Source organism: Undibacterium sp. RuTC16W (genome assembly GCF_049339445.1).
In the GTDB taxonomy this organism is placed as follows: domain Bacteria; phylum Pseudomonadota; class Gammaproteobacteria; order Burkholderiales; family Burkholderiaceae_D; genus Undibacterium.
The window spans coordinates 288,140-345,220 of sequence record NZ_JBMPPE010000003.1 but is presented as its reverse complement, the minus strand read 5'-3'; the positions used below and the strand labels follow the sequence as shown (position 1 = coordinate 345,220).

Here is a 57,081-nt window from a genome sequence, read left to right as displayed (position 1 = left end):
ATCAAGACCTTGGGCGGCATCTCTACCGATGCAGAGCGTCCTCAGCAATTCAATGGCCTGTACAAAATTGTCAGCTTTCAGGAGATTATTGATCTGGTCAAAGCCAAGAGCAAAGATACTGGTCGCACGATTGCCGTCTATCCGGAAACCAAGAACCCCAGCTATCACCGCGCTCTGGGCTTGCCACTGGAAGACAAACTCATTGACCTGATCAACAAGGCTGGCTGGAACGATAAAACTGCGCCGATCTATGTCCAATCCTTTGAGCCGGGCAGCCTGAAAGAGATGCGTAAAAAAGGCTTGAACACCAAGCTGATTCAACTGATCGATGCTGATGATGTCGATCTCAAGACGGGCGCGCTGACCTATGCGGCACCGTATGATCGTCCGTATGACTGGGCATTGTCTGGCGATAAAAGATTGTTCAGCGACATGGTGACCCCAGCCGGTCTGGCCGAGATTAAGACCTATGCAGACGGCATCGGTCCGTGGAAGCGTTACATCGTCAGCGTCAAGGGCACGGTAGGCGCCGATGGCAAAATTGTTGACGTCAATGGCGACGGCAAAATCAATGACGCCGACACCACAACCCTTGCACCAAGCACCCTGATCAGCGACGCGCATAAGGCCGGATTGCTGCTGCATCCTTACACCTTCCGTAACGAAAAGCGTCGCCTCGCCGCGAATTACAACGGCGACCCTAAGGCCGAATACATGCAGTTTTTCCGTCTCGGCGTGGATGGCATGTTTTCAGATTTCGCCGACACGGCACTGGCTGCCCGTGCAGATTATCTGAAAGAGACCGGACGTTAATCCTGTCTGTCTGATGCGCAGCAGGATCCGTTGTGCAATTGCATGGCGATCCTGTTGTGCCTCTGATTCTCAGTTGGCGACGCTCTGATTAAGGCGTAGTATCACATTACCTATGCCGCGATAGACAGGGATCAACGGTGCCAGTCAGATTTTGCAGCATAGCAAAATACGGATAACGACTCAGGAGATAAAGATGCATTACGTAGATGGATTTGTCGCCGCAGTACCTACCGCCAATCGCGACGCCTACAAAAAATATTCCGAAGGATTTGCTGCAATTTTTAAAGAAGCAGGCGTCCTCCATTTCGTAGAAACCTGGGGTGTCGATGTACCCGACGGCAAGCTGACCTCGTTCCCCTTAGCAGTGCAATGCAAGCCCGATGAAACGGTTGTGTTCTCATGGATGACCTGGCCATCCAAAGAAGTCCGTGACGCCGCCTGGGACCAACTCATGAAAGACCCGCGCTTCGATCCTGCGGTCACTCCCATGCCCTTCGATGGCAAGCGCATGATCTTTGGCGGATTTGAAGTTCTGGTAAATCTATAAGTCGCAGTAAGCTTCAAGACGCTGCATATGCATATACATATGCGTCGCTTCAGGCACAGTGATTGACTCCATGTGTTTCAGCGGCAGCATGACTAGCCGGTAATCCAACCGGCAATCAAAAAAATCAGTCAACACCTTATAAGAATTGAAGATCATCCATGAAAAAAATCACACCCTGCCTTTGGTTCAACTTCAATGCTGAGGAAGCCGTCAACCATTACCTCAGTATTTTTAGTAACGCAAAAATTCACGAAGTATCTCGCTATGGCGACGCCATGCCTGCGCTTGCCGGCAAAGTGCTGACCATGCGTTTTGAGCTGGAGGGGCAAGAATTTATTGCCCTCAATGCCGGGCCGCAATTTCCGTTCACTGAAGCGATCTCACTCAGCGTGGATTGTCAGGATCAGGAAGAAGTCGACACGATGTGGAGCAAGCTCAGCGAAGGCGGCAGCCCGGGTGCCTGCGGCTGGCTCAAGGACAGGTTCGGCCTCTCATGGCAGATCGTTCCGCGCCCGCTGATCGCCATGCTGAATGACCCCGACGCCGCCAAATCATCCCGTGTGATGCAGGCGATGATGGCAATGAGCAAGATCGATATTGCCGCGTTAGAGCAAGCGTATCGCGGCGAATAAACACAGAGGCTCAGACACAGCGAAGCAGTGTAGTGAGGTAGTAGCGCAGTAAATAAAGTCGTAAAGTACAAACGCAATACGCAATCCCCATGCGCCTCTCAGACCAATTATGGCTTGCAGGCCGCATGGGGATTGCGGGTAGTCTTGTGCAGTGTAGAAAAAATTCTACAAATAAGAGAAGGCTCTCTCTTTTTCAAGGTTGAGAAACTCTAAATATCTTAAATTTTTTAGCTGTCAACGCGCTGCCAGAATGGACGAACAATCCGGCCATTGCGTTTTGCCACTGCCAGCAACACCAGCGTTACGCCCACCACCACAGCCAGCGCAACCGCCGATCCCTCGATACCAAATGCACCGCCAGTCAGCCAGTCAGGTCCGTTCATTTTGCCGATATATAAGCCATTGCGTGCCGGATGTCCCGATACCGATACCGAGAAAATACCATCCTGAAAAAAATTCCACGCCGCATGCATCGCAACGCATAACCACAATCTGCCCGTCACCATGAACGCCGCCGCCAGCAACAATCCGGCTGCCGTGATGCTCGCAAAGCCAAGGACAGTAATATTGTCATTCACCAGATGCATCGTACCGAAGACCATCGCCGATATCAGCAATGCCAGCCAGCTCCCCAGCGACTGCTGCACTATGCGGAAGAACACCCCGCGCAACAGCATCTCCTCGACCATGCCGATGGTCAGGTGCATCAGCAACGGGATTGTGATCACATTTAAGGGTGACTTGGCCGTGATCTGAAACCCACCCAGCAAGGCGATCACGCCCACTGTCGCACAGACCATCGCCCCACCAAGCACAAAGCCTGCGCTGAATTCACTCAAGATTCCCTTCAACGACAATTCAGTCGCCAGGCGTTTCTCAACTTTGCGCACATACCAGAGATAACATCCATACCCGACAAAGGCACCGCATAACTGACCGATCTTGGTGTACAACTTCTCATCAAAAATTTTTGACGAAGCCGCCTGAATTAACAAGAACGGCACTAGAAAGCACAACACAGCCAGCACAATACGCGTCAGCGGAAAATCGAGAATACGCCGCCCCAGTGAGATCACTGGTGTGCTTGCCGAAGGTACTGTCAAGGTGTCTGCAATCGTGCTTGCAACTGGCGCAGATATCGTGGTGTCGTTGGTAGTCATGATGTGATTTGTCTGGTATCAGCAAGACTTGGATCAAGTCTGAATGAGGTCCGAGAGAATAAGAGTTGTCGATGGAGAGGACAGTATCGTCACACCGCATCGCAAACAAGTGCATTGCGACGAACTGCAGAATTCAGAGGATGGTTTGCAGAGACCATCAGGCAGTCTGCTTGCCTGCCTCGATGATAGAACGTGTGCAGATAATGATCTATTTTTACTTATGTTCCCTATTCATTCGGATAGGGGATCAACATGGAGTAGGGTGCGCCATGCGCACCAATGATGCAGAAGGATAGTCGTTACGGCAAACGCAAACGCGAAGCGGTGCGCACGACGCGTTCCGCGGGCTGGTTGCCTGCCCCGATGATAGAGCGCGTGCCGATAATGATCAATTTTACCTTTGATCTCAATGCCGATACGGTATTAATTTATTTTAATTGTCAGTTAAACTGAAAAACTTCTAAAAAATAGCTTGCAATTAAATAGCTCGCTATATATTATGCAAAGCATGAAATCACAAACCATTACCACCAACACCAGCCCGACACCGCAGATCGGTGATCAGTTATGTTTTGCCTTGTACTCGACGTCCCTGGCAATGAGCAAACTGTATCGTAAATTACTGAAAAAAATGGGCATCACCTACTCGCAGTATCTGGTCTTGATGGTGTTGTGGGAGCAGGATCAGCAGACCGTTAATGATATTGGGCAGAAGCTGGTGCTCGACTCAGCAACGCTAACGCCGTTGCTAAAAAGGATGGAAGCACAAGAGTTGATTACTCGTGTCCGCGCCGCTAGTGATGAGCGCCAAGTGATCATATCGCTTACTAAGGCAGGCAATGATCTGCGTAAAGCGGCAGCAGATTTGCCGGTATCTGTTTTGTGCGCGACCGAATGTTCAACCGATGAAGTAAAAAATTTAAAGGATCAGATACTCGCATTGCGTGCATCGATCATGAAGACAGTTTAGTAACTTTGTTATGTGATGTGATCCGCATGATTGACTTCTTGCTGGATTGATCGAAAGTCTGATTCACAAAACCGGTGATGTAAATTAAATGCAAATTTAAATATTATTTAAGTAGTGCGCTATTTAATAGTTAGTTATTTTTATATCTTATTTTAAGACGAATTAATAATACTGACAATGACGCTCAAGCTACAGGCACCTGAAAAATCGTCGTCATAGCGCGGACAATAAAGGTATGGCAATGCAAACAGAATTAACAAAAATCCGCTAAATAAGTAGTGCACTATTTAATTGTTGAAAATTTAAATGGACGAAAAATTGAATTGGCTCATCAACCCTTAGCAATTCACACCGGTGACTGGCCGCCGGATGTGTATCGAGTATGCCAGATGTCGTATTTAACAATATCGCGCAGTTCACTATCACTGCATTTACCTTAAAGGAAATTACCATGACTTACTTAAAAACTATTCTCACCTCAAGCGCAATCAGCCTCGCTATCGGCAATGCCTATGCGGCTGGCAGCTCAGGTGTCGAGACGACGACCCAGGGATTTTTGCAAGCGCTGGAGGCGGGAGGTGGTAAGCCTCTTGAGCAGTTACCTGTCGCTGATGCACGTGCCGTATTGGTCGGTGCACAAGCTGGTGTTAAATTGACTTTGCCAGCGGCTGACGTCTCTCAAAAAACGATTAAAGTAGATGGTGTCGATCTCAAACTCACTATCGTCCGTCCGGCTGGCATCAAAAAAACCTTGCCCGCATTTATGTTCTTCCATGGTGGTGGCTGGGTCTTAGGTGACTACCCAACCCATGAGCGTTTAGTGCGTGATCTGGTTGCTAATTCCGGTGCAGTCGCGGTCTTCGTCAATTACACACCGTCGCCAGAAGTTGGTTACGGCGTTGCTATCAATCAAGCCTATGCTGCGACCAGATGGGTTGCCGAGCACGGTAAAGATATCAACGTCGATGGAGCCCGTCTCGCTGTTGCAGGCAACAGCGTCGGTGGCAATATGGCCGCTGTCGTTAGCCTTATGGCGAAGGACAAAGGCGCGCCGAAGCTACGTGCACAAATACTGCTATGGCCAGTGACGGATGCTGATTTCGATAATAGCTCTTACCAGCAATTTGCCGATGGGCACTTCCTTACCCGTAATATGATGAAATGGTTTTGGGATAACTACACCACCGATACTGCTAAACGCAAAGAGATTTACGCATCGCCATTGCGCGCCAGCACTGATCAATTAAAAGGCCTGCCACCGACACTGATCCAGACGGCAGAGTTCGACGTACTGCGTGATGAAGGTGAAGCCTATGGCCGCAAACTCGATGCCGCCGGTGTCGCCGTCACTACCGTGCGCTACAAAGGCATGATCCATGATTTTGGCCTGCTCAACGTTCTCAGCAAAGTACCGGCAGTCCGTTCTGCGATGCTACAAGCAGGTGAAGAGTTGAAACAAAATCTGAAATAACGCCCATTACTTCATTGCATTAACAGGAAATAAGATACGGGTGCATGTCTACATTTCGTGCTAAAAGCGCCAAGGGTGCGCACGGCATCCCGTATCTATTTCAAATAACTTTTACTCAGCGAATAGTTGCTTTTGTAAGTGTTCAATTTCATTTATTGAATGAATCCTTATGATGCAAGGGGGCGCCATGCGCACCAGTGCTGCAGAAGGATAGTCGTTACGGCCAACGCAAACGCGAAGCGGTGCGCATGGCGCGTCCCGCGGGCTGGTTGCCTGCCTCGATGATAGAGCGTGGCAAATAATGATTTATTTTTACCTATGCCCCTATTCATTCGGAGAGGGGAGCAACACGGAGTAAGGTGCGCCATGCGCACCAATGATGCAGAAGGATAGCCGTTGCGGTCAACGCAAACGCGAGGCGGTGCGCATGACACACGGGCTAGCTGCATGTTCACAGTATCAGCCGAAGTTAAACGAAGCGATCTTAAGTAAAGCAGTGTCAATGAGCTTACTTCTTCTCCACCGGATTGATCGATACCGCAGGCTTGTTCACAGGTGTCGCTGGATGTGACGACCAGACGACGCTGAGTATCTTCCATTGGCTGTCTGCGTTTTTCATCATCTGCCAGGTTTCTACGCCGTAGTTCTCTACCTGATTGTCTTTCACAAATTCATAATCAAAGACCACCCAGGCAATGTGTCCGTCTTGGGTGATCTGGATATTGCTAAAGCGTTCGTCCAGATTGCCTTTGTCCTTCGCAACGAATTGCGCAAAACTTGTGTAACTACTTGATCCGGTACCATCAAAACTGGGATCAAATTTCTCCCGCACAGAACGCACCATCTCCGGTGACGCTGGTGATTCAAACATCACCTTGGAATGCAGCATCAGACCAGCCAGTTGTTTCAGATTCTTAGTCCGGATCGCCGTCTGAAAATCCTGTGTCACTTGCGTAATCGCCTGTATATCCTCGGGCGTGCTTGTACGGACACGTGTTGGAGTGTCGGCTAAGACGAATGAGGTGAGCAGGGAGCAAAATAATACAGAAAGAAAAAACAAACGACGCATGAGAAACCTTTTATCTGTAGAGCGATTAGTGACTTGATGTTTGTAGGGTGTTCCATGTACTCATTTGGAGAAGTCACGTTAAGAAGTATTTGTGGTGATGATGTTAGGTAGTGCGCATGGTATCGCTTACCTGCCGTTGTATATATTTATTTATTTTTTCCGAGATTGTGTTTGCATTTGAAGAATAAATTGCACATCTTTTTTTAATAAATCCAATTTTTGAAACATGTCAATATTTAGCCAAGCACTAATATCATCTAGTTCTGGCTGAGTAGGATGTGTGTAAATTTGTAGCATCTTCCAGTTCGCTACATAAGACGTAATAATTTTTGCCAATTCTTCATGTAATTTTGTTTCTGCTAATTGGCTGAGCGAGATAATGTGCAGCTCTTGCCATCCGCCTATTTGATTCGCATAGTTGAATAATCGGATAAAAAATTCTAGCTCACCACACCAGACTTGAGTCAAATGCTTCAAATTCTCTATTGAAAAATAGTCACCTGACTTAATTGATATATCGAAACATTGTTTCACAACTCCAAGATTGGAATCAGCGAGGCGTTGTTGTAAGTAGATATTCTGATTCAGTTTATCGATATCGCATATCGTAACTAATGCAGCTCTACGTATACTTGGATGTTCATCATTCAAACTTATAAGGCAGCGGTCGAGCATGCTGTCGTTTTTTAGAAAATTAATTCCTTCGAGTGCAAATATTCTTTTACGAATTGATGCTGATTGCGTGAGCATTTCACGGTATTGTGACGTTAATAGTTCAGGTTGATTCTTTGCCCATAAACGTGCCATCGAACGGATTGCAAAAGAGCTGTCCCATAAACCTAGGTTTATCAAACTGATATCGTCATGTAATTTACGCTTCCAAGCAATTAGTAATATGGCACGTCGTAGTTGCATCGAAATAATTTTATTAGATGTTTGAATGAGATTAAGTATCTGTGAGTCAGTCAAATCTACTGCTTGTGGAACTACGATCTGTCCAATGAGCAAATCTTTTGTATTGATCGCGTGTTGGATTTTTTCCAAAGCACTCCAACTCGAAATACTTTCAAATATCTGCCAACAAATTAGTCGAACCTTCGGGTTGGAATGAGTGATACCTTTTAAAACCAAACGGTGGTTTTCAGGTGAAAGTAATCGTTTTTTTACTTTGAAGATAATTCTCTGCGCATCGCTTCGACTTTGTTTTTCTAACGCAAAAATTACTGGTAATGCATCAATTATTTGCTCAACTGCGATTTCGTCAGTCCACTGAAAAATCGCATTAGTTGCTAAAGTCCGATTAACCATCACGTAGTCATTTAAACGTGCGTTGACTGCGATGAACGAAGCGTGATGATTTTTGGAAATTAATATTCTCAAACAAAATTCACGTAAGTAACCATTTTTATCCGATGCAAAATTTTCTGCTGTCTTGCATGACAGATTCTTCATTTCAGATTTATTAAATGCACTTTGTTTCAACCAGATCGTAAAAGCATCAAAAAAAATTGGATCAATTTCTTGTAAATTGACATTCCATCCGGAGTAAAGATTTGGTAATTTATTTATATCGGAATTCGGAATTTCATTTGGAAACGTTGCAACATAAAATGCATTAAATTTATTTTTTATCTTTGACAGTAAATTCATATTTTTTAAAAAATAGGATCGCTAAAAACTAAAATGGTATGCCGAAAGTAGACATACCATTCGCATCGGAAATATTTATAAACTGTTTTTAAGACCTACTTCCTCTTCGCAACAATCCCCTCAATCTGATCCATGATGCTATTCATGCGCGCCACAATCGCTTTGTACGGTGTTGGCGTGGCGAGGTCGACGCCTGCTGCTTTGACTAGCTCATATGGATATTGTGATCCGCCTGCTTTGAGGATGTTGAGGTAGTTGTCGCGTGCGCCGGGTTTGCCTTTGAGGATGTCGTCGGCGAACATGGTGCCGGCGGCGATTGAGGTCGCGTATTGGAAGACATAAAAGCGGTTGTAAAAATGCGGGATAGCGGCCCATTCAATCGCGTACTGGTCGTCGATCTTGAGGATGTTTTGTGCATCGCCGTGGTAGGTCTTGAGGATGTCGCCGTAGATTTTGGTCAGGGCTTCGCCGGTCAGGGATTCGCCTTTGTCGACCTTGGCGTGTACGGTGCGTTCGAAGTCGGCGAACATGGCTTGACGGAAGAAGGTGCCACGGATGCCTTCGAGTTCTGAGCCTAGGTAGGCGAGGCGTTCTTCATCGGTTTTGGCGATCTTGAGCATGTGATCTTGCAGCAGCACCTGATTGGTGGTGGAAGCGATTTCTGCGGTGAAGATCGGGTAGTCGGAGGTGATGAAGGGCTGCGATTTATTCGCGAGATATGAGTGCATGCCGTGACCCCATTCGTGCGCGAGGGTGGAGACGGATTCGTAATCATCGTTGTGATTGAGCAGGATGTACGGGTGGACGTCGTAGGAGGTGCCTTGCATGTAGGCGCCGGAACGTTTTTTCGGACGCGGGTAGACGTCCATCCAGCGTTCGGTCACGGCTTTGCCCAGCGCTTTGACATAGTCATCGCCGAGCGGTTTGACTGCGGCGAGCATCAGGTCGACACCTTGAGTAATCGGGAAATTCAGCGCGGCCTTGTCTTGCGCGGTGATCATCGGCGGGTAGATGTCGTAGTAGTGCAGGTCGGGGATGCCCATGAGTTTGCTGCGCAATTTGAAGTAGCGATGCAAGGTCGGCAGGTTGGCGCGGGTTTGTTCGATCAGAGTGTCGTAGACGGCGCGTGGCAGTTTGTTGCCATCGAGCGCCTGGGTCAGCGAGTCGGGGTAGTTGCGGACTTTGGCATAGACTGAATCTTTTTTCAGCATCTCGTAGAAGGTGACGCCGTAGGTCTGTTCATACGATTTCCATGTAGACCAATATTGATCGAACACTTGCTTGCGCATGTTGCGGTCGCCGCTGGTGCGGTACTTGGTGTAGGCGGACTGGTCGAGCGTAACGTCTTTACCTTCGACGCTGATCTTTGGCCACTGCGTATCGGAATTAGACAGGGTGGAGTGCACGGCTTGCGCGGCATTGGCGGTCAGGCCAAAGGCGGCGATGATGTCTTCCCCTTTGTTGTCGAGGGTGTGGCTGGCGGTGCGCAAGATGTCGTCCATCGGGTGCGCATAGATTTTGAGCGAGGCATCTTGCTTCAGAAATCCCTGGATCTTCGGTGCGCCGATGCGCAGAATCTCCGGACGCAGAAACGAGCTGGCTTCTTCGACCTTGCTCATCAGGATTTCGGCACGCTGGTTGATGTCGAGGCCGGCGCTGTCTCCGGTGTTCTGATCATGCAGGAAGGACGCATAGTTGGCGAGTCGCGCCAGACGCTTTTGCAAATCCTGATTCAGGTCCATACAGGCTTTAAAGCGTTTGACCGAGCTGCCGATCTGACCTTTGCAGGTATTGAATTCTTTTAATTGCGCATCGAGCTTAGCGGCATCTTTGTCCCAATCGGCGCTGGTGGCGTAGAGGTCTTTCAGATTCCAGCGGTCGGCGTCGGTCTCTGCGTGGGCAAAGGCGGGCAGGGTGAAGGCAATCGCGAGGGAGAGGATGCTGCGCTGGAGAGATTTTTTCATGGCTGGTCGTCTGTTTGTCTGGTTGTTGTAAGTCGGGATGTCTCTGTCTGAATAAGCAATGCGCCTGGCTGCTTTGTTCGCGAGTTGGTGATGCGTAATGGCAATACGCACTGGCAATACGGGAGATAAGCAGCATCGCACAAGCTTTGCCGCATTATTTTGTCTGAAAATCTGCCCTAAAAGATGTTTTTTTTGAAAATATTTTTTCTAAGGAATTGGAGGGGCGCTAATCTTGGCGTGGGCGGGTTTGGATAAATTTTATTGGGGATGATTTTGGGACGACCCATGTCGGGTGGGTTGTCGGTTTCTTTCTTCCGCAAAGGGGAGAAGGGATGTTGTCCGCGTTGTCAGGGATTTTAATTTTGTTCCAGTATGTGAGCCTGCTATTTGCCGATGCTGTTTTCTGTAACTTACTCCCAGTGTGTATTCGCGATCAGGACATGAGTCGATTGGTTATAATCTGTGCATGCGACTTTCTCTCCGACTCCGAACCTTCACTATCTGGCTGGCGTGCTGCGCATTGCTGTTGAATGTGCTGGTGCCGTCGATGGCGATGCCGGTGCGCAGTCAGAGCGGCGCATTAATCGAAATTTGTAGTGCGGTCGGGAATAAGTGGGTTGACCGTATTACCGGTCAAATCGTGAAAGTCACGTCTGCTGAGACAGGCCAGAGCGCTGGCGCTGCAGCAGGGCTCGCACCGGACTCCGGTTCGCAGCATGCGTCGTCTCATTGTGCTTTGTGTCTGTTGCATAGCGATGATCAGTTTTTCTTGCCATCTGTCGCTACTGCCTCGGTAGTGCCACGTTTGACGCAGGCTTTTCCTGCGCTGTTTTATCAATCCCCTCAGCCACTGTTCTCCTGGGCCAGCGCCAATCCGCGCGCGCCGCCTGTCTTCGCCTGAATCTCTGACGCTGCATGCATAGCTGAGTTCGCTTTGCATGATGTTTTGCTATATTTATTCAGGAAATTTATGTCTGTTTATTTAAAAATTCCCGCCGCATGGGAGTGCGTTGCGGCGTATTGCTGCTTGTCTGCTACACCCTTTAGATTGTGCGAGGTGGCGCCATGACCTCGCGTCGTACCTTACTCCAATTCGGTACAGTCACTGCCGTGATGGCGGCTATCGGTGGCGGTATTGTCGCTGGTTGCTCGCGTTCTGCGCCGGTGTTTACCGGACTCGATATTACGGGAGCGGACTTCGGCAAGGTGCTTCATTTGCGTAGTCCTGATGGCGTCGTTCATACGCTGGATAGTTTTAAAGGCCGCTACGTAATGATGTTCTTTGGCTTCACTCAATGCCCCGATGTCTGCCCGACAGCGTTGGCGCGGGCGGTTGATGTGCGCAAATTGCTTGGTGCTGATGGCGACAAAATTCAGGTGGTGTTTGTGACGATTGATCCTGAGCGCGACACGCCTGAATTGTTGCGGCAATACACGGCGGCGTTTGATCCCGGGTTTTTGGGATTGAGCGGTTCTTTGACTGAAACGGAGGAGGCGGCGAAGGAATTCAGGATTTTTTATAAAAAAATTCCTGGCGGCAGTTCTTACACCATGGATCACACCGCGATCACCTATGTATTTGACACCGAAGGGCGCATCCGTCTTGCGCTCAAACATGAACAAACAGCCAGTCAGTGTGCGCAAGATATGCGCAGCCTGATGGCATCTCACACTATTTAATGAAGGATCACATCATGAAATCGAGCATGAACACAATCATCAACATAATCATCAACATAATCATCAATACAGTCACTAATATAGTCACCAACACATTTACTTTTTCCCAATGCCGTCTCCTTACATTGGTTGGCGCAAGCGTACTCAGCGTTGCTGCGATATCGGCGCAGGCGCAAGTCACCGTCAAAGATGCCTGGGTACGTTCTACCGTCAGCCAGCAAAAGGTGACGGGCGCTTTTATGCAACTGACTTCGGCGCAAGATGTGCGCTTGATCGAGGTGCGCTCATCTGCTGCTACGACGGTGGAATTGCATAAGATGGAGATGGTCGACAATGTGATGAAAATGCGAGCGGTCCCTGAGCTGGATTTGCCGGCGGCGAAAGCCGTTGAGCTGAAGCCGGGCGGATATCACGTGATGCTGATCGATCTGAAATCGCAGGTCAAAGAGGGCGATCTGATTCCTCTGACTTTGGTCGTCGAGGGCAAGGATAAAAAGCGCGTGATGATCGAGATCAAAGCCACTGCAAAACCGCTGAATCAGGCGGCGAGCAGCGCGATGCATCATTAATTTTTTGATTGACAGGAGTACGTCATGCAAACGATTACCACCATTCCTCAACACACAGAGACATCGGCACGCAAAACAACAGTGTCGTTGACATTGAGTGCCTTGCGTTGCTTTAACGTGGCGGCGATTTGTGCTCTGGGTATCTGGCATGCTTATGCGTTTTATCTGAGTCAGTCCTTGCGCCATAGTCCGCCATCACCAGTGATTGAATTTCAGTTAATCAAGCAGGTGAATCACGCCGCGACGGGAAACAAACCAGACGCATCCATGAAACCGGCTACAACATCACTAAGAGGAGAATTCATATGAAGCAAATGACACAGATAACAAACATTGAACAAACTAAAAACACTATGTACATCAAGTATGTATCGCTGATGCTGGCGGCTTTGGCAGGCATGGTGTCGCCACTGGCGATCGCTCATGTCACGATGGAGCAAACGATCGCATCCGCAGGTGCTTATCAAAAGCTGACATTTAAGATTGGTCATGGTTGTGAGGGCAGTGGCACGCACACCGTGAAAGTCACATTGCCTGATAGTGTAATGAGCGCCAAACCTATGCCCAAAGCGGGCTGGAAGCTGAGTGCCCAAGTTGAGGATCTGGCGACACCATATCAGTCACACGGTAAAACCATCAGTAAAGATGTGCGTGAGGTGAGCTGGTCTGAGGGACTATTGCCGGACGCGCATTATGATGAATTTTCAGTGCAGGTGAAATTGCCGGATACGCCTGGTAAATTGTATTTTAAGGTCACGCAGTTGTGTGAGCAGGGACGCTTGGATTGGGTAGAAATCCCGAAGGAAGGTCAAGGCAAAAAAGACTTAAAAGCACCGGCGCCGATGCTGGATGTAGAGGGGAAGCAAGAGGCAGGACATCAGCATTGAGAGCTACCTAAATAGGACGTAGACACAAGCAAGACATCTCAGCACAGAGACACGGAAAAAAGGCGGGAATAAGCGGTGTCATGAGATATCGATTAACGGGTTTTTTAGAAGTTTTCAAAATGAATCCGCAGGCTGGATGCGCCTGTTGGCATGAAAAACCTCTGGAGGCCTCATCCAGACTGCGTGTTAATTTTTGACTGCTAAGCAGTTTGTCGTTTTACGTAAGTCCTGATGAAGAAGCAAATGAGCAAATAAATGAGCAAATAAAAAATGCCGCTGAGTCAGCGGCATTTTTTTCATGTTTTGCAGATACCAATGATCAGCGATTGGTACGGGACATAAATACCAGACGTTCAAACAGATGCACGTCCTGCTCGTTCTTCAGCAAGGCGCCATGTAACGGTGGCACGGCGAGTTTGTTGTCTTTGCTACGCAGCGCTTCGAGCGGAATATCTTCGGCAAGCAAGAGCTTAAGCCAGTCGATGAGTTCGGATGTCGATGGTTTCTTCTTCAGACCATTAACTTCGCGGACTTCGTAAAAGGTTTGCAGAGCCGCGGCGAGCAGGTCGCTTTTGAGTTTAGGGAAATGCACGTCGACGATTTTTTGCATCGTCTCTTTTTCCGGGAACTTGATGTAATGGAAGAAGCAGCGACGCAGGAAAGCGTCTGGCAATTCTTTTTCATTGTTTGAGGTAATGATCACCAGTGGACGATGCACGGCACGCACCATTTCGCGGGTTTCATAGACGTAGAATTCCATGCGATCAAGTTCGCGCAGCAAATCGTTAGGGAATTCAATATCGGCTTTGTCGATCTCATCAATCAGCAGGACGACTGGCTCATTTGCCGTGAAGGCTTGCCACAACACGCCTTTGACGATGTAGTTGTGAATGTCCTTGACGCGCTCATCTCCGAGCTGCGAGTCGCGCAGGCGTGATACAGCGTCGTATTCATACAGGCCTTGCTGGGCTTTGGTCGTGGATTTGATGTGCCATTGCAGCAGGGGCATATTCAGCGCGGCGGCGACTTCTTCAGCCAGCATGGTTTTGCCGGTGCCGGGTTCGCCTTTGATCAGTAGCGGGCGTTGCAGTTTGAGGGCGGCGTTGACTGCCAGTTTCAAATCATCGGTCGCGACATAGTTTTGTGCGCCATCGAAGCGGGTTGCTTGTGTCATGGTGTGATTGGAGGTCAGGGGTGAATGTATATTGAGCAGAGGAAGTAGCGTATTGCACTGGCAACGAGTATAAGCGAGAACGGGAGGTCTTGTGAACGGCTGTGCTATTTTGATGGTGTTGCTCTGTGTTTGACGCGGAGTTGTTGTGCTAAAGCATAAAAAAAGACCGACTTTCGGTCATGGAGGACAGCTATTTTAGGTAAATTTGATTGTAATCAGCTAAAATACTGTGTTGGATCAAACCGCCCTTTCGATAATTCTATCCTCGCTATTATGAAAAAATTGTTCGCACTTCTCGCCCTGGTGAGCGTTACCCAGGTTGCCGCTGCGGCAGATGTGGTTGGCAATGCCAAGGCCGCTGAAAACAAAGTTGCCATGTGTATTGGTTGCCACGCCATCGCTGGTTACAAAGCAACTTATCCTGAGGTATTTCAAGTGCCGATGATTGGTGGTCAATCTGCCAGGTACATCGAAAGCGCGTTGAAAGCCTACCAAAAGGGCGATCGCAAACACCCGACGATGCGCGGCATTGCTGGTAGCTTGTCTGATCAGGATATCGCTGATCTGGCTGCTTACTACGCTCAGCAGAAATAAGCCCACAAAAATAAGAACAGGAGCAATCATGAAAAAGAACACATTACTGGCCTTATTGTTGACGACTTTGTCGGCAGTGTCCTTGTCCGCTGTCGCTGGTGGCAATATCGAAGCAGGTAAAGCAGCCGCTGAAAAAGCCGCTTGTTTCTCTTGCCACGGTAAAGACTACAATTCCCCGATCGACCCTAGCTATCCAAAACTGGCTGGTCAACACAAGGACTACATCGCTCACGCGCTGAAAGCCTACCAGCACGGTGCTGATGCGCCAAATGGTCGTGGTAACGCGATCATGGGCGCTCAGGCAAAAGCCTTATCCAACGCCGATATCGAAAACATTGCAGCGTACCTGAATAGTCTGCCAGGCAGTATTGTCATGCGCAAGTAATTGACGCTATCTCGTCTGTTCGTTTAGTGTCAGTGAAGAGATTGGAGATTGCGTCGTCAGTATTAAAAAAGCCACGAGAAATCGTGGCTTTTTTACTGCTTGCGCCGCTCAATATCGCGGATTTTTTCAGGTCTTTGATGCGCGCTGGTCCGGTGAGTTTGAGCGGTGTATTTGAGCGCTGTTTTTTGTGAACCGTATCAGCGTGCCCGCAGATTGAGGGCATCAATATAGGCTGCGCCATCTGGCGGCAGGCCGGTACGTTGGGAGGTCCAGATCATTTCGCCGAGACATTCCATGATCTGGTGATGTGCTTCATGTTCTGAGTTGGTTTTTTGCGTCAAACGCTGAAACGCGAAACGCACGCCGGCAGGTTGATCCACCGAGATTTGTTCGCTAATCGTCAGATGCATGGACAGATGCAGGAAAGGATTGGTTTGCCCCTGATCGACGCTATAGTCTGCGGCTAGTGCTGCATCAAGGTCGCTGAGAATCGAGTGGTATTCGGGATGTTGATTCAGCCAGTCGGCAGCGATGCTCTCTAAGGGCGTCAGGATTTCTCTTGCAGTCGATTTGCGGTAGGTTTCGCAGAAGAAGCGGCGTACGTCGTGTTGGCTGGGTGTGAACATGGTAAAACTCAAAATCCGGGATGCGCGTATTGTACTCGGCTCTGCGAGTGGCCGCCTATTCGTCTCCCGATCGTCCACCTTGAGTTGCCCTCACCGGCAGGCGAATTTGTGAATATATTGACAGTTTCAGGTATGATCCGCAGCTTAACCCCACCTGGAGATTTCATCATGCTGACTCAAGAACATCTGGATACTTTGTTCATCACTGCACGTACGCATAATGCCTGGCAGGATAAGCCTGTCAGCGATGCGCAATTGCAGCAGATTTATGATTTGATGAAGTGGGGTTCTACTTCGGCGAACTGCTCTCCGGCACGTGTGATTTTTGTGAGAGGCGCTGCAGAAAAAGCTAAATTGCTCGACTGCATGGCACCAGGTAATGTGGAAAAAACCAAGACAGCTCCAGTGACGGCGATCATTGGGATGGACATGGAATTTTACGAGCAGTTACCAAAAATTTTCCCGCATGCGGATGCACGCTCCTGGTTTGTCGGTAACCAGCCTTTGATCGATGCGACGGCTTTCCGTAATTCGTCTTTGCAAGGCGCATATCTGATGCTGGCTGCGCGTGCGATTGGGCTGGATTGCGGCCCTATGTCTGGCTTTGATCCGGAAAAACTCAATGCGACATTCTTTGCCGGTACATCGGTGAAGGTGAATTTCGTTTGTAATATCGGTTATGGCGATGCAGACAAAGTGTTTCCGCGCTCGCCACGCTTGAGTTTTGATGAGGCATGCAAGATTGTCTGACGGATCGCTGTGCCCGCAGTAGCCGGGCACATTCTGTTGTTGTAAATGAGATGGGGTGTTGTGTGCTGTTATGTTGAATTAAATGTAGTGTGGTTTAATTTAATTTAATTTTAAGCGCCCTTTGGTAAGGGCGTTTTTTGTTTGTATTCGCAGAGGTCGGCGATCATGCAGTTCCAGCATTTGGGTGTGCGTGCAAGGCAGGTGTAGCGACCATGCAGAATCAGCCAGTGATGAGCATCAAGTTTAAATTCGTCGGGTACAAATTTGAGCAGTTTTTCTTCAACGATATCGACGTTTTTACCGGGTGCAATACCTGTGCGGTTAGAGACGCGAAAGATGTGTGTGTCCACCGCAATCGTCGGCTCGCCAAAGGCGGTGTTCATGACGACATTCGCTGTTTTTCTGCCGACACCGGGCAGGGCTTCTAATGCCTCGCGCTCCTTCGGTACTTCACTGTCGTGCTGATCGATCAGAATCTTGCAGGTAGCGATCACATTTTTCGCTTTGGTGCGAAATAACCCTATCGTTTGAATATACGGAATCAGCCCGTCTACATCGAGTGCCAGGATTTTTTCCGGCGTATTGGCAACAGGATAGAGTTTGCGCGTTGCTTTGTTGACGGAGACGTCGGTGGCTTGTGCGGACAATAGTACGGCGATCAATAATTCAAACGGACTTGTGTATTCCAGCTCGGTAGTCGGATGCGGATTTTGCGCTTGCAAGCGACTAAAAATTTCTTGGCGTTTTAGTTTGTTCATGGCTTGTTCTGATCCGTGTCGGCATCAAGTTTTTTCAGACGGGCGCGCTCGATTGCGGCGGCGATGATCGCTTTTTTGCGATCTCGCTCTGCGATTTCTGCGGTGGATAACGCTGGCTCTTCGATCAAGGCGGCTAATTTTGCCACCGCTTTGGCGGCGAGCCTGTCGTCATTTTCCCGGGTCTCTCTTTTTAATCGTAATTCACGTGCATGAAATTGCTGACGAGCCTGATCCGCCTGATCTGGTGTCCACGCATTCCAGCCCGTTTTACCCGGCGTGACATCGATCATGCTAATGCAGTCGACCGGGCAGGGGGCGACACAGAGGTCGCAGCCGGTGCAGAGTGATGGTATTACGGTATGCATTTGCTTTGCCGCGCCAAGTATTGCGTCAACGGGACATGCCTGAATACACAGCGTGCATCCTATGCAATACGCTTCATCAATTACCGCGACGGGTCGCACGCGTTCTAGGCCATGACTGATATCGAGGGGAATACTGGGTTTACCCAAGAGTTCCGCGAGGCGATTGACACCTTCTTGTCCACCGGGCGGGCATTGGTTGTAATTCGCCTTAGCCTCAGCAATTGCCTCAGCATAGGGACGGCAGGCAGGATAGCCGCATTTGGTACACTGGGTTTGCGGTAGCAAATTTTCTAATTGGTCTGCGAGGGTGGGTGACACGTGCTTTTTCTGTGGAATAGCGAAGATGCCTATTATCCTTGAAACAGCAACTTGTCGGGCAGTATTGCTGTTGCTGTGAGGGGAGTAGAGCTGCGCTTGTTCTGTTGAGTTATGAGCCCAGTCAGGAGTTGACGGACTGTCGGAATTATTTACAGTCAGTCAGACTACTCTCTTTAAAGCAATATTTTTGCGTCTTGGCTGGCGCTGTTTAATTATTGCTACTAAGAAAAAGATACGTATTTTTTGATCAAACACAGGCTTAACAATACGAACAAATATCGTCTTGATAATCGACACTAGACTGTGTTCATTACGGCCTAAGGCGCGCCAGTGTTGAGTTTTAAGAGAATGTCAGTATTTTGGTGTGGTCATGGATTGAGTGTTTGAATCCGGACTATCGGATTAGGGTGGGGGAACTGTCATTGTCTTGAATAAGACGGCAATGATGATCTCAGGGCAACGTGGAACGGAATTTGCAACACTAACGATATGTAATGGTATCCACTCAATTTTTCGCCAATTTATTAAAGGAAATCACATGAAGCTCAAGTCTTTGTTTGCTGCTTTAGTCATCAGTCTCGGTGTTGCTTCAAGCGCATCTGCCGTACCAACGGCATACGGTGCCAGCGGCACACCAAACCCAACACTCTATAGCTTTGTTGCCACTACCACTGGCGATGTCTTGGCTTATTTTGCTGATTCGACCGCAGGGTACACGAATACCTTGAGCTTACTGGTCAATGGTGTTGATACCGGTATTAGTGGCTTGAATAACCACACGTCTGTGTATGGACAAATGCTGAACTTCGGCACAGTCAATGCAGGTGATAGTCTGGTGTTCCGTTTAAATGTGTTGAATAACGGCGATACCTGGTACTCACAAAAATCACTGAACTCTGATGGCGTTAATCATATTTATTCGAGTTCTTACGCTGGAGATATCGCTATTCCTGCTGGCGTGTATGTGGCTTTTGAAGATTTGAGAAACGGTGGCGATTACAACTACCATGACGAAAACTTCGTGTTCACCAACGTTAGCAATGCGCAGGCAATTCCTTTGCCTGCAACACCATTGTTATTCGGTCTGGGTCTGGGCCTGCTGGCACTGGTCGGCAAACGTCGCAAACAAGATTGATTTGTTCAGGGAGTACTGGCAGATAACCCTGTCTGATCCCCTAAATAAAAAAACCGCTTAGTCTTAAGCGGTTTTTTTGTGAGTCATCGCGATAAATCAGAACATCACCAGCGTAATTTTCTGGCGTGATTGCTAAGGTAGAAAATTAACGATGTTCCTGAATGAACTCACCGATTTTTGGTGCAATAATTTCGCGCCAGCGGCGACCGGAGAAAATCCCGTAGTGACCGCAGCCCGGTGCGACGAAATCCTGTTTCATCTTGGCTGGTATGCCACTGCACAGATCATGTGCTGCCTGCGTTTGTCCCGGACCTGAGATGTCATCGAGTTCGCCTTCGACAGTGAACAGGGCAACGGTTTTAATGTCCTGTGGGCGCACTAATTTGCCTTCGACTTCCCATGTACCTTTAGGCAGATTAAATTCCTGAAACACGGTTTTAATCGTTTCCAGATAGTAGTCTGCCGGCATATCAAGAACTGCATTGTATTCATCGTAGAATTTGCGATGCTGCTCCGCCGATTCATCATCGCCTTGTACCAGATGCTGGTAAAAATCCCAGTGACTTTGCGCATGACGATCAGGGTTCATGGCGACGAAGCCAGTGTGTTGCAAGAAGCCTGGATACACTTTGCGGCCATAGCCGGGGTAGTTGGCTGGTACGCTGTAGATGACAGTATTTTCAAACCATGAAAATTTCTTTTCGGTGGCAAGATTATTGACTTGTGTCGGTGATTTACGTGGATCAATCGGACCACCCATCATGGTCATTGTTTTTGGCAATTTCGGGTCTTTGGCGGTTGCCATCAGAGCGATCGCGGCAAGTACCGGCACCGTTGGCTGACATACGGAAATGACGTGTACATCCGGCCCGAGCAAGCGAATGAAATCTTGAACATAGTAGATGTAATCATGCAAATGGAAGGTACCTTCGCTGAGCGGCACCATCCGCGCATCGGTCCAGTCGGTGATGTACACATCATGTTGCGGCAACAGTCCGCGCACTGTGTCGCGCAGCAATGTTGAATGATGGCCGGACAGCGGCGCAACCAGCAAGACAGTTGGCTGCTTGAGTTTAGTTAACTCTTTTTCAGGCAAATTCTTTTTGAAGTGCAGTAGTTTGCAAAATGGTTTGATTACTGCGGTACTTTGCACAACTTCTACCGTTTGTTTGTCGACGGTAGTGGTGGCGATGCCAAATTCTGGTTTTTCGTAATCTTTACCGAGGCGGAACAGCAACTCATAACCCGCAGCGATACGCTGTGCATAAGGGGAGTGCGCCAGAGGAGAAACAGGATTGGTAAATAGCTTCGATGATGCTTCTGCCCATTGTGTCATCGGGTTCAGAAAAGCGCGGTTCAGTTCATGAAGTTGATAGAGCATAATCGTGTCTTTCGGATAGGTGTATCAATTCAAGATTAGAAAAAGTAGTCTAGCTTGTTGCAATGCATCATAAACCAGATTTAAAACTTTGTCGCAGCTGTAGCCAAATCGCTGTTGCCGCGATGTAAATTACTGTTAAATCTTTAATCTTAAAACAAGGAAATTTTTTCCCTGCCAGCTCGTCTTGCGATACCACACCACAGCATCTCAGATTTTCTCAATGTGAGTGATGAGAAATATTCAGACATGCTAAGACATGTTCAATTATGTTCAATCATGTTCAGGTAGATATCCAGACGAATATCCAGATCTCAATTTAATCCTCTGTGCAGAGCTTGGTTTGGACACTTTCTGGACATAAAAAAACCGCAGCACAGGCTGCGGTTTTTGATGACAATAATCAGACTTAGTCGAAGACCGGTGTTTCCACACCCAAGATTTTGTGTAGTTTTGGTGAGGTCGTTGTGTATTGCATATGAATTTTCTTTTCAGGGAAAATATACGGTGCCGCACCGAACGCCGCCAGCGCTGCCTCATGGAAGCCTGACAAAATCAGTTTCTTTTTACCTGGATAAGTATTGATATCGCCGACCGCAAAAATACCGGGCACGTTAGTTTCAAACTTCTCAGTATTGACGACTTTTAATTGCTTACGCTCGATGTCGAGACCCCACTCAGCGATAGGACCGAGTTTTGGCGACAGACCGAAGAACACCAGCAAATTGTCCAAAGGCATACGACGTGTCACGCCATCAGCGCCCGTGACCTTAATTTCGGACAGCAAATCGTCTTTGGTTTCGATACCTGTGACCTGACCAATCGTCAATTGCATCTCATAGTTCTCGCACAGCTCTTTCATCTTTGCAACGGAAGCGGGTGCCGCACGGAAATCATCACGACGATGTAGCAGCACGACGGACTCTGCTTTGCCGACCAGATTTAACGCCCAGTCGAGTGCAGAGTCGCCGCCGCCGCAGATCACCAGATTTTTGCCGTGGAACTGGCTAGGATCTTTGACGCGGTAGAAGACTTGTTTATTGTCAAAAGCCTCAATGCCTTCTACTTTTAATGTGCGTGGCTGGAACGAGCCGACGCCAGCAGCGATGAAAATCGTTTTGGTGATGAAGCGGGTGCCTGTTGATGTTTCCAGATCAAAGCGGCCATCTTCACGACGTGCAACCAGCGTCACTTCTTGACCCAGATGGAAGGTCGGTTCAAACGGCTCGATCTGTTTCAGCAGATTGTCAGTCAACTCTTGTCCCGTGCAGACAGGTACAGCAGGGATGTCGTAGATAGGCTTGTCGGGATACAGCTCAACGCACTGACCACCAACCACGGCGAGTGAATCGATCACGTGAGCTTTGATTTCCAGCAGACCTAATTCAAATACTTGAAACAGTCCGACCGGACCAGCGCCAATGATCACGGCATCTGCCTCGATCACTGCATTGACTGGATTTGTTTTAATGTTTTCCATACGACTTGGTATTTCCTGATTTTCTTGCGAGCGAGAATAAGTGAGTGGGTAAGCGCATTGCAGCGTGTTTACCGCGATAACCGATTAACGTTCCAGATACTGCAATTTATCTTTAACATCTTTCCAGTCATCGGCATCTGCCAATGGGCTGGTTGTTTTAGTAATGGACGGCCAGCTACGGATCAGATCAGCATTGATCTTGATGAACTGTTGTTGATCCGCTGGTACATCTTCCTCGGCATAGATCGCGTTGACCGGACATTCAGCGACGCACACAGCGCAGTCGATGCATTCGTCTGGATCAATTACCAGGAAATTGGGACCTGCGCGGAAGCAGTCCACCGGGCATACATCCACGCAATCGGTATAGCGGCAACGGATGCAGGATTCGGTCACAACGTGGGTCATAACAGTCCTTCTTTAAGTATTCGGGGGTATTAAGGCACAACCATCAAGTGCTATGGCTGCAAAGCCTTGTATTTTAAGGCAATTTCAACTAACTCACAAATTAGGCTTAGATAAATTACGAATAAGCAAATACGTTGCGCGCGTTGCTTGCCCTGCCGGAGTCAACTGATAAGATGCTAGCAAATCGTCGAACCGGCGGTTTGATATGCATCTAGTTGTGCCGATACGCATTTAAAAGCCGGACTGTCGGATGAAATTTTTGATTGCTGCAAAATTGTTGTGATTAGCAAAATTTTATCCCTTGTTTCCGGCTACCATGCGTATCCCGCAAATTTCGTTTTTGCTCGCTACTTTCTGCGGTTCATCATGACAATAAAAAATATCTTAATGAGACCAACACACGCTATCTGCCCGGCAGGATTTGTTTATTTATTTGCTTTGTTTTTTCTGTTACTGCCCGCGCTGAGCTTTGCGGGCGATTTGCAGGGTTCTTCTTTGTCGGCATTTTGGGCCATCCCTTTTGCTGGCGTGTTGATGTCCATCGCCTTTGCTCCTATGCTGATACCGGCGATCTGGCACGCGCATTTCGGCAAAATTGTTGCTGGCTGGTCGCTGGCCTTTCTATTGCCTTGTGCTTATGTGTTTGGCGCGGATGTGACGTCGGGCAGTATTGCGCATACGCTGTTTGCTGAATATCTGCCGTTCATGATTTTATTGAGCAGTTTGTTTGTGATTGCTGGCGGTATTTGTCTGAACGGTAATCTGCATGGCACACCGGAACTGAATACAGGTTTGCTGATCATCGGCACCGTGCTGGCCAGCGTGATGGGCACGACTGGCGCTGCGATGCTGCTGGTGCGCCCGCTGATCAGAGCCAATGACAATCGCCAGCATGTGAAGCATGTCATGGTGTTTTTTATTTTTCTGGTAGCGAATGCCGGTGGTGCTTTGACGCCGTTAGGGGATCCGCCTTTATTCCTCGGATTTTTACAAGGGGTAGATTTTTTGTGGACACTGAAACATCTGGCGCAGCCTACTTTGTTTTTATGCCTGAGTTTGCTGGTACTCTTTTATCTGATTGATCGTCACTACTATCACAATCGGGAGGAAGAACGCCCGTTACAACTCGATCCAACGCCGGATTCGCCTTTGTCGATTGATGGTAAATTCAATTTTTTATTATTGTCTGGCGTGGTTGCCCTTGTCTTGATCAGCGGCTTGTGGAAATCCGGAGTCAGTATATTGGTTCTCGGTGTTTCTATAGCGCTGGAAAACATGGTGCGGGATGCGGGCTTATTGGTGTTGCTCGTCACGTCCTTGAAACTGACGCCCGCAAGTGCCCGTCTCGGCAACGAATTTTCCTGGGCGCCGATGGCAGAGGTTGCAAAAATATTTGCCGCTATTTTTATCACTATCGTGCCAGTAATCGCTTTGCTTAAAGCAGGCGAAGCAGGTGCTTTTTCAGCGGTGATCCATGCGGTGTCCGATGCGCAGGGGCAGCCAGTTAACGCGATGTATTTTTGGGCCAGCGGCTTGTTGTCATCGTTCTTGGATAATGCGCCAACTTATCTGGTGTTTTTTAATACGGCGGGCGGGGATGCGGTTGCGTTGATGGGGCCGCTCGCCGGTACGCTGGCAGCGATCTCTTGCGGTTCGGTGTTTATGGGCGCAAATAGTTATATTGGCAATGCACCTAACATGATGGTGAAGGCGATTGCCGAGCAACGGGGGATCGTGATGCCCGGTTTTTTTGGGTATATGGCCTGGTCTTGTGGCATCTTGCTGCCTTTGTTTGCTTTGATGACTTTCCTCTTTTTTTAGGATGAAAATGAAACCCGCTATTTTGGTAACACGCGCTGTTTTTCCAGAGATTTTACAATTGCTATCGCAGCATTTTGAAGTGGAGTCGAATCAGGAGGATGTGATTTTTTCACCGCAGGAACTGGCGACGAAATTGCACGGCAAACAGGGCGTGTTCACCACTGCGAGTGCCCGTTTTAATGCCGCTTTGTTGCAGCAATTACCTGATCTGAAAATGATCGCCCAAATGGCGGTTGGGTACGACAATATTGACATCGCCGCTTGCTCGACTCATCGGGTGATGGCGAGCAATACGCCGGATGTCTTGAATGAGACGACCGCCGACTTCGGCTGGGCATTATTGATGGCGACTGCGCGCCGTATCACCGAGGCTGAACATTGGCTGCGCGCAGGTCAGTGGAAGAAATGGTCGTATAACGGCTTTCTCGGTGCTGATCTGCATGGCTCGACCTTGGGTGTAATCGGGATGGGACGTATCGGCCAGGCGATTGCACGGCGCTCGATGGGCTTTGATATGCGAGTCGTTTATCACAATCGCTCGCGCTTGAATCCGGAGCAGGAGGCGCGTGCGAATAAGGCGAGTTATGTCAGTAAAGAAGAGTTGCTGCGCATGGCAGATCACGTCGTGCTGGTCCTGCCTTATTCAGCGACCTCGCACCATACGATAGGTGCAGAGGAGCTTGCGATGATGAAGCCGACAGCGACTCTGGTCAATCTGGCACGCGGCGGAATTGTGGATGATGCGGCTTTGATTGCCGCTTTGCGGGCGAAGACGATTGCCGCAGCAGGTCTGGATGTCTTCGAAAATGAACCGAAATTTCATCCGGATTTTTTAAGTCTGGAGAATGTCGTGCTGACACCGCATATTGCCAGCGCATCCGAGGCGACCAGGCGAGCAATGGCAGGATGTGCTGCGACGAATCTGATCGCTGCCCTGGGCGGCGAGCGTCCGCCTAATTTGCTGAATCCGGAGCTCTGGCCGAAGCCATGATTTCAATCTGATACAGGGTGGGAGTATAGTTATTTTTATGCCATATTGCGCAATAATAACGGCGTGTATAAAAAATACTCCCTATATCCCTGTTTTTTTACTTAGTCTTTCAAACCATTAATCAGGTCGACATAATCTTGCATCGCCGCTTCTTTTGTTGTTCCTGTCAGAGCAGCCCATGCATCGAATTTGGCGCGACCAACGAAGTCAGTAATACCCGGACGATCACCTGTTGCGTCACCGGCACTGCCTTGTTTAAACAGGGCGTAGATTTTTAGCAGCGTCATGTTGTCAGGACGCTCTGGCAGGTTTTTTGAATCGGTTAAGGCTTGAGTGAATTGGTCTTGCAGGCTCATACGCTACTCCTGTTGGGTGAATCGGAAACAGCAAAATAGCATACTCGGCTTACCCGCCAAAGCAGAACCCTAGAGGGAATCTTCGGACGCCAGCTGCGGTTATTTAGGGAAGCTTAAGGTGACAATTTGCTTGCGTGATGTTTTCATCTGGCCGCAGAGTGCTTAAGCGTGAATGTGAGCTGGATGCATGATAATGCGTTCGCATATTTACTCTCAGCGAGAGCCGCCCGAGGGACGTTCTCGCTCAATTTACGGTCAGCCTAATTCAGCTCAAATTAGTGGATGGTCGGCTCCGCACCGCAGCAGGCTTTGTATTTTTTGCCGCTGCCGCAAGGGCAGGGATCGTTACGGCCGACTTTCGGGCCATCGCGTTTGATAGTGGCAACGCCGGATTTACGTAATGGCGCCCAGAAGCGGCGGATTTCTGGAATCGCTGCTTCAAGTTCGATCGCAAGTTGATGACATTTTTGTGGCGTGTCGACCAGCGTCACTTCCTCTTCTTCGATTTCTTCTGCACCTAACAGATAAATCGGGCGCAACAGCGGTGCAATCGCTGATTCGTAGATCGGTTCCCACTGTTCGTCGCGCAGTTGCATGCCTTCCCAGAAGCCCCATGCCCAGGTTTCGCCATCGATGAGTTCTTTGCCATCTTGCTCCATCACGCAGAACAGCGGCTCAAATTCTTGCGGCGCGACTTCAAATGTGATCTGGATTTCATTCATAAAACGGGCGATCAGCGTGGTGATGCGCTCCATTTCTTTGGGCGTCTTGAATTTCGGTTCAGCCTGATCCGGCAAGCCCCAGACCAGCGGCAGCCATTCTGTCATCGGAATCATCTCTGGCCCGATCGCAATGGCTGTCAGGTAGCCGTGCAGCGCGTCCATGGTCATGCCGTCATCGCCGACGCGGTCAGACATTAAAAATTTGTCCAGTTCGTTAAATTCTTTATCGCTGAGAGGTTCGTCGAGATGCATGGCTAGAGTCGTGAATGTGGAAATACCGGAAGTGTAGCGCTTTGTCCCATGTTCGTGGGGAGTTTGAACGTACAATGCGCTCTATGACTACACCTGAATTTAACCTCGCTACGACAGAGAGTATGCCCGCTAGCACTTTAGAGAGTGCCGCTCCGGATTCGTCGCCCCACGCGTTTGCAGGCTTGACGCCTGAATGTGTGCTGGACGCGATGCATGAAGCGGGTTTTCACTGCGATGGCCGTTTATTGGCGCTGAATAGTTATGAAAACCGTGTTTATCAGCTTGGTATGGACGATGGTCCACCGATAATTGCTAAATTCTACCGGCCGCATCGCTGGACGGATGAGGCGATTCTCGAGGAGCATGCCTTCGTAAGTGAGTTGCATGCGCTGGAGATCCCGGTGGTTCCGGCCCTGGTATCTGCGGAAGGTCGCAGCCTGCTGGCACATCAAGGCTTTCACTTTGCAGTTTTCCCAAGACAGGGCGGCCGTGCACCGGAGCTTGATCAGGCGGATACACGTAAATGGCTGGGGCGCTTTATCGGCCGCATCCATGCGACAGGTGCACAACAGCGCTACCTGCATCGGGCTAATCTCGATCTTAATAGCTTCGGACATGAGCCACGTACTTATTTGCTGGCGCAGCAGTGCATTCCGGCGGATCTGGTGGCAGCTTATACAAGTGTCAGTAATCTGGTGCTGGATGGTGTGGCACGTTGCTATGAGCGTGCAGGCGAGGTGGCGATGATTCGCCTGCATGGCGATTGCCATCTGGGGAATGTATTGTGGACAGACGCTGGTCCGCATTTTGTTGATTTTGACGATAGTCGTATGGGGCCGGCGATCCAGGATTTATGGTTGCTACTGTCTGGCACGCGAGCCGAGATGACTGCGCAGTTCAGCGATATTTTGTTTGGTTACGAAGATTTTGCCGAGTTCCAGCCGCGTCAGTTACATCTGATCGAGGCTCTGCGCAGCTTGCGCATGTTGCATTATTCCGCCTGGCTGGCTCAGCGCTGGGACGATACTGCATTCAAACAAGCCTTCCCGTGGTTTAACACTCCGCGTTACTGGCAAGATCGTATATTGGAACTGCGAGAGCAGGTCGCCTTGATGGACGAGCCGCCGCTAGTAGTTTGAGCCGGATGTCGAAGGATTGTGCAGATTTTCTGCCATTGAATCGTAATCACGAGAGTGTGATCCGTTAAAATGCTGCCATTCTCTTACTTTTGAAATGCGCATCATGACTCAGGACGAACTTAAACTAGCCGTTGCCAAGGCCGCCATTTATTACGTTGTCGAGGGTAGCATCGTCGGTGTCGGTACCGGCTCTACCGCCAATTTTTTCATCGATGAACTGGCAAGTATCAAACACAAGATTAAAGGTGCTGTCGCCTCCTCAGAAGCTACCGCAGCACGCCTGCGCGCTCATGGAATCAGCGTATTCGACCTGAATGAGGTTAGTTCAATGCCTGTATATATCGATGGCGCAGACGAAATCACGCCGCAAGGTGCCATGATCAAAGGTGGTGGCGCAGCTCTCACCCGCGAAAAAATCGTCGCGTCGGTCGCCGATAAGTTTATCTGTATCGCGGATGGATCGAAACTGGTTGACCTGCTGGGCAAGTTTCCCTTGCCGGTTGAAGTCATCCCGATGGCGCAAGCCGTCGTTATGCGCAAACTGAATGCCATTGGCGGCGAAGCGCGTTTGCGTTTAAAAGAAGGGCAGCCTTTGTTGACGGATAACGGTAATGTGATCATCGATGTGCATGGACTGCAAATTGCCGATCCAGTCGCGATAGAAGCTGAGATGAACAATATTGTCGGTGTGGTGACGGTGGGGCTGTTCGCGAAGCAGGGGGCAAATGTGTGTTTGCTGGGGACTTCTGAGGGCGTCAAGTCGCTTACTTTTTAGTTGTCCAGAAATTGCATTAAAAATAATTTGCCAATAAAAAAAGCCCCGCCGAAGCGGGGCTTTTTATCAAAAACTTAATCAGTGAGATTAAGGATTTTGGATGTTGGAAGCTTGCTTGCCTTTAGGGCCTTGCGTGACTTCGAACTGTACTTTTTGACCTTCTTTGAGGGTCTTGAAGCCGTTCATTTGGATTGCGGAAAAGTGGGCGAACAAATCCTCACCGCCGTCATCCGGAGTGATAAAGCCGAAGCCTTTGGAATCATTGAACCACTTGACGGTACCTGTTGCCATAATGCATCTTTCAAATATAAACTAATCACACGAGCCGTAAAAGCAAGAAACCTAGCGTAACGCCGCCTCCTCCTAAACTTGCTCACTTCTATTGACTAATTACTACGTTGTCTTGTCAATAAATATCATTCTTGGCGGAAAAAAAAGTAAAGTCAAGAGATTTTGTTGCTATATGTAACACTGTTGTTTTTTTATTTAATGACAATAATCTGAGGCAATCTTTGGTTTGCTTAAGTCCGCTGTAAAAAGCTGAAAAATTGACAGGATTTTAATAAATGTGCTCTATCTGAGAGTGCGGTGCAGCAAAATGGTTGAACTTCGCCCGAAAAATACACTTTTTCCTTGGGTTAATAAATTACGATATAACTCGGGCTTGAGTAATTGATTTTAGGCACCATCTGCGAAAAATACTAAAAACGCGTAACATCTGAGAAGAGTCAGACTTAATCATGTCTCATTGATCAATTAAGCCTCTTTTTATTCGTTTATTATTTGACTCTCGACCAGATCAACGTACTAGAATAGACGTATGGGAAACAAGCAAGGAAACGGTACTTTATTGGAGAAGCAGGAGCAAAAGCTCAAGCCGCCCTCCATGTACCAGGTAACACTACTCAATGATGACTACACGCCAATGGAATTTGTCGTTGCCATCATTCAGGAGTACTTTAATAAAGACCGCGAAACTGCGATGCAGATCATGCTCAAGGTACATCGAGATGGTAAAGGGATATGCGGAGTGTATTCGAAGGATATCGCTTTAACCAAAGTGGAACTCGTGTTAACGCACGCTCGTAAGGCAGGGCACCCCCTGCAATGTGTGATGGAGGAAGTATGATTGCGCAAGAATTGGAAGTCAGCCTGCACATGGCATTTGTAGAAGCCAGACAGGCTCGTTATGAGTTCATCACGGTGGAGCACCTGCTGCTTGCCTTGCTGGATAATCCTTCCGCTGCCGAAGTAATGCGAGCTTGCGCCGTGAACATTGAAGATCTGCGCAAATCTCTCAGCAACTTTATCAGCGATAACACGCCGACCGTGCCTGGCACGAGCGAGGTAGACACACAGCCTACCCTGGGTTTCCAGCGCGTAATTCAACGTGCGATTATGCACGTTCAGTCTGCATCCAATGGCAAAAAAGAAGTGACTGGCGCAAATGTCCTTGTCGCTATTTTCGGCGAAAAGGATTCGCATGCAGTCTACTACCTGCATCAGCAGGGCGTGACACGTCTTGACGTCGTCAACTTCATTTCCCACGGAGTGCGCAAGGATCAGCAGGCTGAGCCGCAAAAAGCGCCAGAGGGCAGTGAAGAGGCACAGGCAGAAGGTCAGCCAAAAGAAAATCCCCTCGATCAGTTCACCCAGAATTTAAACAAAGCAGCAGCTGAAGGTCGCATCGACCCACTGATCGGTCGCGACAGTGAAGTTGAGCGCGTGATTCAGATCCTGTGCCGTCGCCGTAAAAATAATCCTTTGCTGGTCGGTGAGGCTGGCGTGGGTAAAACCGCGATTGCTGAAGGCCTGGCATGGCGCATTACGCAGAGCGATGTTCCCGACGTGTTGCAAAATGCTGTTGTGTACTCGCTTGATATGGGGGCGTTGCTAGCCGGTACCAAATACCGTGGCGATTTTGAGTTGCGCCTTAAAGGTGTGCTTAAACAATTGAAAGATACCCCAAACGGCATTCTCTTCATCGACGAGATTCACACCATTATCGGTGCAGGCTCTGCTTCTGGCGGTACCCTGGATGCGTCCAATTTACTAAAACCAGCTTTGTCGAACGGTCAGTTGAAATGTATTGGTGCGACGACATACACAGAATACCGCGGTGTCTTTGAAAAAGATCACGCACTGTCACGTCGCTTCCAGAAAATCGATGTCAATGAACCGACGGTGGAGCAAACCGTGCAGATTCTGCGCGGCCTCAAATCCAAGTTTGAAGAACATCACAATGTCAAATATTCAGCGTCCGCACTGACAACAGCGGCGGAATTATCTGCACGCTTTATCAATGATCGCCATTTGCCTGATAAAGCAATTGATGTGATAGATGAAGCGGGTGCAGCACAGCGCATTTTGCCAAAATCGAAGCAAAAGAAAACGATCGGCAAGGCTGATATTGAAGACATTATTGCCAAGATCGCCCGTATCCCGCCACAAACGGTGAATCAGGATGACCGTAGTAAATTGCAGACGATTGACCGTGATCTGAAAAACGTTGTATTTGGCCAGGAGCCTGCGATCGATGCTCTGTCGTCAGCGATTAAGATGGCGCGTGCGGGTCTAGGTAAAACAGATAAACCGATTGGTTCCTTCTTGTTCTCCGGCCCGACTGGTGTTGGTAAAACCGAGGTTGCCAAGCAACTGGCATTTACACTCGGCATTGAATTGATCCGTTTCGACATGTCGGAATACATGGAGCGTCACGCGGTCAGTCGTCTGATCGGTGCACCTCCGGGTTATGTCGGTTTTGATCAGGGTGGCTTGTTGACTGAGGCAATTAATAAAAAGCCGCATTCTGTTCTGTTGCTTGATGAGATTGAGAAAGCGCATCCGGATGTATTTAACATCCTGTTGCAGGTTATGGACCACGGTACGCTAACAGATAACAATGGTCGTAAGGCAGACTTCCGCAATGTGATCATTATCATGACTACCAACGCGGGTGCAGAGAGCTTGCAGAAACGTTCTATCGGTTTCAACGACAGCAAAGAAGCTGGCGACGAAATGGCCGATATTAAACGTATGTTCACGCCGGAGTTCCGTAATCGCCTGGATGCGATTATCAGCTTCCGTGCACTCGATGAAGAGATTATTCTGCGTGTTGTCGATAAATTTTTGATGCAGTTGGAAGAGCAATTGCATGAGAAAAAAGTCGAAGCAACTTTCACCGAGAATTTACGTAAATTCCTTGGTAAAAAAGGTTTTGACCCATTGATGGGCGCAAGACCAATGGCACGTCTGATACAGGACATGATACGCAAGGCATTGGCAGACGAATTATTGTTTGGTAAGCTCGTCAGTGGTGGTCGTGTTATTGTTGATCTGGATGATAAAGATCAGATCAAACTTGAATTTTCAGAGGGTGATGCAACTCCACCTGCGGCATCTCAGGAAGTGGTGGAAGTAGAATAAGTGTTGACGTGTATGTTCCGGCAGTGAGATATACCTGGTTTTGGTGTAGCAACAATTAAGATTATTTGTGCTAAGGAGAAAAATATGGGCGGTCTCACACTACCAACGTATGTGCTGGAATATACAACGAAGACAATAGATTCCGTGTTGTCCCAGGCAGCACTGGAGGGCAGCGAGGTTGAAGTCGATGTCTATGAACGACGTGATGCATCCAGAAAACACGTTGCGCTAGGACAGAGACTCAAAGATGAAGATGATACCTTCCGGGTAACTGTTAACACCGAGTTAGGTTTGCATAACGACGAATGGAATTACACTATATTGCGTGAATCCGCTGGTCGCAGTCGTAAGATGAAAAAATAATAGCTCTGGTTATACGCAGCTCACAAGTAGCTAACAAAAATAAAGCCTTTGAATACGAATTCAAAGGCTTTATTTTTAATATCAAACAGCAGTTTATGTGGCGGGAATTCCCCCATTCTTTATTGAGCTGAATTTGAATAAACAACTGTCTTCCCCATGAATTTTCATGTCAGTGGACTCGACTACATGTCCCAGAAATTGAGTTAAGGTTTTGCGCCAGAATTTTTCTGCTACCGAATTTTGACGGAGGGAGTAAATTTCCCAATTACCTTTAAACTGATTCAATAGTAATTGAATCGCAGCTTGCGATATGCCTTTGCCACGATAGCGTCGTAAGATGAAGAAATAGCCGAGATTGTAGTGGCTGCTGTCATGGGTGAGTTCATCATCAATCACCGCAAATCCAGCCAGCTTGTCATTCATTTTGATCAGAAATGGCTTTACACTAGATTGGCTCCAGTATGCTTCTTTGGGTTGCAGTCGAAAGAGGCCTGTCTCACTTAAATCAATGTCGTACCACTCACTAAAATCATAGTTGTAGAACTGCATCATGTTCTCTATACGATACAGATCTGCCTTGGTGGCAGCGCATACTGCAACCTCATTATTAGCGAAGATCATTACTTTTTTTCTGAGGGCTGGCTAAGCCAAGGCTTAATGCTTCCCTGTACTGCCAAACCCACCCTCGCCACGCTCGCTGTCGCCGAATTCTTCGACAATATTAAAGCCGACTTGCAATACCGGAACGATGATCAGTTGCGCCAGTCTTTCCATTGGTTGCAAGGTGAATTCATTTTGTCCGCGATTCCAGGTTGAGACCATGAGTTGTCCCTGATAATCGGAGTCGATCAGACCGACCAGATTGCCTAGTACGATGCCGTTTTTGTGCCCCATGCCGCTGCGTGGCAATATCATTGCTGCGTAGCCAGGATCGCCGATATGAATCGCCAGACCAGTTGGAATTAATACGGTTTCGCCTGGTTTAATCGTGATGGCTGCATCGATGCAGGCGCGCAGGTCGAGGCCAGCGCTGCCAGGTGTGCCATAAGCTGGCAATTGGTCTTTCATGCGGGCGTCGAGAACTTTGAGGTCGATATTTTTCATGCTGTTTTTATGCGTAAAGAGTTTGTTTGATTTGAGCGTTCAGATGTTGCGATTTACTTCGATATTCTTTGAGCGATTTCTTGAATTAACTGAATCGCAAGAGTTTGCTTATCAGCACGTGGTAAAGCTTTATGACCATTGACGTCGAACAAAACTAATTCATTTTCGTCTTTGCCGAAAGTGTGATGGCCAATATTGCCGACTAGCAGGGGTACGTTTTTCTTAGCCCGCTTTACTGCGCCATATTCCAGCAGATTTTCGGACTCTGCCGCAAAGCCGACGCAGTAGGGCGGTTCAGTGAGAGCTGCGACGGTAGCAAGAATATCGGGGTTTTGTGCGAACTGTAGTTGTGGTGTGTCGCTGTCGCTGGTTTTTTTAAGTTTTTGAGGACTGGCATTGGCAACTCGCCAGTCGGCGACGGCAGCAACGGCAATAAACACCTGCTGGTGATGCGCTGCGAGTTCGGCCATCACAGCGTTATGCATTTGCTGCGCAGTCTGTATCTGCACTCTGCGCATGCCATACGGCGTATCTAAGGCGGTCGGGCCAGAGATTAACGTGACGTCTGCTCCAGCCTCCCACGCAGCCTGTGCGATCGCGTAACCCATTTTTCCCGAAGATAGATTAGTGATCCCTCTCACCGGATCAATTGGTTCAAATGTAGGCCCCGCAGTGATCAGGACAGATTTTCCTGTCAATGTCTTTGCTTGAAACGACGCAATAATTTCAGTCAGCAGTTGATCTGCCTCCAGCATGCGTCCCATGCCGACTTCGCCACAGGCTTGCTCACCGGCGGCTGGTCCCAGAACCTTGATGCCGTCTGCTTTGACTTGTGTGATATTGCGCTGGGTTGCCGGATTGAGCCACATTTCTACATTCATTGCTGGCGCAATCAGGAGGGGCACATGATGTGGTCTGGCGACACACAAAGTAGACAGCAAATCGTCGCATATACCGTTCGCCAGCTTCGCAATGAAATTTGTACTGCAAGGCGCAATCACAATCGCATCTGCATCGCGTGTCAGGTCGATATGCGGCATATTGTTAGAGATGCGGGCATCCCACTGGTCGCTGTAGACGGTGTTGCCAGACATGGCTTGCATCGTTACCGGTGTAATAAATTGTGTGGCGTTCTGTGTCATGACGATGTGGACAGATGCGCCAGCCTTAGTAAGGCCACGTGTCAGCTCTGCGACTTTGTAGCAGGCAATACCGCCGGTTAAGCCTAGGACAATTTTTTTGCCAGCGAGTCGCATGATGGGTCCTTATTTTTTGACGCGGCGTAATTCATCGAGAATAAACAAGGCAGCACCTACACAGATGGCACTGTCTGCAATATTAAAAGCAGGGAAGTGATAAATTTCTTTATAGTGAAAGTCAAGAAAATCAATTACATGGCCATACAATAAGCGGTCGATCACATTGCCCAGGGCGCCACCCATAATCAATGACAGTGCCCAGCAAAATAAACGTTGTCCCGCATTTTGTCTGATCAGGTAAGTAATCACCAGGGCTGCAACGACACCGATTGCTGTGAACAAGTAACGCTGCCATCCAGATTCAGCAGCCAGAAAGCTGAATGCGGCTCCTTTATTATAGGCAAGTACCAGATTGAAGAAAGAAGTCAGCGGCAGCGCTTCACCCAAAGTGAATAATTTGGTGATCGTAATTTTGCTGAGCTGATCAAGCAAAATAATAATACTGGCAAGGCCGAGCCACGGCACTAGTGAGCTGCCAGAAGATTTGGAGACGGTAGAAAACGAATTACGTTTTTTAGTTGCCATAGAATGAGATGAAATATATTCCGGTAAGGGAAATGCGCACGCATATTGTCACGCAATTTCCTTATCCCAGCCCTCTGTCGCTGTCGCGAGAGAGGGAGCTAAAAATCTAAAGTGATGATCTTGAAACAGTAAGCTCGCAGTATTACGCAAATTGACGTGCTTCGCCTGTACCGAACAAATTACTGACACAGCGACCGCACAAGCCTGTGTGCTCTGCATGCGTGCCAACGTCTGCGCGATAGTGCCAGCAGCGTTCACATTTTTGATTTGCTGATGGGGTCACGATCACGGCTTCTTCTACCTCCGACGCGACCTGCTCTACCGTTGCAGCCGAGGTAATCAACACGAAACGCAGGTCATCTGCAAAGCTTTGCAGCAAATCGAATTTTGCCCCGCTTGCTTTAATCGTCACCTCTGCTTGCAGCGAGGCACCGATGCCACCGGCAACACGAACTTCTTCTAATTGCTTGGTAACGTCTGTGCGTATCGTACGCAAGGCCGTATATTTTTCCATCAGTGCTGCTGCATTGTCGATCACGGGCAGAGCGTAATACAGTTGTGTAAAGATCGTTTCATCACTGTCTGCATAGGCTTCTTTACTCGCAAAACTTGCCCAGGCCTCTTCGGCCGTGAAAGATAAAGTAGGTGCCATCAGACGCAGCAAACTTTGCGTGATATGCCAGATTGCCGTCTGTGCAGAACGGCGTGCCACGGATGCTGTACCGCTTGTGTACAGACGGTCTTTCAGGATATCGAGATAGAAACCCCCTAGATCTTCCGAGCAGAATGATTGCAATTTAGCGACTACCGGATGGAATTCAAACTGCTCATAATGCGCGAGGATATCGGCTTGCAATGCTGCCATGTTCGCGATTGCATAACGGTCGATTTCCAGCATCTCGTTCAATGCCACCGCATCCGTTGCAGGATTGAAGTCGGAGGTGTTCGCCAACAGGAAGCGCAGGGTGTTGCGGATACGGCGATAAGATTCTGTTACACGCTTCAGTATCTCGTCAGAGATAGACAGTTCACCGGAATAATCGGTTGCAGCAACCCATAAACGCAAGATATCTGCACCCAAGGTGTCCGAGATTTTTTGTGGCGCGACAACGTTACCTTTGGACTTAGACATTTTCTTGCCCTCGCCATCGACGACAAAACCGTGCGTCAGCAAGGCTTTATATGGCGCACGACCGTCCAGCATCGACGCCGTTAGCAAAGACGAATGGAACCAGCCGCGATGCTGATCAGAGCCTTCCAGATACAAGTCGGCAGGGAACTGTGATTGCTCTTTGTGCGAACTGCGCAATACTGTGTAATGCGTAGTGCCAGAGTCAAACCAGACATCGAGAGTGTCCCGATTCTTTTCGTACATCGCAGCGTCATCACCAAGTAAATGTGATGGTTCAATTTTTTGCCAGGCTTCGATGCCTTCCGTTTCTACACGCTTGGCGATTTGCTCCAGCAATTCGGGTGTGCGCGGATGTAATTGTCCTGTTTCTTTGTGCAGGAAAAACGCCATCGGCACGCCCCATTGACGCTGACGTGACAATGTCCAGTCAGGGCGATTGGCAATCATGCCATGCAGACGTGCTTTACCCCAGGCAGGGAAAAATGCGGTCTCGTCAATCGCTTTCAATGCGGTTTGACGCAGGCTATTGCCATCATCTTTCGGCGTATTGTCCATACTCGCAAACCACTGCGATGTGGCGCGGTAGATGATCGGTGTTTTATGACGCCAGCAATGCATATAGCTATGATCAAACATTTTCCGTGAGAATAAGGCGCCAGCTTCCTTGAGTTTGTCGCAGATCGGTTTGGACGCCTCCCAGATGGTCGCGCCCCCAAAAATAGGTAGCCACGACGCGAATTTACCGTCGCTCATTACCAAGGCAATGATCGCGTCGTCCTTCATGCCGTGCGCTTTGCATGACTGAAAATCTTCGATGCCGTAAGCGGGTGCCGAATGGACAACACCAGTTCCACTGTCAATGGTTACGTACTCGCCAAGATAAACTGGAGAATTTCTGTTGTAAGAATCACCTAAACCAATATCCAAGTCGGCAAAGGGATGTCTAAAGTTGATTTCGGATAAATCTGCGCCTAGGCAAGTCGCAATGACTTTACCTTCGAGTCCGTAATTAATCAGACAGGTTTCCACCAGGTCGCTGGCCAGAATCAGTAAGGTTGGTTCGCCCTCACGTACGGTCTCGACCAGTGCATACGTAATTTCCGGATGCATGTTCAATGCCTGGTTGGATGGGATGGTCCACGGTGTTGTGGTCCAGATCACGCAATAGCCTTTGTCAACATGCAGTTTGGCGAGTTTAAACGCCGCAGCGATCTTGTCGTGCTCCGCAAACGGAAAGCCGACATCGATGGACGGATCACGTTTGTTTTCGTATTCAACTTCTGCCTCTGCCAGCGCAGAGCCGCAATCAAAACACCAGTTGACCGGTTTTAGACCGCGATACACATAACCTTTTTCAAGCAATTTGCCGAGCGCACGGATTTCGTCGGCTTCATTGCCGAAGTTCATAGTTTTGTATGGATTGTCCCATTCACCTAGAACACCGAGGCGGATGAAGTCTGCCTTTTGACGTTCGATCTGTTCGTCCGCATACGCACGGGCTTTGGCCTGTACTTCAGCGACGGGCAGATTTTTGCCGTACAGTTTTTCGATCTGAATTTCGATCGGCATGCCGTGGCAATCCCAGCCCGGTACGTATTGCGCGTCAAAGCCCGCCATATTGCGCGCTTTGACGATCATATCTTTGAGGATTTTGTTAACCGCATGGCCGATATGGATATCGCCGTTGGCATACGGCGGGCCGTCATGCAGGATAAATTTTGGACGATTGGCCGAAGCCTTGCGGATACGCTGATAGATTTTTTTGTCTTGCCATTGCTTGACCCATTGCGGCTCGCGTTTGGCGAGATCGCCGCGCATCGGGAATGGGGTTTCCGTCATATTGACCGGGTACTTGCTGGCGACTTTTGCTGACTTTTCGTTAGACATAATTTTCTTTAAGTTGGATATTCTTGGAGTATTTTTTTGACTATGTTGTAAAGACTACGCAATGCAAATCAATTCAACGACAGGTGAATCGAATGGCGGGGCGTGAGCTTCAAATTCGGTCGGTGGCAGAAATAGCACCTGTGGCGTGATTGCGAAAATAGGCTCTGGCTTGTTCGGCATCACGCTCGATGGCTTCAGTCAGAGTCGGCAGATCGATATATTTTTCCTCGTCACGCAACTTTTGCAGGAACTCGATCTGAACTACTTTGCCATAGGCATTGCCGCTGTAATCAAATACATGGGTTTCCAGCAGTACGCGGCCACTGTCATCGACGGTAGGACGCACACCTAGACTGGCGACGGCGGGCAAAGGTTGTTCAGACAGTCCATGCACCTGCACGATAAAGATACCTTGCAAAGCAGGGCGGTGATGCGCGATCCGTACATTCAAGGTTGGGAAACCAATTGTCCTGCCTAACTTTTGCCCATGTACGACATGGCCAGAGATACGGTAAGGACGTCCTAGCAGATGTGCTGATTCTGCAAAGCTCCCTGCCGCCAGCGCAGCACGTACGGCAGAGGAGGAAATACGCTCGCCCTTGTGTTGTACTGCGGGTAGTGTGACGACTTCGAAATCGTGTAGTTTGCCGGCCTCAATCAGCATATCGATATCGCCTGCGCGTCTGGCGCCGTAACGAAAATCTTCGCCGACCATCAGCCATTTGACATGCAGGCCTTGCACCAGAATTTTTTCAATAAAATCTTGCGGTGACAAAGACGCGAAGTGGGCATTGAAATGTTCCACAATCACGCGATCAATGCCGGCGGCGTCCAGTGATGCCATGTTGTCGCGCAGATTGGCGATGCGCGTTGGCGCTTTGCTCAGGTCGCCGGATAGTTGCGCAAAAAAAGCGCGCGGATGCGGTTCAAACGTCATGACTGCCGCATCGACCTTGAGGCGCGTAGCGGCCGCGCGCAAATGGGACAACAAAACCTGATGTCCAAGATGCACGCCATCAAAGTTGCCTATCGCCAGTGCGCAGGGCGCACGTGAGGCCGCATTGGGGAGTCCGCGAAATACCTTCATATTGTTTGAGGAAAACTGCTGCAAAAACCTCCGATTATAAATGCTTTCTCAGATGGTTTTGCCTTATGGCTGAGGAAACAGGGGCTTTCAGTGCCGAATAGTCGGTAAGGTACGTAAAAAATCGTTCAAAACTAGAGGCGAGGCGATCACTAAGCCATTAGTGGTTGGCATGCATGGCAGGCCGGTATCTTTATTGCCAGTCGGGGCAGAACCATTTCGTTGACGCGGAAATGACGTCGACATCACAGAATATGGGAGCGAGTGAGATTATTGTGCAAAAAACATCAGCGGATTTGTTGCACTTTTTTTGTACTTATTTATTGCTTTTTTTATACGTAATTTGCACCAAATTAAGTAAGCTGGCACACATTATTCCTTAATCGCCTCGACACTGAAATACAACGTCACCTCATCGCTGACGAATGGAACATAACGACCCACGTTGAAATCGCTGCGGAGGATTTTCGTAGAGCCATTTGCGCCGCAGGCTGATTTCAGATACAGGACCATAAAGCGGCAATTGAATTGCGTTAGCTCGAATTTGGCGGGACGGGTCACGCCTTTGATGGTGAGTTCGCCATCGATGCCGGTCAACCTGGCATTGTCGTCAAACCGCAAGCTGGTAGATTTGAAGGCAATCGTCGGAAACTGGGCTGCATCGAAAAAACTCGCTGAGCGCAGATTATTGTCGAATAAGGCGACGCCGGTACTGACAGAACTGGCATCGATATCGAATTGTACAGAGCCGGTTTTATTCGCTAAATCGAGTTCAATTACGCCGCTATTTTTGTCAAATCGCCCGCGTTGCAAGGACAAACCCCAGTGACTGTATTCAAAGACTGAAAAAGTATGTTCGGGATCGATGACATAGCGGTCTGCGGCAGAAGCGCTGAACGAACTGAGCGAGCTGAGGGCGATCAGCCAGCCAGCTATGCTACGCGTCAACAGGGTGAATACATCACGTCGCATCTTGATCTCGGTAGGGTGGCATGGTAGGCGGTTGATATTGAATACGGATATCAGCTACTCTTACTTTAGCTTATTTTGTTGTTTTCGTTTTTAAACGCCACAACGAAGTCACCTCAGCAGAGCGCGCCGCGTGCAAAGGGTCGGTGGCGTCAGTGGCTTTGCCGTGCCGTGGTTTAATGTCCATTTTGCCGGCGACTTCCAGACCACCGGCGTCTATCCACGACCACAACTCCGCCGAAGTGCGTAACCCCAGATGCTCCGCCAGATCAGACATGATCAGCCAGGCTTCTCCGCCGGGTTCCAGATGTTCTGCGACACCAGATAAAAAGCCGCGCAACATGCTGCTGTCCTGATCGTAAACAGCGTGTTCTATCGGCGAATTAGGACGTGCAGGAACCCAAGGCGGGTTGCAGACGACCAGTGCTGCACGGCCGGGTGGGAATAAATTGGTTTTAACTACTTCAACCTGATCGGACATGCCTAAGCGTTGCAGATTGTCGCGGGCGCAACTGAGTGCGCGGTCGTCCTGGTCGGTAGCGACGATGCGTTGCACGCCACGTTGCGCAAGGACGGCTGAGATGACGCCGGTGCCGGTGCCGATATCAAATGCCAGCGCTTTACCGGGTAACGGTGCTTTGGCAAGCAGGTCCAGATATTCGCCACGTACAGGGGAGAAGACGCCGTAATAAGGATGGATACGCTGACCTAATGCCGGTATGTCGACACCATTTTTTCGCCACTCGTGCGCACCGACGAGTCCTAGTAATTCTCTGAGGGATGCAACGAATGCGGTGCTGTCGTGATCTGCCTGGCCATAAGCTTCACTACATGCCAGACTGACATCTGGCGCACGTCGCAATGGAATGCTGTAGTCGGCATTGAAGGGAATTAATAGCATCGCGAGCACGCGAGCACGCTGCGATTGTGACTGACGATGCAAATGAAATGCTTCGGTCAGTGTCGCAGGTGTTTTCTCGGTTTTGCGTGATTTACCCGGTTTTTTGTCGATGCGGCGTGCCAGCGCTTGCAGTAGTTGCCTTGCATTTTGGTAGTCGCCGCGCCAGAGCAATCCCGTACCTTCGCAGGCGAGTCTATGGGCGGATTCGGCAGTCATGCGGTCATCGGCGATCTGCACACGTTTGGGCGCAGGAGCGCCGCTTTCAGAATGCCAGCGAGCTTGGTGGGGCTGATCGTTTTCGATCCAGCTAATTACGGGGAAGTCACTCATGGCCAGCTCACTTGCAATAAAGCGCAGAGTGTAACCGAGATTGCCTGCGGCCTCTATGGATTGTGACGAGCCGGTGCGGTGTGAGGCTGTGTTATTCGTAGCCAGCGGCGGCTGATTGTGCTGATGGGGATTTTGAACGGAATAAATGAAAATATAGGGGAGTATTTTTAAATCCTCAGGTAATCATTGTGGATTAAGGCATAAAAATGCACGTACTCCTACCTAGTATGTAGAGAATTTCTGAGGAATTTAAATATAGTTGCAAATATGATTACGACAGGACGATGGCGAAACCATAACAGTCACCCGGGTTGCAAGTACGTTTTTGCCGGGAAGGCGATGCCAGATAAGCGTTTATCCGGCATCGTGAAGTATTAGTTTTTGTTCAGGAAGGCGCCGGATACCTGTTGCAGGATACTGCCCAGATCACCAAAGCCTGATTCAGAGACTTCGCCGTGCGGGGTGAGTTTGTCGACCAAACCTGGCAAAATCTCTGCCAGATGTCCGGCGGCACCATCTTGAGACAATCCTGCCGCTGCTGCCAGATGCGCTAACTGACCGTCACCGAGTGCGCTCTGAATCTGCTCTGCTGAGATTGGCAAATTATGTCCATTGCTGACCCATGAATTGACGATGTCACCCATGCCTGAATTTTGAAAGGCGCTGATCAGACCAGTCAGGCCGCCTGTTCCTCCTGAGCCTCCCGATTGATTATTGGTCAGCATGCCCAGCGCCGCTTGTATCAACATGGCTTTAGGATCATTGCTCTGATCCGCGTTGCCGCCCAACATACCTAATGCTGCATCTAGAAGTCCCATACAATCCCTTTCCGAGGTGGTGGATGAATTACATTACAACAGTAATAGCCACCATAGTAATACTAAAAGATTAATGTGATTGTGAACTTTGTATGAATAGTGCTAACAGGTATTTTCGTTTGCACCGCTAGTGGGAAAAAGTCCGGACGCTTACATTAAGTGATATTTTTTCATGAAATGAACGAGCTGAAATACTTGGTAAGAGCAGTTCGTCTTGCTTATTCTGTTTATTTAATGAGAGGCAATTTTGCAACGTTCCCTGTGGCTTTGCCAGCCTGCTCTCTGCTACATTTGTAGCATGAAAAAAATAAAAAAAATCAGTTCAAAAATAGGTTCAAGTTTGTTCGCTCTGGTATTTGCTATTAGTTTTATTGCAGGTGGGATCGGGGTAGGTGTGATGCCTCTGGCGAAGCAGATCATGGGCTACTGGAAGGCGCAGAATCTGGTAGCAGTACAAGCGCATATTGAAAAACTCTCGCTGGATGAACATGATGGCGAGGCCCGGACATATCAGGTAAAAGCAGAATTTAGTTATAGCTATAACGCTCTGGACCATCGCAGCCAGCGCATTAATATCGGTGGCGATACTAGCGATAATATTGGCGATTACCAACGAGATATTTATCGAGAGTTGCAGCGCGCTAAAGACCAGGAACAGTCCGTCACGCTCTGGGTAGATCCCGATGATCCTGATTTTGCTGTCTATGACCGCACAATACGCTGGATGCGACTCTTGTTTCTGTTGCCGTTTGCCTCACTATTCCCTGCAGTCGGGATTGGCGCTTGCTGGGCACTCTGGCTGATCTGGCGGCCATCCGCTGAGTCTGTGAATCCTGTGATCCCTGCTGTTGCCACGGAATTTGCACAGCACTACCAAGTGCCGTTTTCTCATCTGATTATTAAGCCGCAACAAAGTGGTGCCTTAGCGTTGGGTATTTTTGCGGTGTTCTGGAATTTACTCGCCTGGCCTATTTCTGGCGTGGCATTGTTCTCCTCTCATATTGGCAAGAATCCACTGGTTCTGATGGTCGCGATCTTCCCTCTGGTTGGCGTAGTAATGATAGTTCTTGCGCTGAAATTATGGTTAGCCAGAAAGCGAGTTGGCAAGCCAGTGTTAGTCATGGCGAGAGCGCCGCAGGTCGGGATGAGTGAATGGGCGGGCAGCATACGTTTTATCCCTCCGCTCGGAGAACGTTTAGGCTGGTTAGGTACGCCGCAATCTGGCTATCCGGTAAGGATTGAGTGTCAGTGCGATTATGAAGACAGTAGTGGCGAAGACACCAGCACCACCACTCTGTGGTCGTGCCTTGTAAGCGATATTCAACTCGCCCATGCGACTGTGCAGACCAGTTTTTTCATTGATTTTCCAGTAGATTTACCGGTATCGGGTGATGCTGATGGTAGGAATAAAAAAATTATCTGGAAGCTGGTCGTCAAGCTAATGGGCGATGAGGTGATTTTTCTGTTACCTGTCGGTTCTACGTTGGTAGCGTCTGCAAAGATTGACTGGCAGGCGCTGTTACATAAACCCAAACGCTTATATCAGCTTGATCTGACAGAGTTAGCAATATCAACATCTGTGCCAACGGCAATCAAACGCAAAAAATCCTGCTTAGGTCTCGTCGTTTTACTCTCTGTCTTTGCGGTTGCCGGATGGGGGGCGATCACCTTTTTTGTACTGCCGATGTTTGATTCTGCTAAATACGAAGCGCTCTCAGCACTCTCAGAAAGAGCGCCTGTAGCTCCTGTGCAAGCCGAGACCTATGCACAGCTGCAGGCGCAGCTAGCTGCGGGTGGCGATCCAAACCAGCGTGATGAGAGTGGACTGACTCGCTTGATGCTCGCAGCGAAGGAGGCGGATGTCGGCAAGGTGCAATTATTGCTGGCGAGTGGCGCAAGGGTTGACGACGTGACGCCGGTTGTTGAAGAAGCAGGTTATCGACTGGGAAATCGCAGCGCCTTATTTGATGCAATTAATAACGACGCGGTTGAGGTAGTCACTATCTTGCTCGACGCCGGTGCTGATATGCGACTAGCCAGTAATCAGGTCTGGACGCCCATGCATTACGCGGCCTATGTAGGTGCGGTGCGCAGTATGCGTGTATTGCGAGAACATGGCGCCGAGATTGATGCGCCATTTAGCGAGGCGCGCGGCTCTACTCCGCTGATGGTCGCCGCACAATACGATCAGTTGCCATCAATCCGGTTTTTGCTGGAATCCGGTGCCGACACAGCGAGACTGGATTCGTACGGAGAAAATGCATGCGGCTACGCGCGTTTTTTCAAAAAAACGGCAACGGCAAAAGCACTGGCTTGTGATCAAGCTGATTTGAAATTAATTAAATCGCTAATTGCAGACTGAGCCTAAGCTCATTTTCAGGGAAAATAAATCCCAACCCGTCGATCTACATGCCACCCCATGCGGCGTTCAGAGTCGCGATGGCAGCCAGACCTGCAGTCTCCGTGCGCAAGATACGCGGCCCCATGCTCAGGGTTAATACACCTTGTCTGATCGCGAGCATTTCTTCCTCTTCAGAAAATCCCCCCTCAGGACCGATCATCAGGCTGACTGATTGCGCAGGGTGATGACGAGCCCAGTCTGCAAGCGATTGATTTGCTCTTGGCGAAAGTAAGATACGTTTATGGATGTCTTGTTGCGCCAGCCATTTAGGTAAATCCATGACCGGCGATAAATGAGCGAGACGATTGCGTCCGCATTGTTCGGCTGCGGCGATGATGATGCCTTGCCAGTGGGCGAGCTTTTTTTCAGCACGTTCAGCAGATAAGCGGACTACGCATCGTTGTGACGAAAGTGGTTGTATCGTCGTGACACCAAGCTCAATCGCTTTTTCAATGATCCAGTCCATCTTGGATGCCTCTGGCAAGGCCTGAGCCAGCGTTAGGGCATACGGTAACTCACATTCTTCCGGCAAAAATACTTTGACATCTGCACTAACGTTTTTCTTCGCAACCGATGTCAGTGTCGCAATATAGCTTCCGCCCTCACCATTGAATATACAAATATGATCGTTCACCGTAAGTCGTAAAACAAAAACGTGATGAGCGACCTCGGGCGGCAAATCAATGGAGGCGCCAACAGCGAGCGGAAGATGGCAATAGAAACGTGGCATATCGTAGGTGTAGAGGAGAATTGATGCGTAGGTCACATTGTCGCAGAACTAGGGTGATGCGAGGATTATAAATATGACTTACGATACCAGAGAGCCGGAATGTCGGCCGGACGCACTTACGATGAGTGCGCCCTGTGATTAAATAGCGGGCGAAATATCAAACTATTGCGCTAAGTGCTTTGCGAGGAAAATTTCCAGATTCTGATAAAACGCCCGGATATTTTTAGTCGCATAAAAACCATGTCCTTCGTTAGCAACTTGCATCCATTCATAAGGTTTTTTTGCTTTGATCAAGGCGGTTCTTAACGATTCTGCATGGAAGAACGGTGCAATTTTATCTTGTTCGCCGTGGACGATTAAGACAGGTGCTGATATTTTTTCGGCGAGATGGCTGGGGGAATTACGTTGTAGTTCGGTAGCATCTTTGCCTATGTAGTCAAGCATTGCACTGTGAGTACCTTTGTTTCTCATCACACCTTCATGTTTATAAATCATCGGTAAGTCATATACTCCTGCATATCCGATCGCACACTTGAACATGCCTGGCGCACGTATCGTGACCATCATTGCCGAGTAGGCACCGAAGCTCGCACCATAAGCGCAGACACGTTGAGGATCTATTTTTCCTTGACCGATAGTCCATTTCACGCCATCAATCAGGTCGTTTTGAATCAGATCCCCCCAGTGACGAAATCCTGAGCGTTTGAAATTGGCACCACGTCCGCCAGACCCGCGGTAATTGATTTGCAGAACGGCGTAACCCCGACTTGCCAGGAATTGTGCGTCGTTATCATAAAACCAGGTATCTTGCGCGTCATGAGGGCCGCCATGAGGCATCAGGACGAGCGGGACCTTGTGTTTGTCTTTTACCAAAGGCATAGTCAGATAACCGTGTAGCGTCAAACCATCACGTGTTTTGAAACTGATCGCCAGGCGGGGCGCCATTTGCTCAGGATTTATTTGCTCCATTGATGAAAAGAGCAATTGTGCTTTTTTTGTTGTCCGGTCAAATAAATAGTAGGATCCAGGGTCACGATCACTCGCTACGCTAAATAGAAGCTTATTTCCATCTTCAGAAAAATCAATAAAGTTAATAAAAGCATCTGGAAATTGTGCACTTAATGATTGATGTAATTTGGCTTCGGGCATCGTTTCATCCAGATAGATGAGTTTAGGCACACCGACCGAGGTTCCGCTAGCAAATGGCGTGAGTCGTTTTACATCCCATTGGAGGATATCGGCAGTTCCTTCTTTATGATCTGCAATGGTAATGCGTTTATCATTGTTCATTGACTGTCTAACTAACACAGCCGGTTCACCATTTTCTGTATAAGTTGCATACAACTCGCTGTCATCAGGGCTAAATCCTATAGGGTGAAAGCCCCAGCCCAAATTTCCGTCAGTGATTTGTTTCCATTCATCTTTGACTAGATCTCGGCGAAATAATACGCCACGGTTATTCTCGTCGTTACCAGATGCAAATCTCGGTACACCGTTATGCTGAACCGTAAAATCCAGGTACGGAATTGCAATATCTGCGAGTGTTTTACGAGATACCGTCAGTGAATTGATTTCATACAAAGTAGTGTGCTTACCATCCCATTTGTGTTCTTGTAACAAGAACGTACCATTGTGGGCGGCGGGAATTCCGGCAATGACGCCATGTCCATAATCGTCATCAAAGCGGCCACCACGACTTGATGTTTTGAACATCTTGTAGCCGTATAAATATTCCTGCTTTGTGCCATCCAAATTAGTCGCTAGCACTTCACCTGTTGGCAGTGGTGCTTCCTGCGATCCATATTCGGTTGCTTTGGTGATTGCCAGTCGCGTGTTACTTAACCATTGATAATCAAGCGGAACCTCAAACGCAGGCATGCGGATAGCGCTTTTCATCTGAAAGCCGGGTAATTCAAACACTGACATGGTTGGAACATAGCGGTCACCTTGGGGAAGGTTAATTTGGATCGCGATATGTTTGCCATCAGGCGAAAGCCGAGGTTGCTTGAACTGATCTGGCTTGACGAAATCGTCAAGAGGAATTAACTCGATCGCGCCAGATGACACGGGGTGCATTATTGCAATACTGATACACGCTAAAAGCATCTTGCGCATAGACATTAGTATCTCCAGGAGAATTTAAATATGTCTATATTAACAATATAATTGCTTTTAGGTTAATTAATTTAAAGCCATTTTCTTGTTTTTAATCGATTGTTTATTTTCAGGCTATTTGGCAATCTTGTAGCGACTGTATGGTTTCTCGTTTGTCGTAAGTATCGAAATCAATACGTCAGGCAAGCTGCATTTAATAAACCTAGACCCAGACTAACTGCGCCGAGAAATATACCTGATGCGATTTTGTTGTCTGGTATGTCGGCAACCAGCCCGGGGAGCAGCAGGCGGACTACACCAAACGCGATCAACTGTACTGCTAATGCAATAGCACCCCAGCACAGCATGTCGATGAGGTTGATGCTATTGGCAATGGCCGAAGCCAGGGCGACACAATAGCCGAGCATCGCACCAGATAAGCTTGCGGCGGCTGCGTGATTGCCAGCGCGGATTAGCTGGATTTCCCGGTACGGTGTGATGGCTACGTAGCAGGCGATGAAGCTTGCCAGCAATAGTAACGACAAACCAAAATGGCTGAGAAAGGCGGGGATGCCGATGTTCATGATGTGCTCACTCATAGTGATCCTTTTTGTTTTTTTCGGTGCTGTTGGTGTTTGTCGGTTTGTTTTTTTGTTGGTATTGCTATTACTCAAAGTAATGCGGTATGAAGCGGCTGGTATTTTTTGTAATCAGACTCTCGTCTTCGCGTATTCCTATGCCTGCAGCATCATCGCCGATGACCCAGGAGCCGATTGAAGTAAATGCGGGCGTAATACCGTCATCGAATTTCGGTTGCGGTGCATATGCCTGATAGATAAAACCCTCTGCGCCGTATTGCCCGGGTGTATGCAGTACCGTACCGTTTGCATAGATGGAGATATTTTCTCCCTCGCGTGAATACAGGGGTTTTTTGACGAAATCGCCTTGTATTCGCCATGCATCAAAAAACGCAGGCAAGAGATTCGGATGATGTGGAAATAATTCCCACATCACAGGCAGAATAGCTTTGTTGGATAAAATCATTTTCCATGCGGGTTCGATGATGCGCATTGGCGTTGCCAATAAGTGAGTAGCAAACGTTTCGCGGGATAACCATTCCCATGGATAGAGTTTAAATACATTGTCGATACGGACATTCATCGCGTCGACAAAGGCGGCTTGCGAGGGATCCCAGCCTATATCTTCGATCGCACATTGCTTGGTGGCGCAGCCGGCCTGGATTGCCGTGTCACGTAGATACGATAAATTACCTTCGTCTTCCTCATTGCCACCGGCGCATACAAAATGCAGCATGCCTTTGGCCGGATACGTTTTCCACCGGGCGATGAGTTTTTCGTGCAGTGAATTAAATTGATCTGCATGAGGTAATACGTCTTGCAGCCAGTACCATTGCGCCACGCTGGATTCGACTAATCCTGTCGGCGTATCGGCGTTATATTCCAGCATTTTCGGGTGACCAGTTCCATCCCAACTTAGATCGAAGCGTCCGTACAAAGAAAATTCTTTATCGTGCCAACTTTGCTCAACAAGAGGCCAAAAACTCCGAGGAATCGCAAACTGTGCCAGCCGCTCATGACGGATAACATGATCAACCGCCTGCAACGCCATTTGATGAAGGTCAATCGTTGCCTGTTCCAGCATGTCGATCTGATCGCTGCTAAAACGGTAGGCGTAACGCTCATCCCAATACAGGCCATCTATCGAATGGTAGTTAAACCCCAGCGCTTCAAACTGAGCTTGCCAGTTATCGCGTGGACGGCGTGATTCCCGGATCATTAACCGCCTCCGGAAAAGCCATGCGCTGTACCGCCAAAGCCACCACGGCTCACAGATCTGCTGCTGGAGCCGCCTGCGCGGCTGACCGTGCGTCCGATAGCGTGATCGTTGCTGGTGTTAGTGCTATTAGCGCTATTTGTACTGTTGAAATTGCTGGTGCCAACGCCAGCGGTGGTATTGTTGTTATTGCTGGAGAAGATATTCGGGTTGTAACCCCGTTGCGCTTGCTCGCGGTTGCCCTCAGCGTAGGATGGGCCAAAATAGTGACCGGTATAGGTGCTGCCGTGGCCGCTGCCTAGCAGCGTGTTTCCTTGTTGTGCGACTTCCGGACTGCAGGGATCTATGCTGCCCCAATCCTTGGTGCAGTCTTCGAGATTTTTATATTCATCTCTGAGTGCCGTCGTTTCTTGCACGTTGTCGCCGCAAGCAGTGACTGCGGCGGCGGTAGCAAAAACGAGGGGAACGGCACGGCTCCTGCGAATTTTTTTGAGCGTCGTCATTGGATCTCCTTGGGCACTATATTTTGCACGAAGGTAGGCAATGCGAACAGTGCATGATGGATGTCGGTGTTGTAATACTGCAGATCCGCTAGCTTTCTTTGCTCCATACGATCACTAATTTCTTGCTTTGTTATTGCAATGGGATCCAGATCGTCGCTTGCAATCGCCATACCCCATAAAGCTCCATACAATGGTATGAATACCGTATAGGGGCGCACGGTAGTAAAAATTTTCGCTAGTGCTGCATAGGTATCTGTAAACCGTTGCGGATGGTAGAAAGGGCTTCCGAGATGCATCACCAGCGCACCATTTTTTGTAAGACAACGCTTGCATGCAGAGAAAAAATCGGCAGTCATGCAACTGGCTGCCAGCTCATTGCCGTTCGGGCTGATTGGATCGGTTAAATCCAGAAAAATCACATCGTATTGCCGCTCAGCGTTTTTGATAAAAGCAAAGCCGTCTTCATGGATATGCTTGACGCGAGAATCGTCAAGTGCACCGCGGTGTACCTGCTTCAGATGCGCGCGCGCCAGTTCGATGACGCTGGCATCAATTTCACATAAGTCTATGTGCCGGATACCTGGATGTTTTAAGAGTTCTTCAGTCGATCCACCGTCACCACCGCCGATGATCAATGCGGACTGTGGAGCAGGGTGAGCAATGGCAACAGGATGCACCAGGCATTCATGATAAAAGAATTCATCTTTTTCTGAAGTCATGTACGCGCCGTCAATACGCATCATCTTGCCAAAATCCGGGCTATGCAGGATCTCAATTTGCTGAAATGCACTTTGCACACTGGCAATCGTCGCGCCGAGACGGGTTCCGTACACCGTATCAGGCGTTAAATGTTCGATTGCTATGTTGCCTGTTATGTCGCCTGCTATGCCGCTTACTGTCTCAGCCAGTTCCGGTGCGCCTCTCATCAGTTCTTGCCTGTTTGAATTTTTAGGCCGGAATTGAGTGACCAACATATCCATCAACCTACGCGCTTTCACACTGTTGTCCGCATTGAAGTTGCATACGTAGACATCTAGGGTTACAGCGTTACGTTCTGGCCATGTGTGGATAGCCAGGTGGGATTCAGCTAACAGCAAAGTACCGGTAATGCCGGCCGGATCACCAGTTTGTGTGGAGAAAGCATGGAATTTTTCTCCAACAATGCTGAGTTCGGCTTGTTCAGTTGCGCTGATCGCATTTGAGCGCAGATACTGTATATCCAGCATCAAGGCAGAAGGGCATTGGCAATCAAAGCAATCTGCAGTCAGGTGTAAACCTTCCATATTCTGTGTTATCTGCCAAGACTTGCTTGAGCGAATTATTGAAATTATCGCAATTGTATCGCTTGGGATTGACGGAGTGTAGTTCGATCCGAAACTTTATGAATCATTTTCTATTTGTCACCAGGAAAATCTACTTGTGCCATGAAAATAGGTGCAAATTGTCTTCATGTAATATTAAAAACGCTAAAGTTTTACGCATCACTTAGTCGCGACCGGGTGTTCTGTTGTCACGCTCTGGTAAAATAATGGACTTTGCAGAACTTGATGTCCGTTACATCGTTGCTGCCTTGCTTCACCGACCCGCTTTTCTCAGACTACATTTGCCTAATCAGCTCAAATAGACGCTATGACTTCTTCCCTTCAGCCAGCAACAATCACCAAAATGGCCAATGCGATCCGTGCTTTGTCCATGGATGCCGTTCAAAAAGCTAATTCCGGTCACCCGGGCGCTCCTATGGGGATGGCAGATATTGCCGTGGCTTTGTGGAAAACACATTACCGCCACAATCCGGGCAATCCTCAATGGATTAACCGCGACCGCTTCGTTCTCTCTAATGGTCATGGCTCGATGTTGCATTATTCTTTGCTGCATCTGACAGGTTATGACTTATCGATGGATGAAATACGTAACTTCCGTCAAATGCATTCCAAGACTGCCGGTCATCCTGAAGTCCATGTCACCCCTGGTGTTGAGACTACGACAGGTCCTCTGGGCCAGGGCATCACGAATGCAGTCGGCATGGCTTTGGCAGAAAAGCTGCTTGCCGCCGAATTTAATCAGCCTGGTTTGAACGTGGTCGATCATCACACCTATGCATTCATGGGCGACGGTTGTTTGATGGAAGGTATTTCGCATGAGGCTTGCTCACTGGCAGGCACATTGCAACTGAATAAGCTGATTGCCTTCTGGGATGATAACGGTATCTCGATTGATGGTCATGTTGAAGGCTGGTTTACTGACGATACGCCAAAACGTTTTGAAGCCTATGGCTGGAATGTGATTCGTGCTATTGACGGTCATGACGCTGCTGCGGTATCCAAGGCGATTGAGTCAGCCAAGACATCAAACAAGCCGACATTGATCTGCTGCAAAACCGTGATCGGTAAAGGTTCGCCGAACATGGAGGGCACTCACAACGTTCACGGCGCAGCGCTCGGTGATAAAGAGGTTGCCGCAGTTCGTGCCAATATCGGTTGGGACTATGCGCCTTTTGACATTCCTGCTGACGTCTATGCGGCATGGGATGCGAAAGCCGATGGTGCAAAAGCTGAAGCGGAGTGGGATGCTCAATTCGCAACGTATGCTGCGCAGTATCCGGCCAAGGCTGCCGAGCTGACACGTCGTATGAAAGGCGATCTTCCGGCGAATTTTGATGAAGTGGTTGCTAGCGCGATTGCCGCTTGTGTCGAGAAAAAAGAAAACATCGCTACGCGTAAAGCGAGTCAAAACGCGATTCAGGCATTTGCCCCATCACTGCCAGAATTTCTCGGCGGTTCTGCGGATTTGACAGGCTCCAACCTGACCAACTGGAAAGAATGCGTCGCTGTACGTGGCAATCAGGCCGGTAATCATATTAACTATGGTGTGCGTGAATTTGGTATGAGCGCGATGATGAATGGTATCGCCCTGCATGGTGGCTATATTCCTTTCGGCGCAACCTTCCTGACTTTCTCTGACTACAGCCGCAATGCCATTCGCATGGCTGCGCTGATGAAGATCCGTACTTTGTTCGTGTTCACACATGACTCAATCGGTCTGGGTGAAGACGGTCCTACCCATCAATCCGTCGAGCACGTGTCCAGCATGCGCCTGATTCCTAACCTGGATAACTGGCGTCCTTGTGATACGGTTGAATCCGCGGCCGCATGGGCATTTGCGGTCAAGCGTCATGATGGCCCGTCGACCCTGATTTTCTCGCGTCAAAATTTGCCTTATCAAGAGCGTACCGCACAACAGATCGCGGATATTTCGCGAGGTGGTTATGTATTGCAAGATGTCACCGACGCAAAAGCCGTGTTGATTGCCACAGGTTCTGAGATTGAACTTGCAGTGAAATCTGCCGCAGCCTTAGCAGAGCAGGGTATCGCGGTGCGCGTCGTGTCTATGCCTTCAACCGATGTATTTGATCGTCAGGATGCTGCATACAAAGCAGCAGTATTGGGTAAAGGCATGCCACGTATCGCGATCGAAGCCGGTGTAACTGATTTCTGGTACAAATATGTGGGCCTGGAAGGCGCTGTCGTCGGCATCGATACTTTCGGCGAGTCCGCTCCTGCCAGTGTCTTGTTTAAACACTTTGGCTTTACGGTAGACAATGTGATTGCCAAAGTAAAAGCGACTCTGGCATGAGCGTAATCAAAGAAATTAGTTTGCGTCGTGCTACTGTCGCAGATGCGCAGGCGATTGCTGCCGTGCGCATCGAAAGCTGGCGTACTACGTATCGCGGCATCATGCCCGATGCGTATCTTGATGAAATGAAGCTTGACGACAGTGCGGCGATCTGGACACGTATTTTGACGGCAGATAACCCGGCGGTCTGCGTCTTTGTTGCGATTGCGGACGATGAGATTATCGGTTTTGCATCTGGCATGCTGCTTAAGGAAGAGAAGCAGGGTATGCACTCGGAATTGACTGCGATTTACTTACGTCCGACATTTCAGAACTCTGGTATCGGTCAGCGTATGTTGCAAAAAGTCGCCCGTACTTTGCAGGCGATGGGTGCGAGTAATATGCTGGTCTGGGTCCTGACTGGCAATAAGGCGGCACGTCAGTTTTATGAAAATTTTGGTGGACAGTTTTTGGTCGAACAGGATTTCATTTGGGATGAACTCGAATTGCAAGAAGTTGCTTATGGCTGGCCAGATCTGAACGAACTGACGGAATTGCATCTGACATCAGCAGAGAGCGCGCCAACCTTCCATTAGGCTTGCGTTAAGCTTCTATTAAGCATCTGAGCTTGGATGTGTGTGTGAAGAAGTAATTCAGTTTAAGAATGGCTTGTGCAGGTAAAGAGTTATAAAGATTTTTCACTGTTTTTATTGGAGATAAAACCATGACGATTCGCGTCGCAATCAACGGCTATGGCCGTATCGGTCGTAACATTCTGCGTGCCCACTACGAAGGCGGCAAATTCAAAAACGACATCCAGATCGTTGCCATCAACGACCTCGGTAATGCAGAGTCCAACGCTCACCTGACACGTTACGATACTGCCCACGGTAAGTTTCCTGGCACGGTATCCGTTGAAGGTGACACCATGATCGTCAACGGCGACAAGATCAAAGTATTCGCAGAACGTAATCCTGCGAATATTCCTTGGGGTGAATTGAATGTAGACGTCGTCCTGGAATGCACAGGCTTCTTTACTACAAAAGAAAAAGCCTCTGCTCACTTGGCTGGCGGCGCGAAAAAAGTCATCATCTCCGCACCGGGCGGCAAGGATGTTGATGCAACCATCGTCTACGGTGTGAATCACAATGTCCTGAAATCCACAGACACTGTCATCTCTAACGCTTCTTGCACAACAAATTGCCTGGCACCACTGGCAAAACCATTGAACGATGCGATCGGTATCGAAAGCGGTTTGATGACGACTATTCATGCCTACACAAATGATCAGGTGTTGACCGACGTCATGCACGAAGACTTGCGTCGTGCGCGCTCAGCTACCATGAGCATGATTCCGACTAAAACTGGCGCGGCAGCGGCAGTTGGCCTGGTGTTACCAGAACTGAACGGCAAGCTTGATGGCTACGCAATGCGCGTTCCAACCATCAATGTGTCCGTTGTCGACCTGACTTTTATTGCGTCTCGCGATACGACTGTTGAAGAAATCAATAAAGTATTGAAGGCTGCTTCAGAAGGCGCATTGAAAGGCATTCTGGATTACAACACAGCACCGCTGGTCTCTGTTGACTTTAACCACAATCCCGCATCATCGACTTACGATGAAACGCTGACTAAGGTCAATGGCGGTCGTCTGGTAAAAGTATCCAGCTGGTACGACAACGAATGGGGTTTCTCCAATCGTATGCTGGACACGACGATGGCATTGATGAGTGCAAAATAGTTGAAGAACCTTGGAGTGGGTTGCTACGAGGTTGTATGTCATGCAACTCATTTCATCGTTGATTTTTGAGATTGCTTTTGGAAATAATTTTTTTAAGTAATTCTTTAAAATAAAATTTTAAAATACGCCAGTTTTATCTGCCGGTACAAAATACCCCGAACTTTCGGGGTATTTTTTTGTCTATAACTTAGTACCGACTACCAGGTCTTGGTTTAGGATTAGCCAGTTCTGTTTATATTTTTGATAAAGGCGCTTGAATTATCCTGAAATCACACAAGATCTGGCGAAGGCTTACACTAGATTTTCAGCTAACCGTATTTGGAGAATGTCATCATGTTTAGCCCTAAGAAATTAATTGCTGAGAACAAGGGTTTTATCTTGTTTATGTTCGGCATGGTATTGGTCCGTAGCGCATTGGCCGATTTTTATCTGGTGCCATCGAGTTCCATGTATCCGACCTTAGTCGAGGGTGACAGGGTGATCTGTAATCGACTTGCTTATGATGTCAAACTTCCTTTTACTGATGTGATCTTGTCTCATGTGGCCGATCCTGCACGCGGTGATATCGTGACCTTCAGTTCCCCGGAAGATGGCACGCGCCTGGTCAAACGCCTGATCGCAGTACCAGGTGATGTGGTCGAAATGCATGATGAACAATTGGTGATCAATGGTGTGTCATCAGATTATCAGGAGGCTTTTGATAATCCGGCCAATCATCTGACGCCAAGCCGCGAATATCAAGGCAAACAACTCGTCTATCAAGAGACCTTAGGGACAAAACAGCATGGCATTATCGTGATGCCAGAACGTCAGGCAATGCGCTCATTTGGTCCTGTCACCGTGCCGGCAGGGCAGTATCTGATGTTGGGTGACAATCGGGATAATAGTAAGGATTTTCGCTATATCGGTTTCGTCAAACGCGAATTGATTACCGGACGCGTCAACCGTTTGCTGTACTCACTGGATGGAGATAACTTTTATCTGCCAAGGCTGGAACGTATCGCGGCAAAGACGTAAAAGAGATTGATTAAGCGCTATCTTAAAAATACTGGGGACATGAAATAAAAATCATGTCCCTTTTTATTTTCTTCAGATTAATACGTCCATGCGTAAAAGATCTGTGCTAATTCAAACTTTACAAATCTTTACTTAACACTACATATCATCTTGACCTGTTTCTCTGAGACTAGGTACGGGGCTTTCCCATACTTTTTTCAGGAGAAGAGTGATGAGTAATTTCATAGTCAATCAACGTCGGTCAGTCGTCTGGATTATCGCTGGTATATTTGCTTTGTTGCTACTGGGTGTTGCCGGATTAAAGGTGCATGCAGGGAATATGCATGATCAGCATGGGGCTTCCGGAGGAGGTGTATTGCTGATGGGGCTGAGCAGTCCAGCGTCATTTGCGGCTGGGTTAACTGGCTTACCAGCGCATATCGATGCGATTGCCAGCTTGAGTGAGCAGCAAAAAACGCAGACAATGGAAAAAGTGAATCAGACAAATGCAGAACTGCATACATTACAGCAACGATATCAAGAGAGGAATGACAAGATGCTGACCTTATTAAC

57 protein-coding genes (2 of these 57 only partly in view) are annotated in these 57,081 nt (G+C 48.7%); 28 read left to right on the top strand and 29 right to left on the bottom strand.

From position 1 onward, the window contains the following. The 3 genes from ACO0K4_RS08345 to ACO0K4_RS08335 form a co-directional block, all read left to right on the top strand. On the top strand, window positions 1-813 hold the 3' portion of the coding sequence (locus ACO0K4_RS08345) for a glycerophosphodiester phosphodiesterase (RefSeq protein WP_422956155.1). 393 nt of this gene lie to the left of the window's left edge; 813 of the gene's 1,206 nt are visible here — the last part of the coding sequence; its start codon lies beyond the left edge, outside the window; it ends in the stop codon at window positions 811-813. Window positions 814-1,006: 193 nt separating this feature from the next. Beyond that, on the top strand, window positions 1,007-1,360 hold the full coding sequence (locus ACO0K4_RS08340) for a DUF1428 domain-containing protein (RefSeq protein ID WP_422956154.1): 354 nt from the start codon (window positions 1,007-1,009) through the stop codon (window positions 1,358-1,360). A 158-nt stretch (window positions 1,361-1,518) separates the two neighbouring features. After that, complete coding sequence (locus tag ACO0K4_RS08335) at window positions 1,519-1,992, top strand: VOC family protein (protein WP_422956153.1); 474 nt, start codon at window positions 1,519-1,521, stop codon at window positions 1,990-1,992. 227 nt (window positions 1,993-2,219) lie between these two features. Here the strand turns inward: ACO0K4_RS08335 and ACO0K4_RS08330 are convergent, their stop codons facing one another. After that, window positions 2,220-3,152, bottom strand: coding sequence for a lysostaphin resistance A-like protein (locus ACO0K4_RS08330; RefSeq protein WP_422956152.1), 933 nt, complete (start codon window positions 3,150-3,152; stop codon window positions 2,220-2,222). Between the two features lie 279 nt (window positions 3,153-3,431). On the opposite strand from ACO0K4_RS08330, the gene ACO0K4_RS08325 reads away from it, so the two are divergent. The 3 genes from ACO0K4_RS08325 (at window position 3,432) to ACO0K4_RS08315 (ending at window position 5,593) form a co-directional block, all read left to right on the top strand. Then, entirely contained in the window at window positions 3,432-3,605 is a 174-nt protein-coding gene (locus tag ACO0K4_RS08325) for a hypothetical protein (protein ID WP_422956151.1), read from the top strand. Between the two features lie 55 nt (window positions 3,606-3,660). Further along, on the top strand, window positions 3,661-4,122 hold the full coding sequence (locus ACO0K4_RS08320; protein ID WP_422956150.1) for a MarR family winged helix-turn-helix transcriptional regulator: 462 nt from the start codon (window positions 3,661-3,663) through the stop codon (window positions 4,120-4,122). Between the two features lie 451 nt (window positions 4,123-4,573). Next, window positions 4,574-5,593 carry an alpha/beta hydrolase gene (locus ACO0K4_RS08315; protein ID WP_422956149.1) on the top strand — a complete coding sequence of 340 codons (1,020 nt, stop codon included), beginning with the start codon at window positions 4,574-4,576 and terminating at the stop codon, window positions 5,591-5,593. A gap of 508 nt (window positions 5,594-6,101) precedes the next feature. On the opposite strand, the gene ACO0K4_RS08310 is transcribed toward ACO0K4_RS08315, so the two are convergent. From ACO0K4_RS08310 to pepF, 3 genes are all read right to left on the bottom strand, one after another. After that, window positions 6,102-6,662, bottom strand: coding sequence for a YybH family protein (locus ACO0K4_RS08310; protein ID WP_422956148.1), 561 nt, complete (start codon window positions 6,660-6,662; stop codon window positions 6,102-6,104). Window positions 6,663-6,812: 150 nt separating this feature from the next. Further along, window positions 6,813-8,312: a hypothetical protein gene (locus tag ACO0K4_RS08305; protein WP_422956147.1), complete on the bottom strand. Its 1,500-nt coding sequence runs from the start codon at window positions 8,310-8,312 to the stop codon at window positions 6,813-6,815. A 95-nt stretch (window positions 8,313-8,407) separates the two neighbouring features. Continuing rightward, entirely contained in the window at window positions 8,408-10,276 is a 1,869-nt protein-coding gene (gene pepF, locus ACO0K4_RS08300) for an oligoendopeptidase F (protein WP_422956146.1), read from the bottom strand. A gap of 466 nt (window positions 10,277-10,742) precedes the next feature. Here pepF and ACO0K4_RS08295 point away from each other — a divergent pair, with 466 nt between their 5' ends. The 5 genes from ACO0K4_RS08295 to ACO0K4_RS08275 all read left to right on the top strand — a co-directional run bounded on the left by ACO0K4_RS08295 (window position 10,743) and on the right by ACO0K4_RS08275 (window position 13,412). Further along, complete coding sequence (locus ACO0K4_RS08295) at window positions 10,743-11,177, top strand: DUF2946 domain-containing protein (RefSeq protein WP_422956145.1); 435 nt, start codon at window positions 10,743-10,745, stop codon at window positions 11,175-11,177. 164 nt (window positions 11,178-11,341) lie between these two features. Then, window positions 11,342-11,956: an SCO family protein gene (locus tag ACO0K4_RS08290; protein WP_422956144.1), complete on the top strand. Its 615-nt coding sequence runs from the start codon at window positions 11,342-11,344 to the stop codon at window positions 11,954-11,956. Window positions 11,957-11,970: 14 nt separating this feature from the next. Continuing rightward, a complete protein-coding gene (locus ACO0K4_RS08285) occupies window positions 11,971-12,525 on the top strand; it encodes a copper chaperone PCu(A)C (RefSeq protein WP_422956143.1) in 555 nt (184 codons plus the stop codon). A gap of 24 nt (window positions 12,526-12,549) precedes the next feature. Next, complete coding sequence (locus ACO0K4_RS08280) at window positions 12,550-12,834, top strand: hypothetical protein (RefSeq protein ID WP_422956142.1); 285 nt, start codon at window positions 12,550-12,552, stop codon at window positions 12,832-12,834. Continuing rightward, on the top strand, window positions 12,831-13,412 hold the full coding sequence (locus ACO0K4_RS08275) for a YcnI family protein (RefSeq protein ID WP_422956141.1): 582 nt from the start codon (window positions 12,831-12,833) through the stop codon (window positions 13,410-13,412). Before ACO0K4_RS08280 ends, ACO0K4_RS08275 begins: the two co-directional genes overlap by 4 nt. A gap of 319 nt (window positions 13,413-13,731) precedes the next feature. Here ACO0K4_RS08275 and ACO0K4_RS08270 read toward each other — a convergent pair whose 3' ends face one another. After that, window positions 13,732-14,586 carry an AAA family ATPase gene (locus ACO0K4_RS08270; protein WP_422956140.1) on the bottom strand — a complete coding sequence of 285 codons (855 nt, stop codon included), beginning with the start codon at window positions 14,584-14,586 and terminating at the stop codon, window positions 13,732-13,734. A 273-nt stretch (window positions 14,587-14,859) separates the two neighbouring features. Here ACO0K4_RS08270 and ACO0K4_RS08265 point away from each other — a divergent pair, with 273 nt between their 5' ends. Together ACO0K4_RS08265 and ACO0K4_RS08260 are read left to right on the top strand one after the other, a co-directional pair. Then, a complete protein-coding gene (locus ACO0K4_RS08265; RefSeq protein WP_422956139.1) occupies window positions 14,860-15,180 on the top strand; it encodes a c-type cytochrome in 321 nt (106 codons plus the stop codon). Between the two features lie 28 nt (window positions 15,181-15,208). After that, window positions 15,209-15,565, top strand: a complete 357-nt coding sequence (locus ACO0K4_RS08260; protein ID WP_422956138.1) for a c-type cytochrome — start codon at window positions 15,209-15,211, stop codon at window positions 15,563-15,565. Between the two features lie 197 nt (window positions 15,566-15,762). Here the strand turns inward: ACO0K4_RS08260 and ACO0K4_RS08255 are convergent, their stop codons facing one another. After that, window positions 15,763-16,191 carry a DUF1841 family protein gene (locus ACO0K4_RS08255; protein ID WP_422956137.1) on the bottom strand — a complete coding sequence of 143 codons (429 nt, stop codon included), beginning with the start codon at window positions 16,189-16,191 and terminating at the stop codon, window positions 15,763-15,765. 165 nt (window positions 16,192-16,356) lie between these two features. On the opposite strand from ACO0K4_RS08255, the gene ACO0K4_RS08250 reads away from it, so the two are divergent. Then, a complete protein-coding gene (locus ACO0K4_RS08250; protein WP_422956286.1) occupies window positions 16,357-16,941 on the top strand; it encodes a malonic semialdehyde reductase in 585 nt (194 codons plus the stop codon). Between the two features lie 110 nt (window positions 16,942-17,051). Here ACO0K4_RS08250 and nth read toward each other — a convergent pair whose 3' ends face one another. After that, window positions 17,052-17,699 (bottom strand): endonuclease III, encoded by a 648-nt coding sequence (gene nth, locus ACO0K4_RS08245; protein ID WP_422956136.1) that lies wholly within the window; start codon window positions 17,697-17,699, stop codon window positions 17,052-17,054. Then, window positions 17,696-18,415, bottom strand: coding sequence for an electron transport complex subunit RsxB (gene rsxB / locus ACO0K4_RS08240; RefSeq protein ID WP_422956285.1), 720 nt, complete (start codon window positions 18,413-18,415; stop codon window positions 17,696-17,698). Before rsxB ends, nth begins: the two co-directional genes overlap by 4 nt. A 505-nt stretch (window positions 18,416-18,920) precedes the next feature. Between rsxB and ACO0K4_RS08235 the strand changes: the two genes are divergently transcribed. Further along, complete coding sequence (locus tag ACO0K4_RS08235) at window positions 18,921-19,517, top strand: DUF4114 domain-containing protein (RefSeq protein WP_422956135.1); 597 nt, start codon at window positions 18,921-18,923, stop codon at window positions 19,515-19,517. 145 nt (window positions 19,518-19,662) lie between these two features. Here the strand turns inward: ACO0K4_RS08235 and ACO0K4_RS08230 are convergent, their stop codons facing one another. The 3 genes from ACO0K4_RS08230 to fdxA form a co-directional block, all read right to left on the bottom strand. Then, window positions 19,663-20,898, bottom strand: coding sequence for a polyhydroxyalkanoate depolymerase (locus ACO0K4_RS08230; protein ID WP_422956134.1), 1,236 nt, complete (start codon window positions 20,896-20,898; stop codon window positions 19,663-19,665). Window positions 20,899-21,304: 406 nt separating this feature from the next. Continuing rightward, window positions 21,305-22,375, bottom strand: coding sequence for an NAD(P)/FAD-dependent oxidoreductase (locus ACO0K4_RS08225; protein ID WP_422956133.1), 1,071 nt, complete (start codon window positions 22,373-22,375; stop codon window positions 21,305-21,307). Window positions 22,376-22,459: 84 nt separating this feature from the next. Beyond that, entirely contained in the window at window positions 22,460-22,783 is a 324-nt protein-coding gene (fdxA, locus tag ACO0K4_RS08220; RefSeq protein ID WP_186915210.1) for a ferredoxin FdxA, read from the bottom strand. A 387-nt stretch (window positions 22,784-23,170) separates the two neighbouring features. Between fdxA and ACO0K4_RS08215 the strand changes: the two genes are divergently transcribed. Both ACO0K4_RS08215 and ACO0K4_RS08210 read left to right on the top strand, forming a co-directional pair. Next, window positions 23,171-24,604, top strand: coding sequence for a sodium:proton antiporter (locus ACO0K4_RS08215; protein ID WP_422956132.1), 1,434 nt, complete (start codon window positions 23,171-23,173; stop codon window positions 24,602-24,604). 7 nt (window positions 24,605-24,611) lie between these two features. Beyond that, window positions 24,612-25,595, top strand: a complete 984-nt coding sequence (locus ACO0K4_RS08210; protein ID WP_422956131.1) for a 2-hydroxyacid dehydrogenase — start codon at window positions 24,612-24,614, stop codon at window positions 25,593-25,595. Window positions 25,596-25,696: 101 nt separating this feature from the next. Here ACO0K4_RS08210 and ACO0K4_RS08205 read toward each other — a convergent pair whose 3' ends face one another. Both ACO0K4_RS08205 and ACO0K4_RS08200 read right to left on the bottom strand, forming a co-directional pair. After that, window positions 25,697-25,951, bottom strand: coding sequence for an acyl-CoA-binding protein (locus ACO0K4_RS08205; RefSeq protein ID WP_422956130.1), 255 nt, complete (start codon window positions 25,949-25,951; stop codon window positions 25,697-25,699). Window positions 25,952-26,226: 275 nt separating this feature from the next. Beyond that, entirely contained in the window at window positions 26,227-26,925 is a 699-nt protein-coding gene (locus tag ACO0K4_RS08200) for a UPF0149 family protein (RefSeq protein WP_422956129.1), read from the bottom strand. A gap of 122 nt (window positions 26,926-27,047) precedes the next feature. Here ACO0K4_RS08200 and ACO0K4_RS08195 point away from each other — a divergent pair, with 122 nt between their 5' ends. Together ACO0K4_RS08195 and rpiA are read left to right on the top strand one after the other, a co-directional pair. Next, entirely contained in the window at window positions 27,048-28,064 is a 1,017-nt protein-coding gene (locus tag ACO0K4_RS08195) for a serine/threonine protein kinase (RefSeq protein ID WP_422956284.1), read from the top strand. Between the two features lie 103 nt (window positions 28,065-28,167). Continuing rightward, window positions 28,168-28,839 carry a ribose-5-phosphate isomerase RpiA gene (gene rpiA, locus ACO0K4_RS08190; RefSeq protein WP_422956128.1) on the top strand — a complete coding sequence of 224 codons (672 nt, stop codon included), beginning with the start codon at window positions 28,168-28,170 and terminating at the stop codon, window positions 28,837-28,839. Window positions 28,840-28,926: 87 nt separating this feature from the next. Here the strand turns inward: rpiA and cspE are convergent, their stop codons facing one another. After that, a complete protein-coding gene (cspE, locus tag ACO0K4_RS08185; protein WP_126129050.1) occupies window positions 28,927-29,130 on the bottom strand; it encodes a transcription antiterminator/RNA stability regulator CspE in 204 nt (67 codons plus the stop codon). A 529-nt stretch (window positions 29,131-29,659) separates the two neighbouring features. On the opposite strand from cspE, the gene clpS reads away from it, so the two are divergent. The 3 genes from clpS to ACO0K4_RS08170 all read left to right on the top strand — a co-directional run bounded on the left by clpS (window position 29,660) and on the right by ACO0K4_RS08170 (window position 32,628). Next, window positions 29,660-29,968 carry an ATP-dependent Clp protease adapter ClpS gene (gene clpS / locus ACO0K4_RS08180; RefSeq protein ID WP_262835813.1) on the top strand — a complete coding sequence of 103 codons (309 nt, stop codon included), beginning with the start codon at window positions 29,660-29,662 and terminating at the stop codon, window positions 29,966-29,968. Next, a complete protein-coding gene (gene clpA / locus ACO0K4_RS08175) occupies window positions 29,965-32,265 on the top strand; it encodes an ATP-dependent Clp protease ATP-binding subunit ClpA (RefSeq protein WP_422956127.1) in 2,301 nt (766 codons plus the stop codon). The genes clpS and clpA overlap by 4 nt, the downstream gene beginning before the upstream one ends. Before the next feature lie 84 nt (window positions 32,266-32,349). Further along, window positions 32,350-32,628 (top strand): hypothetical protein, encoded by a 279-nt coding sequence (locus tag ACO0K4_RS08170; RefSeq protein WP_422956126.1) that lies wholly within the window; start codon window positions 32,350-32,352, stop codon window positions 32,626-32,628. Between the two features lie 93 nt (window positions 32,629-32,721). On the opposite strand, the gene ACO0K4_RS08165 is transcribed toward ACO0K4_RS08170, so the two are convergent. From ACO0K4_RS08165 to ACO0K4_RS08125, 9 genes are all read right to left on the bottom strand, one after another. Then, a complete protein-coding gene (locus ACO0K4_RS08165) occupies window positions 32,722-33,249 on the bottom strand; it encodes a GNAT family N-acetyltransferase (RefSeq protein ID WP_422956125.1) in 528 nt (175 codons plus the stop codon). Between the two features lie 33 nt (window positions 33,250-33,282). Beyond that, window positions 33,283-33,732, bottom strand: coding sequence for a dUTP diphosphatase (gene dut / locus ACO0K4_RS08160; RefSeq protein ID WP_422956124.1), 450 nt, complete (start codon window positions 33,730-33,732; stop codon window positions 33,283-33,285). A gap of 53 nt (window positions 33,733-33,785) precedes the next feature. Then, window positions 33,786-34,988, bottom strand: coding sequence for a bifunctional phosphopantothenoylcysteine decarboxylase/phosphopantothenate--cysteine ligase CoaBC (gene coaBC / locus ACO0K4_RS08155; RefSeq protein ID WP_422956123.1), 1,203 nt, complete (start codon window positions 34,986-34,988; stop codon window positions 33,786-33,788). Window positions 34,989-34,997: 9 nt separating this feature from the next. Then, complete coding sequence (lspA, locus tag ACO0K4_RS08150; protein ID WP_422956122.1) at window positions 34,998-35,516, bottom strand: signal peptidase II; 519 nt, start codon at window positions 35,514-35,516, stop codon at window positions 34,998-35,000. A 142-nt stretch (window positions 35,517-35,658) separates the two neighbouring features. Beyond that, the gene (gene ileS / locus ACO0K4_RS08145; protein WP_422956121.1) at window positions 35,659-38,535 is read right to left on the bottom strand and encodes an isoleucine--tRNA ligase; all 2,877 of its coding nucleotides are present in this window, start codon (window positions 38,533-38,535) and stop codon (window positions 35,659-35,661) included. A gap of 109 nt (window positions 38,536-38,644) precedes the next feature. Beyond that, on the bottom strand, window positions 38,645-39,622 hold the full coding sequence (locus tag ACO0K4_RS08140) for a bifunctional riboflavin kinase/FAD synthetase (protein ID WP_422956120.1): 978 nt from the start codon (window positions 39,620-39,622) through the stop codon (window positions 38,645-38,647). A 369-nt stretch (window positions 39,623-39,991) separates the two neighbouring features. After that, window positions 39,992-40,591, bottom strand: coding sequence for a YceI family protein (locus ACO0K4_RS08135; protein WP_422956119.1), 600 nt, complete (start codon window positions 40,589-40,591; stop codon window positions 39,992-39,994). 70 nt (window positions 40,592-40,661) lie between these two features. Continuing rightward, window positions 40,662-41,819, bottom strand: coding sequence for a methyltransferase (locus tag ACO0K4_RS08130; RefSeq protein ID WP_422956118.1), 1,158 nt, complete (start codon window positions 41,817-41,819; stop codon window positions 40,662-40,664). A 374-nt stretch (window positions 41,820-42,193) separates the two neighbouring features. Further along, on the bottom strand, window positions 42,194-42,637 hold the full coding sequence (locus ACO0K4_RS08125) for a YidB family protein (RefSeq protein ID WP_422956117.1): 444 nt from the start codon (window positions 42,635-42,637) through the stop codon (window positions 42,194-42,196). Window positions 42,638-42,935: 298 nt separating this feature from the next. On the opposite strand from ACO0K4_RS08125, the gene ACO0K4_RS08120 reads away from it, so the two are divergent. Beyond that, window positions 42,936-44,999, top strand: a complete 2,064-nt coding sequence (locus ACO0K4_RS08120) for an ankyrin repeat domain-containing protein (protein ID WP_422956116.1) — start codon at window positions 42,936-42,938, stop codon at window positions 44,997-44,999. A gap of 43 nt (window positions 45,000-45,042) precedes the next feature. On the opposite strand, the gene ACO0K4_RS08115 is transcribed toward ACO0K4_RS08120, so the two are convergent. From ACO0K4_RS08115 to speE, 6 genes are all read right to left on the bottom strand, one after another. Then, window positions 45,043-45,768, bottom strand: coding sequence for a 16S rRNA (uracil(1498)-N(3))-methyltransferase (locus ACO0K4_RS08115; RefSeq protein ID WP_422956283.1), 726 nt, complete (start codon window positions 45,766-45,768; stop codon window positions 45,043-45,045). 162 nt (window positions 45,769-45,930) lie between these two features. Then, window positions 45,931-47,889 (bottom strand): alpha/beta hydrolase family protein, encoded by a 1,959-nt coding sequence (locus ACO0K4_RS08110; RefSeq protein WP_422956115.1) that lies wholly within the window; start codon window positions 47,887-47,889, stop codon window positions 45,931-45,933. Window positions 47,890-48,053: 164 nt separating this feature from the next. Next, window positions 48,054-48,461 carry a DUF350 domain-containing protein gene (locus ACO0K4_RS08105; protein WP_422956114.1) on the bottom strand — a complete coding sequence of 136 codons (408 nt, stop codon included), beginning with the start codon at window positions 48,459-48,461 and terminating at the stop codon, window positions 48,054-48,056. A 67-nt stretch (window positions 48,462-48,528) separates the two neighbouring features. Beyond that, window positions 48,529-49,659, bottom strand: coding sequence for a glutathionylspermidine synthase family protein (locus tag ACO0K4_RS08100; protein WP_422956113.1), 1,131 nt, complete (start codon window positions 49,657-49,659; stop codon window positions 48,529-48,531). After that, on the bottom strand, window positions 49,659-50,159 hold the full coding sequence (locus ACO0K4_RS08095; protein WP_422956112.1) for a DUF1190 domain-containing protein: 501 nt from the start codon (window positions 50,157-50,159) through the stop codon (window positions 49,659-49,661). The genes ACO0K4_RS08100 and ACO0K4_RS08095 overlap by 1 nt, the downstream gene beginning before the upstream one ends. Next, window positions 50,156-51,442, bottom strand: a complete 1,287-nt coding sequence (gene speE / locus ACO0K4_RS08090) for a polyamine aminopropyltransferase (protein ID WP_422956111.1) — start codon at window positions 51,440-51,442, stop codon at window positions 50,156-50,158. The genes ACO0K4_RS08095 and speE overlap by 4 nt, the downstream gene beginning before the upstream one ends. A 346-nt stretch (window positions 51,443-51,788) precedes the next feature. Here speE and tkt point away from each other — a divergent pair, with 346 nt between their 5' ends. From tkt to ACO0K4_RS08065, 5 genes are all read left to right on the top strand, one after another. Further along, window positions 51,789-53,792, top strand: coding sequence for a transketolase (tkt, locus tag ACO0K4_RS08085; RefSeq protein WP_422956110.1), 2,004 nt, complete (start codon window positions 51,789-51,791; stop codon window positions 53,790-53,792). After that, window positions 53,789-54,367 carry a GNAT family N-acetyltransferase gene (locus ACO0K4_RS08080; RefSeq protein WP_422956109.1) on the top strand — a complete coding sequence of 193 codons (579 nt, stop codon included), beginning with the start codon at window positions 53,789-53,791 and terminating at the stop codon, window positions 54,365-54,367. The genes tkt and ACO0K4_RS08080 overlap by 4 nt, the downstream gene beginning before the upstream one ends. 128 nt (window positions 54,368-54,495) lie before the next feature. Continuing rightward, complete coding sequence (gap, locus tag ACO0K4_RS08075; protein ID WP_422956108.1) at window positions 54,496-55,512, top strand: type I glyceraldehyde-3-phosphate dehydrogenase; 1,017 nt, start codon at window positions 54,496-54,498, stop codon at window positions 55,510-55,512. 333 nt (window positions 55,513-55,845) lie between these two features. Then, a complete protein-coding gene (gene lepB / locus ACO0K4_RS08070; RefSeq protein ID WP_422956107.1) occupies window positions 55,846-56,529 on the top strand; it encodes a signal peptidase I in 684 nt (227 codons plus the stop codon). 211 nt (window positions 56,530-56,740) lie between these two features. Then, on the top strand, window positions 56,741-57,081 hold the 5' portion of the coding sequence (locus ACO0K4_RS08065; RefSeq protein ID WP_422956106.1) for a Spy/CpxP family protein refolding chaperone. The gene runs 175 nt beyond the window's last position; only the first 341 of its 516 coding nucleotides appear in the window; it begins with the start codon at window positions 56,741-56,743; its stop codon lies off the right edge, out of view.

Coding starts and splice junctions, on each gene's coding strand:
- ACO0K4_RS08135 (WP_422956119.1), bottom strand. CDS start 40,591: ATGCGACGTGATGTATTCACCCTGTTGACGCGTAGCATAGCTGGCTGG.
- ACO0K4_RS08170 (WP_422956126.1), top strand. CDS start 32,350: ATGGGCGGTCTCACACTACCAACGTATGTGCTGGAATATACAACGAAG.
- lepB (WP_422956107.1), top strand. CDS start 55,846: ATGTTTAGCCCTAAGAAATTAATTGCTGAGAACAAGGGTTTTATCTTG.
- ACO0K4_RS08255 (WP_422956137.1), bottom strand. CDS start 16,191: ATGTTCACACCCAGCCAACACGACGTACGCCGCTTCTTCTGCGAAACC.
- ACO0K4_RS08335 (WP_422956153.1), top strand. CDS start 1,519: ATGAAAAAAATCACACCCTGCCTTTGGTTCAACTTCAATGCTGAGGAA.
- dut (WP_422956124.1), bottom strand. CDS start 33,732: ATGAAAAATATCGACCTCAAAGTTCTCGACGCCCGCATGAAAGACCAA.
- speE (WP_422956111.1), bottom strand. CDS start 51,442: ATGGAAGGTTTACACCTGACTGCAGATTGCTTTGATTGCCAATGCCCT.
- ACO0K4_RS08115 (WP_422956283.1), bottom strand. CDS start 45,768: ATGCCACGTTTCTATTGCCATCTTCCGCTCGCTGTTGGCGCCTCCATT.
- ACO0K4_RS08195 (WP_422956284.1), top strand. CDS start 27,048: ATGCCCGCTAGCACTTTAGAGAGTGCCGCTCCGGATTCGTCGCCCCAC.
- ACO0K4_RS08235 (WP_422956135.1), top strand. CDS start 18,921: ATGAAGCTCAAGTCTTTGTTTGCTGCTTTAGTCATCAGTCTCGGTGTT.
- clpS (WP_262835813.1), top strand. CDS start 29,660: ATGGGAAACAAGCAAGGAAACGGTACTTTATTGGAGAAGCAGGAGCAA.
- ACO0K4_RS08305 (WP_422956147.1), bottom strand. CDS start 8,312: ATGAATTTACTGTCAAAGATAAAAAATAAATTTAATGCATTTTATGTT.
- ACO0K4_RS08290 (WP_422956144.1), top strand. CDS start 11,342: ATGACCTCGCGTCGTACCTTACTCCAATTCGGTACAGTCACTGCCGTG.
- ACO0K4_RS08275 (WP_422956141.1), top strand. CDS start 12,831: ATGAAGCAAATGACACAGATAACAAACATTGAACAAACTAAAAACACT.
- ACO0K4_RS08120 (WP_422956116.1), top strand. CDS start 42,936: ATGAAAAAAATAAAAAAAATCAGTTCAAAAATAGGTTCAAGTTTGTTC.
- clpA (WP_422956127.1), top strand. CDS start 29,965: ATGATTGCGCAAGAATTGGAAGTCAGCCTGCACATGGCATTTGTAGAA.
- ACO0K4_RS08270 (WP_422956140.1), bottom strand. CDS start 14,586: ATGACACAAGCAACCCGCTTCGATGGCGCACAAAACTATGTCGCGACC.
- ileS (WP_422956121.1), bottom strand. CDS start 38,535: ATGTCTAACGAAAAGTCAGCAAAAGTCGCCAGCAAGTACCCGGTCAAT.
- gap (WP_422956108.1), top strand. CDS start 54,496: ATGACGATTCGCGTCGCAATCAACGGCTATGGCCGTATCGGTCGTAAC.
- ACO0K4_RS08225 (WP_422956133.1), bottom strand. CDS start 22,375: ATGGAAAACATTAAAACAAATCCAGTCAATGCAGTGATCGAGGCAGAT.
- ACO0K4_RS08210 (WP_422956131.1), top strand. CDS start 24,612: ATGAAACCCGCTATTTTGGTAACACGCGCTGTTTTTCCAGAGATTTTA.
- fdxA (WP_186915210.1), bottom strand. CDS start 22,783: ATGACCCACGTTGTGACCGAATCCTGCATCCGTTGCCGCTATACCGAT.
- ACO0K4_RS08320 (WP_422956150.1), top strand. CDS start 3,661: ATGAAATCACAAACCATTACCACCAACACCAGCCCGACACCGCAGATC.
- ACO0K4_RS08340 (WP_422956154.1), top strand. CDS start 1,007: ATGCATTACGTAGATGGATTTGTCGCCGCAGTACCTACCGCCAATCGC.
- ACO0K4_RS08230 (WP_422956134.1), bottom strand. CDS start 20,898: ATGCTCTATCAACTTCATGAACTGAACCGCGCTTTTCTGAACCCGATG.
- ACO0K4_RS08315 (WP_422956149.1), top strand. CDS start 4,574: ATGACTTACTTAAAAACTATTCTCACCTCAAGCGCAATCAGCCTCGCT.
- ACO0K4_RS08285 (WP_422956143.1), top strand. CDS start 11,971: ATGAAATCGAGCATGAACACAATCATCAACATAATCATCAACATAATC.
- ACO0K4_RS08095 (WP_422956112.1), bottom strand. CDS start 50,159: ATGACGACGCTCAAAAAAATTCGCAGGAGCCGTGCCGTTCCCCTCGTT.
- ACO0K4_RS08325 (WP_422956151.1), top strand. CDS start 3,432: ATGATGCAGAAGGATAGTCGTTACGGCAAACGCAAACGCGAAGCGGTG.
- ACO0K4_RS08215 (WP_422956132.1), top strand. CDS start 23,171: ATGAGACCAACACACGCTATCTGCCCGGCAGGATTTGTTTATTTATTT.
- ACO0K4_RS08295 (WP_422956145.1), top strand. CDS start 10,743: ATGCGACTTTCTCTCCGACTCCGAACCTTCACTATCTGGCTGGCGTGC.
- ACO0K4_RS08200 (WP_422956129.1), bottom strand. CDS start 26,925: ATGCATCTCGACGAACCTCTCAGCGATAAAGAATTTAACGAACTGGAC.
- ACO0K4_RS08110 (WP_422956115.1), bottom strand. CDS start 47,889: ATGTCTATGCGCAAGATGCTTTTAGCGTGTATCAGTATTGCAATAATG.
- ACO0K4_RS08265 (WP_422956139.1), top strand. CDS start 14,860: ATGAAAAAATTGTTCGCACTTCTCGCCCTGGTGAGCGTTACCCAGGTT.
- ACO0K4_RS08125 (WP_422956117.1), bottom strand. CDS start 42,637: ATGGGACTTCTAGATGCAGCATTAGGTATGTTGGGCGGCAACGCGGAT.
- ACO0K4_RS08080 (WP_422956109.1), top strand. CDS start 53,789: ATGAGCGTAATCAAAGAAATTAGTTTGCGTCGTGCTACTGTCGCAGAT.
- ACO0K4_RS08310 (WP_422956148.1), bottom strand. CDS start 6,662: ATGCGTCGTTTGTTTTTTCTTTCTGTATTATTTTGCTCCCTGCTCACC.
- cspE (WP_126129050.1), bottom strand. CDS start 29,130: ATGGCAACAGGTACCGTCAAGTGGTTCAATGATTCCAAAGGCTTCGGC.
- rpiA (WP_422956128.1), top strand. CDS start 28,168: ATGACTCAGGACGAACTTAAACTAGCCGTTGCCAAGGCCGCCATTTAT.
- pepF (WP_422956146.1), bottom strand. CDS start 10,276: ATGAAAAAATCTCTCCAGCGCAGCATCCTCTCCCTCGCGATTGCCTTC.
- ACO0K4_RS08280 (WP_422956142.1), top strand. CDS start 12,550: ATGCAAACGATTACCACCATTCCTCAACACACAGAGACATCGGCACGC.
- ACO0K4_RS08165 (WP_422956125.1), bottom strand. CDS start 33,249: ATGATCTTCGCTAATAATGAGGTTGCAGTATGCGCTGCCACCAAGGCA.
- nth (WP_422956136.1), bottom strand. CDS start 17,699: ATGAACAAACTAAAACGCCAAGAAATTTTTAGTCGCTTGCAAGCGCAA.
- ACO0K4_RS08140 (WP_422956120.1), bottom strand. CDS start 39,622: ATGAAGGTATTTCGCGGACTCCCCAATGCGGCCTCACGTGCGCCCTGC.
- ACO0K4_RS08205 (WP_422956130.1), bottom strand. CDS start 25,951: ATGAGCCTGCAAGACCAATTCACTCAAGCCTTAACCGATTCAAAAAAC.
- ACO0K4_RS08105 (WP_422956114.1), bottom strand. CDS start 48,461: ATGAGTGAGCACATCATGAACATCGGCATCCCCGCCTTTCTCAGCCAT.
- tkt (WP_422956110.1), top strand. CDS start 51,789: ATGACTTCTTCCCTTCAGCCAGCAACAATCACCAAAATGGCCAATGCG.
- coaBC (WP_422956123.1), bottom strand. CDS start 34,988: ATGCGACTCGCTGGCAAAAAAATTGTCCTAGGCTTAACCGGCGGTATT.
- lspA (WP_422956122.1), bottom strand. CDS start 35,516: ATGGCAACTAAAAAACGTAATTCGTTTTCTACCGTCTCCAAATCTTCT.
- ACO0K4_RS08100 (WP_422956113.1), bottom strand. CDS start 49,659: ATGATCCGGGAATCACGCCGTCCACGCGATAACTGGCAAGCTCAGTTT.
- ACO0K4_RS08330 (WP_422956152.1), bottom strand. CDS start 3,152: ATGACTACCAACGACACCACGATATCTGCGCCAGTTGCAAGCACGATT.
- ACO0K4_RS08260 (WP_422956138.1), top strand. CDS start 15,209: ATGAAAAAGAACACATTACTGGCCTTATTGTTGACGACTTTGTCGGCA.
- ACO0K4_RS08130 (WP_422956118.1), bottom strand. CDS start 41,819: ATGAGTGACTTCCCCGTAATTAGCTGGATCGAAAACGATCAGCCCCAC.